Source organism: Anaerorudis cellulosivorans (assembly GCF_025943985.1).
GTDB lineage: Bacteria > Bacteroidota > Bacteroidia > Bacteroidales > Dysgonomonadaceae > Anaerorudis > Anaerorudis cellulosivorans.
Window position 1 is genome coordinate 1 of record NZ_JAPCWE010000014.1, and the last position, 57,671, is coordinate 57,671.

The window sequence follows — 57,671 nt, forward strand, 5'->3', positions numbered from 1 at the left end:
GAAATATAGATTAATATGCAAGCAAATAGGATACTGATTTTAGTGCATTTTTGAAAAATTTAAACCGTCCCTTCCGGGTGTCACTGAATTGAAAATAAAAAGTCAGAGACTTTTCGGAGTGGACTCACCCATGTAAGGTTGAATTTGATCTTTCTTCACCTCCACATTTATCATTCGATCGATCAAATGATACAGCTGTTTTTTTAAAACTTCCTGTCCGTTGGGAATTTGTTGTTGAACGAAATTCTTTTTCAACATCTTTTCCAGCGCTTTGATTTTGTTTATTTCTTTGGGAAGAATAAGCGAAATGGAAACTCCTTTTTTATTTACCCGGCCGGTTCTGCCGCTTCTATGGGTATAAACTTCGTTATCGTCGGGAAGATTATAATTGATGACATGGGTGAGATCATCTACATCCAATCCACGGGCGGCAACATCAGTTGCAACCAACAATTGGATGTTGCGAATCCTGAATTTTTGCATCACGGTATCACGCTGTGCTTGTGAGAGGTCCCCGTGAAGTGCATCGGCATTGTAGCCGTCCTGCATGAGTTTTTCGGCCATTTCTTTGGTTTCCTGTCGGGTTCTGCAGAATACGATACCATAGATGTCGGGGTTAAGATCGACGATGCGTTTCAGTGCAGCATATTTATATTTTTCGGAAGTCAGGTAATAGACATGTTCTACGTTAACGGCTCCCGAATTTTTGGTTCCAACCACAATTTCTTCATAATTCTTCATGAATTGGTGTACAATGTTGGCGATTTCTTTGGGCATGGTTGCCGAAAAAAGCAGGGTGCGTCGGGTTTCGGGCGTTTGTTTCAGAATGGACTCAATATCGTCTCTGAATCCCATGTTGAGCATTACATCCGCTTCATCGAGAACCAGGAAACGAATATCTGCCGTTTCCACTTTTTTGCGTTTCATCAGGTCCATTAACCTGCCGGGAGTAGCCACAATGATTTGCGGCGGCACAGCCAACTGTTTTAGTTGTATCCGGATATCTTCTCCTCCATATACCGCTACCACCCTCATCCCTTTCAGATGATTGGAGTAATTTTTCAGTTCGTTGCTGATCTGAATGCACAATTCGCGTGTTGGCGACAAAATCAAGGCTTGCGTTTGTCTTGCGCTCTCATCCAGCATGTTGAGGATAGGAAGGCCGAATGCAGCCGTTTTCCCTGTCCCGGTTTGGGCTAAAGCCACCAAGTCTGAATCTTGATTTTGGATGAAAGGGATAGTCCTTTCCTGAATGGGCATAGGTTGTTCAAATCCGAGCTCTTTAATTGCGAAAAGAAGCTCGTCTCTCAAATTTAATTCTTTAAAAGTCATTTTATTGTTTTTGATACACGTTTTTGAGAGGCAATCCCGCGAAAATGATCATTTTTTATTTGAATGATAAAACGTGTATCCTCAGCTGAAAATTTCAATGTGTGATATTTTGAATTTTGGATATTTCCTCGAAACGTATAGTTGTTTATAATAATCGAGCTGCAAAGGTAGTAAAAAAATAAAAGGATAGATGTATTTTGCTTAAATTTATTCCATATTTCGGTCTTGGCGTCCCATTCTTCCATGTCCACTCCCATTTATCGACCTTATCCGGTACGAGAAACTCAGCAAGAAATAGCTTGTCAATGCGTTAGTTTCCGAATCGGACAGGTAGTTGGAACCGACATTGCGACTGATATTCAAGCGTTGCTGCAAAATATCGTTGAAGAGCAAGCGCAATTGCCCTCGATTACCTTCCAAAAACGATTTACTGATTTGTGCATTCCATATTACTTCGTCTTTGTTGTATCCCGTCGAAAGTCCCCGATTTGCCGTCCACCGGATGTCGCTCGAGATAGAAAATGATTTGGGCAGCGTGAGTTGGGTATTATACGAGAGGTTGTATCGAAAAGAACGTTGTGATTTCAGGTGTTCAAGCGAATAATTGGTATTGGAGTAGTTTACGGTTCCCCGAAATTGTCCGTAAAACCAATCGTTGTTATAGCTCAGGCTTAAGGATTCCGCAAGCGTGGAGGTTTGGGAAATATTTTTTTGGCTCTCCTTGCTCACGCGTGTGTAACCAATTTGGTTTCGGTATCCAAGATTGGTGTGAGTGGTAAATTTCAACTTCATTTTTTTGTCCAAGGCACCGGAATAAAGCAGTGTTCCATTGGTGTTCCATGATCCGCTGACATTTATGGGCATGGTATGCTGGATACCGTCTTCATAGGAAGTGAAATTCACAATATCGTTTTGGATATAACTGTAATTGCATGAGGCAATTAACGAACGTTGTTTTTCTCTGTGGTTGTAATTGAATTCCAGCGAACCGTTATGTGTGAACGATGCAAGCAAATCGGGATTGCCCGTTCGAATGTTTAGCGGGTTTGTCGTATTGGGTGTGGGATCGAACTGGTCTATGGAGGGTTGCCGTGTTCTTCCATTGTATCGAAACCGGATATTTTTTCGGATGTTTTTGTCGCCCAAACGATAGTTGAAATCGAGTTGGGGTGCATAATTTATTGCTTTCCTTGCTCGAGGGTCGTATAATACAGAATCTACTCCGTTTTGGAACCAGTCGGCAATGAAACTTTTGCTATTGATGTACATTGGTGCTATATTGATGCCGAGATTATAGGCGTATTTTGGGAGTTGTGCACGAAAGTTTATTCGAATGTTCTGTGTTGTGGTCAGATTATTGGAACTTTTACTGAATTCCGGATTGAGACGAACATAGTCGAGCAGGGTAGAATCGTAGTCGAACGTTTTTCTCAGGTTTTCTGTCGTGGTGCGTTGGATGTTGTAGGAAAAATTGAGAAAATAGTTTTTTGCAATGGGTTCAACATAGGTAAATCTCAAATTGGATGCGTTGCGATTGGCGTCGGTATACGATTGCTGGTTGAGTTGGGTTAGTCTGATTGTCGGAACATGGATGGCGGTTTCCGAAATGTTGTTGTCGGTGCCGTTGTTGTGGCTTGTAAAGAAAGATCCGCTTAAACTGATGCGTCGACCCCTTGGTGAAAGTTTGCGGGAAATGTCGAGTCCCATTGCGACATCGGTTCCTTCGGAATTTAACCGGTTGTTGGAGAAGCTCTCATTTGCCATTTCTCCAATTTCCGAATCGATATGTGTTTGCTGAGCAGAAGATCGGCGCGACACTGAACCGTTGTGCGAAAACGAAGGCGAAAAGATAATCGTGGTAAGCGTATCCGGCTTATATTCCAATTTTGCTTCAACAGAAAAGTTATCGGTGAAATTGCGGGATGAAGAGTTCGAAAAACGATAAGTCGTACTGTCGTTTTTAAAGAAGTTTAAGCGATTGTCTTTTCTGCTTACGTTGTTGTCGCTGTAGTTATAGGTAATATTCCCTACTGCTTTCAATTTATTGTTGATACGATTAGCCGTATTTATACCGAATACATTCGAACTGGTGATTCCTCCGCCGTCATTACCTCCTCGTCCCATGCTGATGGCATTTTGTCGGCTGGTGGAACCCCTTTCATTGATGTTGTTGGCATTGGCGATCAGTGAGAGCTGATCGTCGTCCGAAAACTTGTTGGCATTCCCGTTCAGCGTATATCTCGATTGGCCGGCCGACGGTTGTCGCGTCATATTTCCTATTCCCCCATTCACATTCCCAATCCATCCTTTTTTCATCCCCTTCTTAATGGTAATGTTGATAATGGTCTCGGGATCATCGTCTTCCACACCGGTCAGGATAGCCAGGTCAGATTGTTTTTCGATTACCTGGATTTTGTCAACCATATCGGCATTGAGGTTTTTGGTTGCTATTTTGGGGTCGTTCCCAAAAAATTCCTTTCCGTCCACAAAAACTCTCCGAATGGTTTTGCCTGTTGCCGTGGTGATTTTTCCTTCGGCATCGACTTCGATGCCCGGAAGTCTTTTCATCAAATCTTCCACCACAGCTCCTTCAGGTACTTTAAATGCTGCGGCGTTGTATTCAACGGTGTCTTCCCGCACTTGCATTTCCGGAACTTGGGCAACCACGGTAATCTCATTTAGCCTAACTTCAGAGGGTGACAGAGTGATGGTGCCAAGATCGATTTTTTTGGAGGATGTCGGCAATAATTCGATTACCTTTTCGGCAGAATTGTATCCGATATAGCTGAATCGCAGTTTATAGTTGCCCTGCGAAATATTTTTCAATTCGAACTGACCGTTTCGATTGGTGTAAGTGCCGGCAATAAGTGAATCGGTTTTAAGGTCTATCAGCGAAATCGTTACCCATTCCATTTTGGTTTGATCGACCGAATCCGCTACCACTCCCCAAACTGTATAGTTGTCGATCCCATTGTCCGTTGCCTTTTGTGCTTTCAGCGATAATAACGGCAACCAAAGGAACAGTAGTATCGAGAATTTAAAATAAGGACGCATCCCTTTGTGCTTTTATTCTTTTTCTGAATGTTATTTTAAAGAAAGGTTTAATTTCTACATTTCGATTCGCGACAACAGTTTGTGGGTGTTTTTCATGCCGGCTTACCGGTAAAAAACGGGATATCGGTTGTGAAAGCGGTAGCCGAACCCCAACATCAGGTAATTGGGGTCCTTGAAATTCTGCAAGTTGTAGCCGATATGGATGAACGAGTTTCGGGAAGTTTCTATTTTTAGCGCCAAAACCTGATAGAAACCTTTCAGGTCGCCTCCTCCATGTATTACGTTGGCACCCAATCCTATATTTACCGAAAAGAAAGGCATGACATATTCTGCCCGCGCAGAAAGTCCCAACGCCAATTGGTTTTTAAGCGGCGGTTTATAAAATGTATAGCCGGGATCGTCTCCTCCAATAGGAACAATATAATCCTCTGTGTAGATATTGGCGCTGCTGTCGTAAACGCCGTCTACCGAGATGCCGGTGCGCAGGCGGTATCCGATGTTATAGAAGGAGGTAAAATTGAATCCCGTTACTTCGTACGTTTCCGGCGAAGCAAGCGGATTGTCGTTAAAAACAACCCCTTTTCGGCGCCACGAACCGAATGCAATCAGGTCGTAACTGAAGTGACGTTGGAAGGCAGGGATGGGCGGCTGCTGTGTTTTCTTCGGAAAGAACGATTCATTTCGGTTGAAATTGTATATTAATGCCATTTTCACCCCTGCCGTATTCAGTCCGGCATTGGGGAAACGTGTATTGCCATTCGAAAAATGGGTGAGCGTGATACCTGAAGTGAGATCGATTTGAGAGGACAGCACCCAATTGAGATATAAATTCGTATTGAGATAGGCGTTGATTTTCGAACCGATGACGACATTATTCGGATTGTTGTCGGGGTCATAAGGATGCCATCCGGATGACAACCCGAAATTCCATTCGTAGTTGAGGGTCAATCGAGAATCGAATTTAGCCAAACTTCCTCCCTGCAACAAATACACTGTAGTGGGATTCCCGATTTCTTTTTGATTCCCGAAGGTATAGTATGCCAGTCCTATTCCCTGATACGGCCCTCCATAAATGTGGTCGACACAGGAAGAGGCAGAAAATTTGAAGGCATATCGCAGATGTGCAGAAAGCCCTCCTCTGAGTGCTTTCAATTGGTCGTTTTCTCCTTTCAGGAATCGATTTGTAGGGATGATGTATGCCGGTCGCACTTCCATCCCCAATTGATGAATAAAATGATTTGAAAGCGGAATTGAATCTTCAAGATCACCGGCAACGGAAAGTCCGGATATGAGAAATATTCCGCTTGAAAGGAGCAATTCTTTCCACATACTTTTTTCGATTTGTACACCGTTACCGGCGCTGCAAAAGTATAAATTATTTCGATATTTTTCGGTTTTTAATGTTTATAGAGTCAACCGGCAAGTGCGAATTTCGGGTATTGGGGTATTTGGCTCGACGAAATTTTTGTTCGACAAGTGCGTTTTGCGGGCTTTTTATTGCTTGTTCTTCGCTCTTCCTTCGCTTCTCCTTCGCTCTTCCTTCGCTTCAAGGCCGGAACAGCAACATCGGATTCCGTGAGACCAGTGTAAAACAAACCTGCCTCTTTGCCGCATGTGAAGCGGGATACAGCGGTGAAGGCAGAACAAACTTCATGCGAGGATGACGGAAGCCTGATGCAAGCATGGAGCGAGGATGGTGCAGCCTTGGTACGGAGAAGGTGCGGAGAAGGTGTGTCTTATCCTGAAATGCGTTTACCGGTGGAATTACTCACTTCACGGGGACACAGAGTTAAGCATAAAAGTTTATTTTTGTAGTATGAGAAACCAAAGAACACGTTTTGGAACATGTTATTAATTTATATACTTTTGTATTATTACTCCGATAGCGCAGAATATACAGAAAGTTTAGGTTTCTTAAAAGAAGTTATATTGGAAATAATTAAAGCAGTAGACGAACAACAAAGAAATATATCAACAGGATTGACTTTGCTTAAAATGGATATTTTTGCTTGTCCATATTTGGATAATGAATTCAAGAAAAAAGTTTTATCTCTTTTTGGTGTTAAAGAAAACACTAAACAAGAAGAAATAATAAATTATTCAATGAAACAAAAATCATGGGTTATTAAATGGAAAGGATTTAATATGAATTACGAGTTAAATGCCAAAGTTTCTCAAGAGGTCTATTCATAAAATAAATATAGTGTTTCGCAACAAACTTCAAACACATTACACACTTTGTGGTTCATTTTCTTTCTTTTGAGAAGGTACAAAAAACACCTTTGAAGTTTGGGGCGTTTTTTGTTTTAATCGATACAATTTATGCCCGAATCCCAAAACATAGAATATAAATCCGTTTGGAAAGACGAATACCTCAAATGGATATGTGGCTTTGCCAATGCCCAGGGTGGTACGCTCTACGTTGGTAAGGACGATAACGGCAATGTGGTAGGGGTGAAAAACGCCAAGAAATTATTGGAAGACTTACCCAACAAGATAACAACCGTTCTGGGAATTGTGGCAGCCGTGAACCTCCACGAAACGCCTGAAGGCGATTATATAGAGATTGTCGTTGAACCACACCCCAATCCGGTAAATTACAAAGGAGAGTACCATTTTCGAAGCGGTTCAACCAAGCAAGAACTGAAAGGGGCTGCTTTGGATAAGTTTCTGTTGCATAAATATGGCAAAAAATGGGATGGGGTTACAATTCCAACGGTTCAGATATCTGAGTTGAAACAAGAATCCTTTGATTTTTTCAAAAAAAAAGGAATTGAAGCAAAACGACTTGATGAGAAGTGCCTGAAAGAATCTCCTGAACAGTTACTTAATAATTTGAAACTAATTGAAAACGGCTATCTAAAACGGGCTGCAATCTTGCTTTTCCACCCTGACCCTGAAAAATTTGTTACAGGTGCATATATCAAAATTGGCTTTTTCCGCTCTGAAAGCGATTTACTGTTTCAAGATACCATTCACGGCAACTTGTTTGAGCAGATTGAAAAAACAATGGAATTACTTTTTACCAAGTACATACGTGCATTGATAAGTTATGAGGGGATTTCTCGTATTGAAACCTACGAATATCCGATAGCTGCATTGCGTGAAGCTCTTCTAAATGCCATTGCACATAAAGATTATGCAGGTTGTACTCCTATTCAAATTCGGGTTTATGCTGATAAAATAAAAATCTGGAACGAGGGTCATTTGCCCGCAAACTGGACAGTTGAAAGCCTTTTGCATGAACATTCTTCACGCCCGTATAATCCTGATATTGCTAACGCATTCTTCCGTAGCGGCTATGTGGAATCGTGGGGACGAGGCATTGAAATAATGACTGAACAATGCACTCTGGCAAAATTACCCCCTCCAATAATCACAAATAATGGCAGTGATTTTTGGATTATTTTCCGCAAGGATATTTACAATACAGCAGATTTGAGCTCGTTAGGTTTAAGCGATAGACAGATCAAAGCCATACTGTATATAAAAGAAAAAGGAAAAATAACAAATAGTGAATACCAGTCCTTGAATTCCGTATCTAAAAGAACTGCCACAAACGATTTGTCTGAATTAGTCTATAAATACCGGCTGATTAATAATATCGGTTTTGGTGCAGGCAGTTACTATGAACTGAGAAATGGGCAATAATTGGGCAAATTGGGCAATATTGGGGCAATAATTGGGCATTATGTGTAATATCAAGCTAATGCCAAAACCAGATGATATCGGTGTAACCTTAAAAAACTCTAGAGCCCAAGGTAAAAAATAACTGGCTGGTGAAATAGTGGAAGAGTATGTTTTTGCTGTGGTTGGCTCCCTGTGCTGTTCTTTTTATATTCAGCCGGGCTATATTGATTCTGATATTTTTGGATAAGCATTCCTATTGGGCTGAGTATATTGAATGTTATTTTGTTAAACGATTTTTTGGATTATCCGGCTGATATGTTAACCGGTAAAAAAATCTACTCCTATGATAAGAAAAATCCAATTCATGTAGTCTACTTCAACACTTTATTCAATTCGCTTTCCAGTTTAGTGTAGTCTTCGATACGGGCTACAACATCCCCTTCACGATTGAGGATGAATGCAGTGGGCAGATTGCGGACATTATACCGTGAGAGAAGAGGAGAGTAAACCGATTGCGGATCGCGAACCGTTATCCAGGGAACATTGATGGCTGCATTTTTCCAGATATGTTCGTCAGAGTCAAACGAGATCTGATACACTTCGAATCCCCGATTCTTATAGCGTCTGTAGATATTAGTAATGTGCATGTTGTGTTCGAAAGAAAAATCGGAATTGTACACCGTGAAATCCAGTAGCACTACGTTGCCTTTCAACGATGATAAAGCTACGTTGTTGTTATTTACATCAGGGAGCACTACATCAGGGAGCGAAGATTCGATGGTTATAGGAATGTTATCCAACAGTTGTGCCTGCCGTTCCTGTTGCTTGCGCATTTTCATTGCATTGATGGTAAAATCGTACAAATGTTTGGTACGGGGTGTTTCGGGATAAAAATTATGCCATGAAGTGGCTACCGCTCCAAACATCACATAGTCTTTCTTGTCGTAAGGATCGAAGATGAGATAATCGCCGATTTTCTGAAAAACGGCATAATAGGCTGCCGCACTTCCCGGATTACCAAGAATGATTTTGGATGCAAAAGTTTTGTATTCGTTTACTATCGAGTCGAGTTGGCTGAGATAGGTTACATCATCGATCATTTTTTCTTTATGTTTTTTTCCTAACTCTTCTATTTTCTTCGCTGTTTGCCGGTATTGATGGTTGATTTCCCTGATCTGGTCGTTAACCGGTGAATTTTCTACCCGAAACGTATTGAACAGGTCTTTAGCATCGCCGGTCACCCGAAGTGTTTCTGTGGAATCCACTGCAAAAATTGCGACTTGATGGTCGAGACGCAGCTGATAAAATTCGGGATTTTTGGGTGCTGGCACTTTAAATTTGAAGGTCCCTTTTGGACTTAATTTTACCGAATCGACCGGTTCTATGCCACCCAATCCCAAATGTTCAAGATAAAGAGTATCGTTTTTTTGGACAGAAGAAAATTCACCTGTTACGACGAATGACTTTTTATCGGATTTGCAGCTTGTAAGCATTCCTATTATTGCGAATGTCACGACGAGAAAAGAATACGCAAGGTGTTTCATAAAGGGAAAAATAATTTATGGTGTGCAAACTTACTTATTTTTTTGAGAAAACGGAAAAATTCGTTGTTGAAAAGATAAAAACAAAAGGAAAGGGAAAAGAGCTATCCTTCGAATTTTCAATATTATTTAAGCCTTGAAAGCAGCGGGAATCAAAACTTTATATTAACTTTGCATAATTTTTCAGACGTAAAAAATATAAGCAATCAAATTATTTATGACGAATCCAATTGTAAAAGAAATTCAGTTGTCGGATGGACGCATAATCACGATCGAAACGGGAAAACTGGCCAAACAGGCCGACGGCTCCGTTACCGTTCGGATGAATAACACCGTTCTTTTGGCAACGGTTTGTGCTGCTAAGGATGCTACGCCGGGAACCGATTTTATGCCTTTGCAGGTAGAGTATCGGGAAAAGTTTGCATCCTTCGGGCGTTTTCCCGGAGGATTCATGAAACGCGAAGGGAAACCTTCCGATTATGAAATTCTGGTGAGCCGATTGGTTGACCGTGCACTCAGGCCCTTGTTCCCGGACGATTATCATGCCGATGTTTTTGTGAATATCATTCTTTTTTCTTCCGATGGCGAAGATATGCCCGATGCACTGGCAGGGTTGGCTGCTTCGGCGGCATTGGCTGTTTCGGATATCCCTTTCAACGGACCTATTTCGGAAGTGCGCGTGGCACGTATCGACGGCCAATTTGTAATTAATCCCACTTTCAAACAGTTAGAAAATTCCGATATCGATATTATGGTGGGGGCTACCATCGATAATATTTTGATGGTAGAGGGCGAAATGGATGAGGTTTCGGAAGCAGAGATGCTTGAAGCCATTAAATTTGCTCATGAAGAAATAAAGAATCAGTGCCGGGCACAAATGGAGCTGACCGAACTTTGTGGTAAAACCGTGAAGCGCGAATATTGCCACGAGGAAAACGATGAAGAGTTGCGCAAGGCTGTATGGGATCAGTGTTATCAGAAAGCATATGAAATTGCCCGCTCGCAAAATGCCAACAAGCATGAGCGTACAGAGGCTTTTGAAGCAATACAGCAGGAATTTCTTGAATCCATTCCGGAAGAAGAACGCGAAGAGAAAGCGCCGTTGGTGGCAAGGTATTACCATGAGGTGGAGAAAGAGGCCATGCGCCGCTGCATATTGGACGAAGGCAAACGGTTAGACGGAAGGACTTCTACCGAGATACGCCCTATTTGGTGCGAGGTGGATTGCCTTCCAGGCACACATGGTTCTGCCATTTTTACCCGTGGTGAAACGCAATCGCTCACGACCGTTACGCTGGGAACAAAACTCGACGAGAAAATCATTGACGAGGTATTGGTTCAGGGTGAAGACCGTTTTCTTTTGCATTATAATTTCCCACCTTTTGCTACAGGGGAAGCCAGACCGCAGCGTGCTACAGGGCGTCGCGAAATAGGTCACGGCAATCTTGCCCTGAGGGCACTGAAGCGAATGATTCCCAAGGATTATCCTTATGTGATCCGTGTTGTTTCGGATATTCTGGAATCCAACGGTTCTTCATCGATGGCGACTGTTTGTGCCGGAACGTTGGCGTTGATGGATGCCGGGGTGAAAATAAAAAAACCGGTTTCGGGTATTGCCATGGGATTGATTTCGGAAAACAAGGGGGAAAATTACGTTGTCCTTTCCGATATTCTTGGCGATGAAGATCATCTTGGCGATATGGACTTTAAGGTGTGCGGAACACGCGATGGGATCACTGCCACGCAAATGGATATTAAAATGGAAGGCTTGTCATATGAAATTCTCGAAAAAGCACTGGCTCAAGCCAAAATTGGAAGGGAATTTATCTTGAACAAAATATTGGAAACGATTTCCGAACCGCGTCCTGATCTTAAACCGCATGCACCTCGCATCGAAATCATTGAGATACCCAAGGAATTTATTGGTGCCGTTATCGGCCCTGCAGGAAAAATCATTCAGGGCATTCAGCAGGAAACAGGCGTTACCATTGCCATCGATGAAGTCGGGAATAAAGGGCGTGTGGAAATTGCGGCAAACAATAAAGAGGCAATCGATGCTGCTTTGCGCAGGATTCGAGGCATTGTGGCTGTTCCCGAAGTGGGTGAAGTGTATGAGGCTACCGTGCGTTCCATCATGGTGTATGGGGCTTTCTGCGAATTTCTTCCCGGCAAAGACGGACTGCTGCACATTTCGGAAGTGAGCTGGGATCATCTTGACAAGATGGAAGATTCGGGTCTTAAAGAAGGGGATAAGATCTCCGTGAAATTGGTGGATATCGACCCCAAGACCGGGAAGTTTAAGCTATCGCGCCGAGCATTGCTGCCTCGTCCGCCGAAACCCGAACATCCCAAACAAAAGACCAAATAATAGAACTATTCATCTAAATTGCCTATTCATGGTTATATAGCGAATCCTCAGGTAAGGATTCGTTTTTTTGTTTATAAGGCATAATATCGTTTCATTTTATTATTTTTTGTACCTTTGCGCAAGTCGAATTGTAAAGTCAATCCCTCATTCATTGACTTTTTTGTTTTTTATTGATGGATAATAGAGATAAACAACTTCTTTTAGGGGCTGAGGCTGTAGCTCAAGCCGCTTTGGATGCAGGAATATCGGGAGTGTATGCATATCCGGGTACTCCTTCTACGGAAATTACCGAGTACATTCAGCAATCACCGCAAGCAAAGGAAACGGCTGTACGATCGACATGGTCGACAAATGAGAAAACGGCTTACGAGGCTGCTTTGGGGATGTCGTATGCAGGAAAAAGAAGTCTGGTTTGCATGAAGCATGTGGGTCTGAACGTGGCTGCAGATGCTTTCATGAATTCGGCCATAACGGGTGTTCATGGCGGATTGGTGGTGGTAGCAGCCGATGATCCTTCGATGCACTCGTCGCAGAACGAACAGGACAGCCGGGTATATGGCAAATTTGCCATGATTCCGGTGATGGAGCCTTCCAATCAGCAAGAGGCGTACGATATGGTGCGCTGCGCTTTTGACCTTTCGGAAGAGATGCAGCTGCCTGTGTTGCTGCGCATACCTACCCGTCTATCGCATTCGCGATCTGTAATCGGGCGGTCGGAAATAAGACCTCAAAATCCGCTGCATCCTGTCACCGACAAAATGGGGTGGGTACTTTTGCCTGCTATTGCCCGAAAAAATTATCAACTACTGATCGACAAGCAGCCGAAATTGGTGGCCTTATCCGATGCGTCGATCTTCAATATGGAGCGGCCGGGAGAGGGCAATAAGGCAGTAATTGCTTTCGGCATTGCGTATAATTATGTAATGGAGGTCATTACGACATACCGGTTGAATATTCCTATTCTGAAAATATCGCAATATCCTTTACCTGAAAAAAAGGTTCGGCAATTTGCGGAAAGATATGATTCTATCCTGATTGCCGAAGAAGGGTATCCGGTTTACGAAGAATGGCTGAAAGGATATTTTGGTAACGACAAGTTTCGCGGGCGACTCGATGGTGCGCTTCCTCGCATGGGCGAACTTTCGCCTGATGCGTTGGCTAGGGCCCTGGGTGTGGAAGCCGAAGCACCGCGGGATATTCCCGAGATTGTGGCAGGACGGCCTCCCATGCTTTGTGACGGATGCGGACACCGCGATCTTTTTGAAGCCATAAACCGTGCATTGGAGATTTATCCGTATCGGCATGTTTTCGGCGATATCGGTTGCTATACATTGGGGGCATTACCGCCATACAATACTATCAGCACGTGCGTGGATATGGGTGCTGCAATTACCATGGCGAAAGGGGCTGCCGATGCAGGTATTCGTCCGGCTGTGGCCGTTATCGGCGATTCGACATTCACGCACTCGGGAATCACGGGCCTTTTGGATGCCGTTAATGATGGTTCTCCGGTGACGTTTATTATTTCCGATAACTCGACTACGGCTATGACCGGTGGCCAGGATTCTGCCGGTACAGGGAAATATGTCGATATCTGTAAGGGAATCGGCGTGGATGAGGCTCATATTCGAACGATTATCCCGCTGAAAAAAAATCTTGAACAAAACGTTGCGATATTGAGGGAAGAATTTGACTACGAAGGGGTGTCGGTGATTATCTCGCAACGGGAATGTGTTCAGACCGGAGTGAAACATAGAAAGAAAAAAGCTCAACAACAAGATTAGGTTATGCGAAAAAACATCATTATATCGGGGGTTGGGGGACAAGGAATTCTGACGATGGCAGCCATCATCGATTTGGCAGCCATGAACCTCGGACTCCACGTAAAACAAGCCGAAGTGCATGGCATGAGTCAGCGTGGGGGAGCTGTGGAATCGCATTTGCGGATATCCTCGGAAGAAATTTATTCGGATTTGATTCCTCAGGGAAAGGCGGATGTCATTCTTTCTCTTGAACCGATGGAAGCGTTACGCTACCTGCCTTTTCTTTCTCCTGAAGGCGTTATCATCACGGCTAAGGAGCCCTATAAAAATATTCCCAATTATCCCGACGAAACGGAACTGTTGAAAACCGTAGAAAAATCCACTGCACATGTGTTGGTAGAAGCTGCCTTGTTGGCACGTCAGGCCGGGAGCCCCAAAACATATAATATCGTGATGCTGGGAGCAGCGTCTCCCTATCTCGATATCGATCCCCGAGAGTTGGAGCAGGCCATTACGCATTATTTTTCTTCGAAAGGTGAGGCGGTGGTCAACATGAATTTACAGGCTTTCCGCTTGGGATTGTCGAATAATCCGAATTAATCAACCATTTATGATACTATATCCTGAAATTGAATGTGCCGACAGGCAACAGTTGCATGAGTTGCAAAGCAAGCGGTTGGCAGAAACCGTAAAACGGGTGTACGAAAATGTGCCTTTTTACCGGAACAAATTTAAAGAAAAGGGAATTGAACCCGGCGACATTAAAAGCGTGGATCAACTGAAAGATCTGCCGTTCACGACTAAAGCCGATCTTCGTGACAATTATCCTTTCGGATTGTTTACCGTGCCTCAAACCGATGTGGTGCGGATTCATGCCTCGAGCGGAACAACGGGAAAACCTACAGTGGTGGGATATACCCGGAACGATATCGAAATTTGGGCGGAAGTGGTTGCCCGAGGACTAACCATGGCGGGAGTCAACAAAGACGATACCATACAGATTTCATACGGTTACGGCGCTTTTACCGGAGGATTGGGGTTGCATTACGGTGCCGAAAAAGTTGGGGCAACCGTCATTCCCAGTTCTACGGGAAATACAAAGAAACAAATCCAGTTCATGACCGATTTCAATGCTACGGTACTCGCCTGCACGCCATCGTATGCAGCTTATTTGGGAGAAAACCTTTTACAGGCCGGTTTATCGCCCAAAGAAACCAAACTGCGAATTGGCGTGTTCGGAGCAGAGCCTTGGACTAACGAGATGCGTCTGCAGATTGAGAAATTGTTGAATATCAAAGCTTACGATATTTATGGATTGAGCGAAATTATTGGTCCGGGCGTGTCGATGGAATGCGAATGCCATTGTGGTAACCATGTGTGTGAAGATCATTTTATCCCTGAAATCATTGATCCGGAAACGTTGGAGGTGTTGCCTTATGGCGAGCTCGGAGAATTGGTATTCACTACCATTACCAAAGAGGCCATGCCGCTGATTCGGTATCGTACTCGCGACCTGACACGTTTGTATCCCGAAAAATGTGCCTGCGGACGTACGCTGGTGAGGATGGAAAAATGCTTGAGCCGTTCGGACGATATGCTTATTATTCGTGGCGTGAATGTCTTTCCGTCACAGGTTGAAGCTGTGCTGATGGAAATGGTGGAAACATCGCCCCATTATCAGATTATCGTCGGTCGTGAAAATAATCTCGATACGCTGGAAATTCGCGTTGAGATTAACGAACATTTCTGGTCGGACAGTATCCGCGAACTGGAAAACATCCGTCGCCGTATCGACCACAACATCACGAGTGTACTAGGTATCAGTGCTGTAATCAAATTGGTTGAACCTCACAGTATTGAACGCTCCGAGGGAAAAGCAAAACGTGTTATCGACAATAGAAACCTTTAAAAGAAAGACGCTATGATTATTAAACAATTATCGGTGTTTCTCGAAGATAAATCGGGAAGGCTTACCGAACTGACCCGGATTCTGGCAGAGAACGATATCAATATCACTGCTTTGAGTCTTGCCGAAACTGCTGACTATGGCATTGTACGTATGGTTGTGGGAAGACCTGATTTGGCTAAAGAAGTACTCGAAGGTGCCGGTTTTTCCGTTGGCCTTACCGACGTGGTGTGTCTGCGTATGCCGGATAAGCCGGGAGGATTGTATTCCGCTTTGCGGATATTGGCGGAGAACAATGTCAATATCGATTACATGTATGCTTTTTCGAATAATGGAGTGGCTTTGGCAGTTATTCGTGCAGCAGATATCGATCAGGTAATTGATGTGTTGCAGCAAAACAAAATGCAACTGATCAGCCAGAGTGAAATCTATCAGATCTGACATCAATACGGATTGTGATGGATAAGCTGAAAGCCTATTTTAAAAAAGATCGTTTTGCGGCACTATGTGGTCTTGAGCTGGTGGAATGCAGACCCGGATATGCTAAAGTGCAGCTAAAAATCAACGATGATCACTTTAATGCAGCCGGTGTTGTTCACGGGGGTGTGCTTTTTACGATGGCCGACTTTTGTTTCGGATCGGCAGCTAATGCTTATGGAAGAGTGGCGTTGAGTATCAATTCTTCCATTACTTTTGTGGCTAAGGGAACGTCGGGTATTTTGACCGCTGAAGCTCGTGAGATCGGCAGGAGCAATAAACTGTTGACATACGATGTCGATATTCGTGACGAAAATGAAAAATTGCTGGCTCATTTTACCGGCATGGCTTATGCCACACACGAAGAAAATCAATTTTAACCTCATAAAAAAGAATTAATTATGCCTCGATTTGCAAGTAGTGTTTCTAGCCTTCGTTCATCGGAGATACGCGATCTGATGAGTGTTGCTACGGCTCCCGATATCATTTCGTTTTCAGGCGGAATGCCGGGTAACGATCTTTTTCCTCTCGACAGTCTTGACGAAATTTATCGTTCGCTCACCGACAAAGAAAAACAGGTTGCCCTGCAATATGGTCCTACCAACGGATTGCCTTCGATGTTGGAATCGCTGGAAACATACCTTGAGAAGAAAGGATTTCCGGTTAAGGAAAATCGCTTGATGATGACTACCGGATCACTCCAGGCGATTCACATTCTTGCTAAAGCATTCATCGATCCGGGGGATACCGTTTTGGTGGAAAATCCTTCTTTTATCGGGGCTTTATCGGCTTTCCGTTCCTATGAAGCCAACCTGGTGAGTGTTCCGCTTACGGATGTGGGTATCGATATCGAACAACTGAAAATAAAGTTGGAAAACACCCGGACAAAGCCCAAATTTCTGTATTATTGTCCTAATTTTCACAATCCGGCAGGAATCATTTATTCCATGGAAGTGAAACAACAGATGATTGAGCTTTTGAAAGATCAGGATATCGTATTGATTGAGGATGATGTGTACAGTGATCTTTATTTTTACGAAGAAGATGTACCGAAAATGAAGCTCATTAAGGCAATGAATCCCGAAGGAATTGATGTGTGTTTTACCGGTTCGTTTTCTAAAATTCTCGGACCCGGATTGCGATTGGGCTGGATGCTTGTGCCTAATCATATCTATCGGAAATGTGAACTTATCAAACAATCGATCGATGCTTGCTCGCCGAGCATATCGCAGGTGATTGCCGACAAGTTTGTTCGAGGAGGATATATCTACAATTATACGGCGCGTGTGCGTCAGGAATATAAAAAGCGAGGTCTGGCCATGATTGAGGCACTGGAGAAAAATTTGCCTTCTTATGTTACTTTTGAGAAGCCGCGTGGTGGGTTTTATATCTGGTTGCATTTACCGGAAGGAACAGATGCTACTCCTATCCTGCAAAAAGCGCTTGAAAAAGGAGTAGTTTTTGTTACCGGGAAGACTTTTGACCCCGATGGCATAAAGAATGATGCCATGCGTGTTTCATTTTGCAATACGGATGAAGCAGCGATTCAAAAAGGCATTCCTCTGCTTGCCGAAGCCATACGCGAGGTATGCGGATAGCAACAATATATGGAATGGAGAAAAAACGAGAGGGGGGTCCGAAAATTTTCAGATACCCCCTCTCAATGAAACCAATGAGAAGTGAAAAAAATGAAAAATAGCGGTATTTCTAAAACAAATTAGGAATAATAAGTGAAAAGATCAGTATCGCCATACCGATAACCAGAAAGGCGACTGCTTTTTTGCCGGCACCAACCCACTCTTTGAGAATAATTCCCCAGACGTTGCTGAAAACAACATTTAAGGACATCAGAATGCTCCATGAAAAAGCCATCATCACACTGCCGGGTTCGAAGAAGCTTTGCCCCATCCCCAATCCGAAGAATTGCGAGTACCACAGCAGACCTGCCAAGGCACAGAAAAGGAGATTATTGATTAAAACGGAACGTGATGAACGCTTGATTTCACCTGTCGTTTTGTTTTTTCGGTTCATATAGGTGCAATACACGAAATTTGTAACGAATCCGCCTAAAGTTACCAGTAATGTAACCGGATTTTGTGCAAATAGTGCTTTAGCACCGTTGGCAATGGCTGCTTCTTTTATCGGAATACCCGCATTCAGGCCTAAGCTGAAACAAGCACTCATTACACCTGAAAGAAGAGCGATGAGCAATCCTTTTTTCAGTGCAAAATCTTTTATGGCTTTTCTCTTTTCTTCTTCGGACATATTTTTCGAGCGGAGACTACCCGCATATCCCACCAAAGCTATACCGACTAAGGTTACGGCTACAGCCAGCAACAAAACCAATCCTTCAGGCGATAATAAGTTCATACCCGACATGACAGCCGGGATAAGCGTGCCGAATGCGGCACAAGTTCCTAAAGCCACGGATTGCCCCATCGCTATACCCAGGTAACGCATACTCAAGCCGAAAGTAAGTCCGCCGATACCCCATAATACACCAAAACCTACAGATTGCCATGCAGCGGATGAGTGTGTTGAGTATATCTCGATGAGGTCGGGGAGCGAACTTGAGATGAATGCGCCAACTAAGGGGAAAACCAGCCATGCAAAAATTCCCTGCATAAGCCAGAAGTTTTCCCACGACCATTCTTTTATTTTATTGATAGGAACGTATGAGCTTGATTGACCCATACTTCCTAAAGCGATAATAAAAAGACCGATAATGGTATTCATCTTTTATTTTCTTTTTGAGGTAACTTCGTCTTCGTAGCGTTCAATCTCACGAATATACTCGTCACCCACAGGAACGCCCTGTTTATGACAGTAGTAGTTATAAACGGCATTCCACGGCATGGCCTTCAATTCTTCGAGATAAGCCATACGTTGGAAATTTTTGTTTTCCGGTTCAAAGCTTCTCAGCTTATCGGTAGGTTCGAGAAGTGCCTGCAGCAGGGCTTTCTGCGTCGAACGGATACCTACCGCATATGCTCCGATACGATTGATGGAGGCATCAAAGTAATCCAATCCTACATGAACCCGATCCCTATTACCTGAACGTACGATTTCCTGAGAAAGGGCTAATAATTCGTCGTTCAGAATCACCACATGGTCGCTATCCCAACGTTCGGGGCGACTTACGTGAAGGTTGATTTCAGGAACAAAAAGGAGCATCGACGATATTTTATCCGATATCACTTCGGTTGGGTGAAAATGTCCTGCATCCAGCGTCAGCATCATGTTGTTTTTAACGGCATATCCCATATAAAATTCATGCGATCCAACTACGTAACTTTCGCTGCCGATTCCGAATAGTTTGCACTCTACGGTATCTTTAAGGTAATCGGTGCTGATTTTTTCGGAAAGCACCTCATCCAAGGATTCTTTCAGTAGTTGCCGATGAGCTAACCGCGATACGGTTTTGTCTTTTTCGCCGTCGGGGATCCAAATGTTATGAATACAAGGATCACCCTGTTGACGACCTATTTCGGCGGCTATTCTGCGGCAACGACGAAGGTGCTCTTTCCAGAAATTGCGGATTTCCGGATTAAAATCAGATAGCGTGTATCCGTTATCAGCTTTGGGATGAGAGAAAAAAGTGGAGTTGAAATCCAATTTGATGCCCAATTTTTTTGCCCAGTCGATCCACGATTGAAAATGTTTCGGCTCTATTTGGTCACGATCGACAAATTCTCCTCCAAAGTCGCCGTAAATAGCATGCAAACTTAATCGGTGTTTTCCGGGAACGAGGCTAAGCACTTTTTCGATGTCTTTCCGTAATTCTTCTATTGTACGGGCTTTCCCAGGATAATTACCGGTAGCTTGGATTCCTCCGGTAAGTTCTCCTTCCGGGTTTTCGAATCCCGAAACATCGTCGGCTTGCCAACAATGAATGGAAATAGGAATTTCGTTTAGTTTTTCGATGGCTTTATCCACATCAATTCCCAATGCCGCATAGTGTTCTTTTGCATTGGCATACGCTTTGTTAATCTGTTCTTCTTTCATGACGATATTTATTATTAAATAATTGGTAAGTATTTGTTTATAGTTCTTTATAAACTTTCAGGTAGTCGTAGTAATGTTTATCCCATAATAAGGTGTTATTGGGCGTGAATGTGGTGAGTTCAACCGAATTGCGTACGATTTCTCTCATTTGGGATTTGTCTTGTACCAATCCTGCAGCCTTTGCCTGTAAAAGAATATTTCCCATTGCCGTTGCTTCGGAAGGACCTGCAATTACAGGCATGCCGATGGCATTTGACGTAAAGGTGTTTAGCATATTGTTTTGTGATCCGCCACCGATAATGTGGAGTGTTTCGATTGGAAAATCGGCCAGCTTTTGTAGGTTTGTCAACACCTGTTTGTACCGGAAAGCAAGACTTTCGTAGATACATCGGGCAATTTCACCCATGGTTTGAGGAATCGGCTGGTTCGTTTCTTTGCAATAGGTTTGAATGGCTTCAATCATAGAAATCGGAGCGGCAAAACAGGGTGCATCGGGATTGATGAAAGAGGTAAAGGGTTGGACTTTTTCTGCTTCTTTTACGATTTCGGCGTATGTTACACTTTTTTCTTTTTCCCATTCTTTCTTGCATTGTTCGATAAGCCACATGCCACATATATTTTTTAGCAATCGGATGGAACCATCGGCACCTCCTTCGTTAGTGAAATTTAGCGAAAATGTTTCTTCGTTTATGACGGGTTTTTTCGATTCGATGCCCATTAGTGACCATGTTCCGGAGCTAAGGTAAGCAAAGTTTTCGTTTTTTGCCGGCGTTGCCAGTACAGCTGAAGCCGTATCGTGACCTGCTACGGCGATTACCGGAATATTTCCTGTATCTGTTTGTTGTTTCACGGAATCGGATAAGGTGCCTATGGGTGTTCCTGAAAACACAAGAGGTGCGAAATTGTGTTCCGACAAACCGACGGCTTCCAGCAAAGAAGCATCGAACGTTTTGTTGTAGGGGTTCATCATTTGTGAGGTAGAAGCAATGGTATATTCGGTAACCATTTTTCCTGTCAACAGATAAGAGAGTGCATCGGGCATGAAAAGAACCTTGTCGATGACGGGATAAATGGAACTGTTCCTTTCTTTTAACGTAGCCAATTGAAACAACGAGTTGAAATTCATGATTTGAATGCCTGTCTTGTTGTATACTTCCTCTTTGGGTATTTTTTTGAAGAATTTTTCGGGAGCGCCAAAGGTGTGAGTGTCTCTGTAACTGTAGGGCATGCGTAGGGGCTCACCATCGTTTCCGAAACATACAAAATCGACTCCCCATGTATCGATTCCGAGGGAATGAATATCAATTCGTTGTTGGTTGATTTCTCCAAGTGATTTCAGAATCTGCCGGTATAGATATAATAAATCCCAGTAAAGATACCCATTGATATCGATAATGGGATTTGGGAAACGATTGATTTCATTTATTTTCAATACATCGTTTTTTATGGTTCCGAGAATAGCTCTCCCGCTTGTTGCACCTAAATCGACGGCTAAGAAAGAGAAGGATTCGTTTTCATTCATAAGAAATTAAATAAAAATGATTCATAACTTTTCGTACAAAAATAGGGATTAATCTGAAAAATAGGACTAAGAAAAATGATTTAAAAACTACATTATTTGACATTTTTGATAAAATCGAAGAAAAGTTTTCAAAAAGGTCAAATAGTGTAGTATAAAAATCAAATATTGTATTATATAAAAGGTATAAAATAAGTACATTTGCACGTAAACATTCATATTCAAATCATTTATCTATGGCAGTTGTGGTAATTATGCCCAAACAAGGGCAATCGGTGGAAAGTTGCATTGTTACCGAAATAAAAAAGAAAAAGGGGGATACTGTGAAAAAAGGAGATATCCTGTTTTCTTATGAAACAGATAAAGCATCTTTTGAGGAGGAGTCTCCGGTTGATGGCGTAGTGCTGGAATGTTTCTACAAAGAAGGGGACGAGGTTCCGGTATTGAAAAATATGATGATTATCGGACAACCCGGGGAAGATTATTCGGCATTACTGGCTGAAAGTCAACCGATGGGAGGTGATCATGAGGAGATAAAAAAGGTTGAGGTCGAAGTAGATTTACCCGAAGCAGCGATTGGCGCAGCACAGCCTCAAATCGATCAGGAATCGGTGTTTATCTCTCCTCGAGCTAAAAAATTAGCAGAAAAAGAAGCGGTGAATGTTTCGTCCATAAGCGGTACAGGACCCCATGGAAGAATTATTGAGAAAGATGTGAAAGCTGTGATTGAAAACCGACCGAAAATGACGCCTCTGGCAAAAAAGATTGCTGCAGAAGAAGGTTTACAACCTCAAGAGGTGGGTACAGGATTGGCTGGTATGGTACGTGCAACAGATCTTGCAGCACCTGTGAATCCGGTTTATGCTAACGACTATGAGGATAGAAAAATATCGAATATACGGAAAATTATTGCTCGTTCCATGTATGCCTCGTTGCAGAATTCGGCACAGCTCACGCACCATCTTGGTGCTGATGCCCGTCGGATTCTCGAACTTCGTAAGCAAGTGAAAGCAGCGATGGAAGCCGGAACGCTTACTACCAACATTACGTTGAACGATATGGTGTGTTTCGCCGTGATCAGCGCATTGAAGAAATTTCCGAATGTCAATACGCATTTTTTGGGCGACACGATCCGCTATTTCAAAAAGGTACATCTGGCTCTTGCGGTAGATACCGATAGGGGATTGATGGTGCCTGTGGTTCGCAACGCCGACGATTTATCCATCGAGGGTTTGACAAATCAATTGAAAGAGGTTGCCGCAGCCTGCCGCAAAGGGAGTATCAATCCCGAACTACTGTCTGCTGAGGCCGGTACATTTACGGTGTCCAATTTGGGTAATTACGGAGTGGAAATGTTTACCCCCGTTATCAATCTACCTCAAACAGCTATATTGGGTGTAAATACAATTGTTCCCCGACCGAAAGATTTGGGCGACGGTGTATATGCTTTTGTTCCTTATATCGGATTGAGCCTGACTTATGATCATCGGGCACTGGATGGTGGAGAAGCTACCCGTTTTCTGAAACAGATCGCGGTGGAAATAGAAACCCTCAAATTGGATATTTTTTGAAAAAAACAGTAAAATCGTAAATGTAATTAAATAAAATGCTATGTTCGATTTATTGATTATAGGAGGAGGACCGGCAGGCTATGTGGCTGCCGAACGCGCAGGACATAAGGGTCTTAAGGCGCTTTTGTTCGAAAAGAAAGCGATGGGGGGTGTTTGTTTGAATGAAGGTTGCATCCCCACAAAAACTATGCTCTACAGCGCCAAAACCTACGAAAATGCGTTGCACGGCGATAAATATGGTGTGTTTGTGGACAATGTTCGTTTCGATTACGGCAAAATTGTCAGTCGGAAAAACAAAGTAGTCCGCAAGTTGGTGCTGGGTGTGGAAGGTAAAATGAAGGCAAGCCAAGTTACCGTGGTTAAAGGCGAAGCCCGGATTCTCGGGAGAGGTGCCGGCGGCATCGAGGTTGGCTGCAACGGTGAAAGCTATCATGGGGCCAATTTATTGATCTGCACAGGATCGGAAGCATCCGTTCCACCTATTCCGGGATTGGCCGAAGCAGGTGATATTGTGGTTACCAACCGCGAAATTCTGGATTTGAAAGAGCAACCGGAATCACTTGTCATTATTGGAGGTGGTGTAATCGGGATGGAATTTGCTTTCTTTTTCAACAGTTTGGGAACAAAAGTGACGGTTGTGGAAATGCTTCCCGAAATACTCGGCGGATTGGATGGGGAAATTTCTGCCATGTTGCGCGATATTTATGCCAAGAAAGGAATTGAATTTTATTTGAATGCCAAAGTTATTCAGGTAGACGGCAAAAAAGTCGTTTTCGAAAAAGACGGAAAAACACAAACCATTGAAGGTGAAAAAATATTGTTGAGCGTTGGTCGTAGGCCCGTTACCAAAGGGTTCGGACTGGAAAAACTGAATGTGGAGTTGAAAGGAAACGGCATCAAGGTCGACGAAAAAATGCGCACCAATGTGCCCGGTGTTTTTGCTGCCGGTGATGTAACCGGATTTTCATTGCTGGCACATACGGCCATGCGAGAAGGCGAAGTGGTGGTAAACAACCTGACCGGTCGTAACGATGTGATGCGTTACCAAGCCATTCCGGGTGTGGTTTATACCAATCCTGAAGTTGCAGGAGTGGGTGAAACGGAAGAATCGGCCAAAGCCAACGGCATTGCGTACCGCGTATCCAAACTCCCCATGACTTATGCAGGCCGTTTCGTAGCCGAAAATGAAGGAGGAAATGGGCTTTGCAAAATACTGACTGGCGAAAAACGCGGAGAAATCATCGGCGTGCATATGCTGGGAAATCCTAGCAGCGAAATGATTTATGGAGCCTGCATGGCTATCGAACAGGAAATGACGGTGAAAGAGATGCAAGAAATTGTTTTTCCTCATCCTACGGTAAGTGAAATTATCAAAGAAACCCTTTTTACTTTTTAAAACAAGTCAATACACACAACTTAAAAATGATATTATAATGCCAAAAAGTGAATTTATAGATCCGAATGTCGTACGACAACCGGGTATGTTGGAATTGCAACCAATTCCGTTGAATCAGTATCAAAAAACGGTAAAAGACGAAAGAGAAAACTTTACCGACGAAGAATTCAAAGCCATTTATCACGATATGGTTTTGATTCGTGAATTCGAAACCATGTTGAATTTCGTGAAAACAAAAGGTGAATATAAGGGTACACCGTATAATTATCCGGGTCCTGCTCACTTGTCTATCGGTCAGGAAGCCGCTGCTGTAGGGATGGCTTGGACATTGACCATTGATGATTTTATCTTTGGCAACCATCGTTCGCATGGTGAAGTATTGGCCAAGGGAATGTCGGCTATTCATAAATTGGATGACAAGCAGTTGATGGATATCATGGAATCTTTTTTCGATGGCATCGTGCTTGATGTCGTAAAGAAAGATTTTCAGGGAACAATCAAAGAGTTGGCGCGTCGTTTCCTTGTTTACGGAACAGTGGCAGAAATCTTTGGACGTCAGACAGGATTCAATAAAGGTTTGGGAGGCTCGATGCATGTCTTTTTCACCCCATTCGGAATTTATCCCAATAATGCCATTGTGGGTGGTTCGGGTGATATTGCCGTGGGGGCAGCGCTGTACAAAAAAGTGAACCGTAAGCCCGGTTTGGTGGTTGCCAATATCGGAGATGGTTCGTTGGCGTGTGGTCCGGTGTGGGAAGGCATTACTTTTTCTGCGATGGATCAATTTAAACAATTGTGGGAAGGCGACAGGAAAGGCGGTTTGCCCGTAATCATTAATGTTATGAACAACCACTACGGTATGGGTGGTCAGACTTGGGGAGAAACTATGGGGTATGGCATTGCTGCGCGCATCGGCGCCGGAGTTAACCCCGAGCAGATGCATGCCGAGCGTGTAGACGGATTCAATCCGTTGGCTGTAATTGATGCCTACAAACGGAAACGCAAAATCATTGAGGAAAAGAAAGGGCCGGTATTGCTGGATGTATTGACGTATCGTTATAGTGGACATTCTCCGTCGGATTCTTCGACATATCGAACCAAGGAAGAGGTGGAAGCGTGGGAAAAACAGGACTCTATTTTAACGTTCGGCAGACAGATGATAGAGGCAGGTGTGGCCACTCAAGATGATTTGGATGATATTCGAAAAGATATTGAAGCATTGATTAATGAGTTGTATCTTAAGGCTATTGACGAAAATATTTCTCCGCGAATACAAAACACCGAATTGATTGGAGAGATGATGTTTTCAAACGGATCGGTAGATGCTTTTGCTGATGACGAACCAGAAGTACTGACGCCGTTGGAAGAAAATCCAAGAGTTAAGAAAATTGCCACAAAAGAGCGTTTTGCTTTCGATGCCGATGGCAAGCCGTTCAGTAAGATGAAACAGTTTCAATTGCGTGACGGCATTTTTGAAGCGATTATCGATCGTTTTTATAAAGATGCTTCGTTAATTGCCTATGGAGAGGATAACCGCGATTGGGGAGGAGCGTTTGCCGTTTATGCGGGTATGACTGAATCTTTGCCTTATCATCGTTTCTTCAATGCTCCGATTGCCGAAGCAGCCATTGTGGGAACGGCAATTGGCTATGCCATGTGCGGAGGTCGTGTGATTCCCGAAATCATGTATTGCGACTTTTTAGGGAGATGTGGTGATGAGGTGTTTAATCAGCTTCCTAAATGGCAGGCCATGAGCGGAAACGTGCTTAAGATGCCTGTGGTTTTGAGAGTATCCATAGGTTCGAAATACGGTGCTCAACACTCACAGGATTGGACGTCGTTGGTTACCCATATTCCGGGGTTGAAAGTGTGTTTTCCTGCTACCCCTTACGATGCTAAAGGATTAATGAATGCCGCTTTGCAGGGAACCGATCCGGTTGTTTTTTTCGAAAGCCAGCGCATTTACGATATCGGCGAGCAATTTCATCAGGGAGGTGTTCCCAAGGGGTATTATGAAATACCCATTGGAGAACCCGATATAAAGAAAGAAGGAAAAGATATCACTTTCCTTACTATCGGATATACGCTGTATCAAGCGTTGGAAGCAGCCAAAGAACTCGAAGAAAAATACGGAATGAGTGCAGAAGTAATTGATGCGCGTTCACTGGTGCCGTTCAATTACGAAAAAGTAATTGAGTCGGTAAAGAAAACGGGCAAAATTATTGTGGCAAGTGATGCAACTGCAAGAGGTTCGTTTTTAAATGATATGGCAGCCAATATCAGTCAACTTGCGTTCGATTATCTGGATGCACCGGTTTGTGTGTTGGGCTCACGTAATTGGATTACTCCTGCACATGAACTTGAGAAAGCATTCTTCCCGCAACCAAGCTGGTTTATCGATATGATTCACGAACGGATTCAGCCACTGCCGGGATATGTACCGGGACGCAATTTTACGGATGGTGAAATGATTCGCCTTTCTAAAAAAGGTATTTAAATTTGTGACACATGAACTATCCGAAAGTAAATGCGCATTTGCACACGCCCTATTCTTTCAGCGCTTTTCGCGATGTGGATGACGCATTGGACAGAGCGGCAGCCGAAAATGTGAAAGTTGTCGGAATCAACGACTTTTACACGGCTGCCGGCTATGATGAATGGGCTTCAGGATGCGGAAAACGAAAATTATATCCCCTTTTCAATATTGAGTTTATCGGGTTGAGCGAAAAAGATCGTCAGGCAGGTATTCGGATCAATGATCCGGCAAATCCCGGACGTATCTACCTTAGCGGGAAAGGTCTGACTTATCCTTTTTGTTTGCCCGAACCTTACGCTTCGTTGTTGGAAGAAGTAAGAAATGAAACCGACAGACAGGTGAAAGCCATGTGCGAAAAGTTGAATGGTATTCTGGAAACGGAAGAAGTTGGTTTTACGCTCGATTTTGATCGGATAAAAAAAGAACTCACCAAAGGTATGGTACGCGAACGTCATTTGGCAAAAGCCCTTCGGATGAAAGTGTACGAGATATGTGGTGAGGATAAGGAGGGTATCAAAGTCATGCTGGAAAAGATTTTTGGAGGGAAATCGTTGCGTGCTTCCGTAGAAAATATTGCCGAGGTAGAAAATGAAATACGCTCGAACTTGCTCAAGGCCGGTGGTAGAGCTTTTGTGCCTGAGGATGCAAAGGCTTTTCTATCGATAGAAACCATATGCGAGATTGTTTTGGCAGCAGGAGGTATTCCTACATATCCTTTTTTGGGAGACGATGCACAAGGAAATTACACCGATTTTGAAAAGGATTTGGAGTGTGTAGCTGGGGAACTAACCAAACGTGGATTTCATTCGGTAGAATTTATCACTACCCGCAATCGGGTGGATTTGCTGGAAAAATATGCCGGTTATCTGCATGATCACGGATTCGTGGTAACCTTCGGGAGTGAACACAATACCCCTGTGATGGAACCGGTTGAACTTTTTGCACGGGGTCGTACACCACTTACCGAACGACTGATGCAGATTAATTATGAAGGAGCTTGTGTGATTGCTGCTCATCAGCATGTAACAGTACAGGGATTAGAAGGTTATGTCGATGGCAAAGGATATGCGGATCGTACAAAAAGAGAAGAATGGGTAAAACTCGGTGACGAGTTAATAAAGAGTAAGATATGAAAGAATTGGATGAACTTATCGAAATATCGCAATTTTACGGGCGCGATAACCGCTTCGTAATTGCAGGTGGAGGAAATACTTCGTACAAAAATGCGGAAAAGATTTGGGTGAAAGCCAGCGGCTCATCTCTCGCAACGATAACCGAAGAGGGGTTTGCCATACTTGACAGAGCTAAACTGAATGGGATGTTGAGGAAGGTTTACAGCAGTAATCCTGCCGAACGCGAGGAAGAAGTGAAAAACGATTTGGCTGTTGCCAATCTCACCAAAGACAAACGTCCTTCAGTAGAAACTTCATTACATAATATTATCGGGTATGCTTTTGTTGTTCATTTGCATCCTACGTTGGTAAATGCCTTAATGTGTTCACGAAATGCTGAAAACGAGTTGAAAAAACTTTTCGGAGAGAAAGCCCTGTTTGTGAAATATACCGATCCGGGGTATGTGTTGTTTAAGAAGGTAGATGAAAAGCTGAAAGCGTATCGGGCAACCTATCGTGAAGAGCCACATGTCATTTGGCTACAAAATCACGGTATTTTTGTGGCTGCCGACACTACGGAGGAAATTAAAGTGCTTTATGCAGCGATTTTTTCCACCCTTGAAAAAGCAATAAAAAATCCTCTTCCCGATGGCGAAAAGCCGGTTTGTCGGTGTGTTTCCCAAGTTCTTCCCGGTATCCGGATGATGCTTTCGAAAAGTGAATTGAAAACATTGAAAGTGCGCAATAACAAACGGATTGCCTATTTCAGTGATCATATCGAGCATCAGGCTGATATTGTTCGGCCTTTTACCCCCGACGAAATTGTTTATTGCAAATCGAATTACCTTTTTATTAATAAGGATAATCCCGATGAAGTGTTGGCTGAAGCCGAAAAGGTCATTCCGGATTTTACCGAAAAGTTTGGATATCAACCTAAAGTGCTGTTAATAAAAGGTATCGGTCTTGTAGCTGTTGGCGATCATGCAAAACAATGCGATATTATTCTTGATGTTTTTGAAGATGCTATGAAAATTGCCTATCTGGCTCAGTCTTTTGGCGGTTCACATCCCATGACCCCTGAACAGATTGATTTTATCGATAACTGGGAAGCGGAAAATTATCGCCGAAAGGTCATGTCAACCGGTAAAGCGGGACGTGCTGAAAATAAAACCATTATAGTGACAGGTGCTGCACAAGGTTTTGGTGAGGGCATATCCCGCAATTTATTACTGGAAGGAGCAAATATTGTGATTGCCGATTTAAATGAAGAAAAAGGCTCATTGACAACGGAACATTTTAACTCCTTATCGCAAGGGAAGGGTAATAATGCTTTGTTTGTGAAGACCAACGTTACCGAAATCTCGAGTCTTGAGAACCTCATATATGAAACCGTCTCCCATTTTGGTGCGATCGATTGTTTCATCAGTAATGCCGGAGTATTGCGTGCGGGAGGACTGGACGAAATGGAACCGGAAATTTTCGACTTCGTAACCAAAATAAACTATAATGCCTATTTTTATTGTACGAAAGTGGTAAGTAAGGTGATGAAGCTCCAGACAAAATATGCTCCGGAAGATTATTACGCCGATATTATTCAGATTAATTCCAAATCGGGATTGAGAGGAAGTAAAGCCAATTTTGCCTATGCGGGAGGTAAGTTCGGGGGAATCGGTTTGACGCAGTCGTTTGCTTTGGAGCTGGCGCCTTTTCGTATCAAGGTGAATGCTGTTTGCCCCGGAAATTTTTATGAGGGTCCGCTTTGGAGTGATCCCAATAACGGCTTATTTGTTCAGTATTTGAAGGCAGGAAAAGTTCCCGGTGCGAAAACAATAGAAGATGTAAGAACATATTACCTGGCACAGGTGCCGATGAAGAAGGGTTGTTCGCCCGAAGATGTCACCAAAGGGGTGCTTTATCTGATGGAGCAATGTGGCGAAACCGGTCAGGCGCTACCTGTCACCGGTGGTCAGGTTATGCTGAATTAGCTGTGTTTTTCTTATTATGAGAATTAGAAATTTATGAAAACAAGAGCAGTTCGTTTATACGGCAAGAAAGATCTTCGGTTGGAAGAATTTGAATTGCCACCCATAAAAGATAATGAGATTCTGGCTAAAGTAGTCTGCGATTCGTTGTGTATGTCATCCTACAAAGCGGCCATTCAGGGAGCAGATCATAAGCGGGTGCCCGATAACGTGGCAGAGCATCCGGTGATCATCGGACATGAGTTTGCAGGTGAGTTGATTGAAATTGGTTCAAAGTGGGCAGATCAATTTAAGGTCGGCGATAAATTTTCCATTCAGCCTGCGTTGAATTACGAAGACGGTCCCGTAGGAATATTGAGCGCGCCGGGATACAGTTATCCGTATATTGGCGGTGATGCTACGTATGTGATCATTCCCAATGAGGTAATGGAGAAAAATTGTTTGTTGCCTTATCATGGGGAAGGATTTTATCCGGCATCGCTGGCGGAACCTCTTTCGTGCGTGATTGGCGCCATGCATGCTAATTACCATATCACGCCGGGAAGTTACGTGCACAAGATGGAAATTGTTGATGGCGGGAGAATGGCCATTCTGGCCGGTGTTGGGCCTATGGGGCTCGCTGCCATCAATTTCGTGTTGCATAGGGAGGACTGCAAGCCTTCGTTGTTGGTGGTTACCGATATCGATCAGGTGCGTCTCGACAGGGCTGCATCGCTCTATACGGTAGAATTCGCCGCTTCACGGGGTATTGATCTGCGCTATATCAATACTTCGGTTATGCAAAATCCGGTGGAAGAATTAAGGGCATTGACCAATAGTGAAGGGTATAACGATGTCTTTGTTTTTGCTCCGGTGAGATCGGTTGTTGAGCAGGCAGACGCCATTCTCGGATTCGACGGATGTCTCAATTTTTTTGCAGGGCCTAGCGATCCGAAGTTCAGTGCCATGTTGAATTTTTACAATGTTCACTATGCCTATACGCATGTTGCCGGTACAAGTGGGGGAAACAATGAAGATATGGTAGAAGCCTTGGATATAATGAATAAAGGATTAGATCCTGCGGGATTGGTGACCCATATCGGCGGATTGAATGCTGTACCTGAAGCGACCCTCCGTTTACCGGAAATCCCCGGTGGAAAAAAATTGATTTATACCCATATTACCATGTCTTTGACGGCAATCTCGGATTTTGCCGAATTAGGTAAAACCAATGAAGTTTTTAGTGAATTGGCTTCCATTTGTGATAAATACAAGGGCTTATGGAATGTGGAAGCTGAAGCGTTTTTGTTGGCAAATGCGAATAAATTGAGTTAAATTTGATTATATGTTATAGAATATGAAACAATTAGATGTTAAATTGATGCATCCGGTAGAACAGATCAACGTGATCATTGGAAGGATTTACCGGAGTGGTATGACCACAACTTCGGGGGGAAATATTTCTATTCGGGACGAAAATGGCGATATTTGGATTACTCCGTCGGGAGTAGATAAAGGATCGTTAACTCCCAATGATATCATGTGTGTGAAAAAAGACGGAACGGTTATTGGTCCTCACAAACCTTCCTCTGAGTTCCCGTTTCATAAAGCCATTTACGAAACGCGTCCGGAGTTGACGGCAATTATTCACGCCCATCCTCCTGCACTTGTGGCATTCAGCATTTCGCATAAAGTGCCCGATACCAAAATTGTTCCTCAAGCCCATAACATATGTGGCGATATCGGATTTGCCCCATATGGAACACCCGGAAGTGAAGACCTCGGAAAGAAAATTGCCAACGAATTCAAGAATACGCAATATAAAGCAGTAATCATGGAGAATCATGGGATCGTTTTGGGAGGGGTAGATATGATGGATGCTTATCAGCGTTTTGAGACACTTGAATTTTGTTGCCGTACCATTGTAAATGCAAGACGGTTGGGCGAGGTGAATTATTTGTCGGATGAACAAATCGCAAAGTATGTCAATCATATTCCTACCAATATTCCGCATTTCATGGATATCGATTATCCTTCCGACGAGCGGGCTTTACGTTCGGAGATGGTGAAGATTATCCGCAGAGCATGTGATCAGGGTCTCATGATTTCGACGTACGGTACAGTGTCGGTGCGTTGGCGCGGCGATGATTTTTTGATAACGCCAAGGAATGTGGCACGTTGGGATATTGTTCCCGAAGATATTGTGCAGATAAAAAAGGGTATGGCTGAGGCCGGAAAAACGCCGAGCCGTGCGGTAGCCTTGCATCAACGCATATATCAATTGAATCCGCATATCAATTCCATTATTTGCACACAGCCGGTCAATCTGATGGCACATGCTATAACCGGTACAAAATTTGACGTGCGTACAATTCCGGAAAGTTGGATTTTTCTTCAGGATGTTCCGTCTATTCCTTTCGGTTTGATCTATAACGATATTGATGGTGTTGCAGAAATGTTCAACCATAACAAAGTTATTTTGGTGGAAAACGATAGTGTATTTGTGACAGGTGACAAATTGTTGAACACTTTCGATTATTTGGAGGTGGCTGAATTTTCGGCGAATTCACTTGTAATGGCTTCGGCTATCGGCCCTCTTTGCCCTATCAGCGACAAGGAAATAGAGGATTTGAAAGTAGCATTCAATGTAAAATAAAGGGAAGAAAAAAGCACGTATCCTTTTTTATGCAGGTTATTTTTTCTCCATACACGATGCCTGAATTTAACCTGGCCGCAGAAGAATATTTTTTTTCGGCCAATTGTGAGGAATATCTTTTGCTTTACATAAACAAACCAAGCGTGATCATCGGTTCTAATCAGGCTGTGGCAAATGAGGTAGATATGGATTTTTGCAGGGTTAACGGCATCCCCATTGTGCGAAGGTTGTCGGGTGGGGGTGCCGTTTATCACGACGAAGGTAATCTGAATTACTGTTTTATTTTCAACAGGAAACAAGGCGCTTCTCCGTTAAGTCCCGATTTTTTACAGCCGGTGGTTTCTGCCTTGAATTTTATGGGAATACCTGTGGAAATCGGGAAACGAAAAGACCTTTGGCTTGCCGATGGCCATAAGGTATCGGGAACAGCTTCTCATGTTTCGAGGGGCAGAGAATTGCATCACGGCACACTGCTTTACGATGTCGATTTGGATCGATTACAAAAATCATTAACGCCACACGCTGAAATCCATTGCAACAAGGCAACACCTTCTATCCCTTCACCTGTGAAAAATTTGCGTAGCCTTTGGGAAGAGACTTCAGGGAAAACGTCATTTGCAGCTGATTTTTTCCTAACTTTTACAAAAGCCATTCTTGGTTATTATAACACTGAGGAGCTTTCGCCTTTGTTGTGTGAGGATAAGAAGCATATCGATATACTTTGTGGGAGTAAATATGCTCTGCGACAATGGAATTTTAAGATGTGATTTCTTTTTTATCCGATTTCTCGTGCCAGTTTTATTCCCTGAGTAATGCGCTGGTTCATGCCAATGCCGTCCCGAAGATTTCCTGCCAAGTGTAATCCGCGATATTTTTTTTCCAATAGTTCAACGGTTTTGAAACGTTCTTCTGAAGATCGTTCATACTGTGGAATGGCATATTTATGACGGAAGATGCGGATCAAATCGGGTTCTTTAGCTATCGGGAAACCGAGCATGCGATGAAATTGGCGTATTACTTTATCGGTAATTTCATTGTTGTTCAATTCGGTAAGCTCACTGCGATGCATCCCACCCATGAAAAAAGAGAATAAAATGCCGTTTTCCGGACTGCGGTTGTCGAAGCACGAGGAAGGGAACAAAATACCCAGAAAATCTTCTTTATCTTTTGGACTTATCAAGCCACCAAAAGCATTGAAATTCAGCTTGCCTTTGTTTTTTACTCCTACGGCTATCTGCACTACCGGTGCATACCGCAGATTGGCGATTTTGGCCAAATTTGTCTTGTCTACAAAAGGAAGAATATCAGGTAAAGCATAAGCTCCCACGGTGGTGATTACATGAGGTGAAGTGAAGGTTAAGCATTGGCCGTTTTGCCGACAAGTAGTTTTCCATATCCCTGTTTCCGGATCGGGTTGAATTATAATGTTTTCAGCAGAAAGAAAAATACGGTCCTTTCCGAGATACGTTGTCATGGCTTTTGTCAGATTTTCCAGTCCCCCTTTTGCAGAAAAGATAGATGACGGCGTTTTTGGTTTGGGATGATGCTTAGCCTCTTTTGCTTTAGCAATGGCACCTTTTATAAAACTTCCGTAGATTTGTTCCAATTGGTAAAGTTTGGGCAGGGCATGACGTGTCACCAGCGAGTAGGCGTTTCCGGCATAGACACCTGAAAGAAAAGGCTCTACTGCATAATCGACAAACGATTTTCCAAGCCTGCGGCTAGCAAGCGCACCTACCGATTCGTCAGGGTCTGTTCCTTTGGCTCGCCAAGGTTCGCCGAGAATGCGGAATTTGTCTGATAAAGTAAAAAGTGGTGTGGTAATACCTCCCCACAAGCCGTTGGGTAAGGCGTAAAATTTGCCATTTTTCCAAATCAATCGTTTTTCCGCTTCTTTTTTAGCAAATTCGATTTCGCAATCCGGATTAAGTTCTTTAAAAAGTGTCATCACTTCTTCGGTAACGCCGGATCCGGTTGTCGGACCTGATTCGAAAGTAAACCCCTCTTCGTGAAAGGTGCGGATTTGTCCTCCGGATCGGTTGGCCTTTTCCAAAATAACTACCGAAACCCCCCTTTTCGTGAGTTCTACGCCTGCCGATAGTCCGGTAAGCCCGGCACCAATAATGACTACGTCTTTTTTCATATTAAATGGGTTTTGAGAATGTTTTATCGCTGTTGATCAATAATTTATCCAATGATGCTGCTACGTTGCGAACGAAAGGTGAGCCTTTTTGTTTCATGACGATTTTGTGGTCATCGAAAACGATGATGCCGTCTTGTTCGAATCCTCTCATTTTTTTTTCTGAGTAGGCGGTCGCAGCTTTCACTTCTTCTATCGACCGTTGAAAACGTATGGCAAGTTCTTGCCAGTCGATTTGTTCATTGCACATCAAGTCGGTGATCACTTCGCGTGTAATCTGTTCCTCGAAATTGAGAGAATATCCTTTTTTCACGGGGATATGTCCCCGATTTACCGTTTCAATGTATTCGGAGATATTTTTTGTATTTTGAGCGTAAGCATTCGACAATTGACTGATAGCCGTAACGCCAAAAGCATAAACCTGGCCGGTAGTGCGGCGTGTACAATAACCCTGAAAATTGCGATGCAGCGTTTTGGTTAGTGCAGCCCGACAGAGTTCGTCGTCCTCGCGTACGAAATGGTCAAGTCCCACTTGAATATAACCTGCATTCAGGAGCAATTGGCGTGAAGTGTGATATATGTCATCTTTTTGTTTCTCCGACGGGAGCCCTTCCTTTTCTAAAAATCGCTGGCGAGGAAACAGACGAGGCAGATGGGCGTATGAAAACGTGACGAGGCGATCGGGTGAAAGGTCGATGGCTTTCTGAATGGATTGCGAAAAACTTTCCGGCGTTTGCTTGGGCAGTCCGTATATGAAGTCCAAATTGATGCGTATGTTGTTTTCGCGAAGTAAAGCCAAAATTTCTTCAATTGGCAAAAGGGTTGGAAGCCGGTTGCAGGCTTTCAGTACTTTCGTGTCAAAATCCTGAATTCCAATGCTCATGCGGTTGAAACCGGCATTCACTAGGGAGCGGAAATGCTGTTCATTCATATATCCGGCATGGCACTCAATGGCAATTTCAGGATTTTCGATGCATTTGAATTTACTGAATAGCAATCCATTGATTCGTTGAATATATTTCAGATTGATGGAAGTTGGTGATCCGCCGCCATAATGGATTTGCGCAATTTTTCGTTTTTTATCGATTTTGCTGCAAACCCTTTCAATTTCTTTTATCACGGCATCGATGTAAGCTTCCTCTTCGGCATCCGTCGTTCTTGGATAGGAATTGCACCCGCAATAGTAACACATTCTTCTGCAATAGGGAATATGAATATAAAACGACACATGTTGGGGTTCCTGATGGTTGGATAATTCGATAGCTTGCAGCAGATCGTTTTCAGAAAAATGTTCATGAAAGAAGTTTGACGATGGATAACTGGTATAGCGTGGAACCGGGGTATTATATTTTGAAATCAGGTTGTTCATTGGGCAATCTCATTTTCAAGTATGCATTTTTTATTTTGTGTTTTGTGGGCTATTGCTGTAGACGAATTGGAGTGGTGTTTATTATTCGGCTCATTTTTATGCGAAAGAGGTTGATAAAACAGGACGAAAACAAAAGAAACGGCAGCAATGGCCCATTCCGATCCGAACAGCCCTTTGTAGCCGAACAGGTCACCGATTCGGGCGCTAATCAAGGTAATGATCATGGCGCTCAGGTGTGAAACAACGATTTGAATGGTGAAATCGGTTCCTTCGCGCCCATCGCGAACACTATCCATTGCCGTAGTGTACATCATGGTAGAGGCCATTCCGTAAATTCCCCATACGAGGGCAATTCCTACAAGAATATGAACGCGCCCGGCAGATCCTGCTTGAGTAAGCAACAAAAAATAAGTAGCAGGAAAAACGATAAGAGCCGAGATCAATTTTCGGGATGTAGTCTTTCCTGTTTTTTTAATCAAAATGCCGGTCAAAAACGAACCGACAATTCCTATGGATATGCCAAATATCCCCATCATTACGCCGATTTCTTTCATGCCATAGCCCAAATCTACCATAAAGGGGCTTAGCGAAGCGAGAATACCAATAATTCCGGCATAGAAAAGAAACAGAAAAACGATTTGTTGCCAACTGTTTTTCTGTTTGAAAAACAGCAACATATCTTTCGGTTTGGCTTTTTCTTTTGTTTTTCGTTCGCGAAGCCGTATTTTTTTGTTCATGGCAAGTGGAATGAGCGCAATGAGCACAAAAATGGCTACCCAGGGTAAAAGGTTGTTCCAACCTAATTTTTGGAATAGCAACAACAAAAAACCACCACCGACCATACTTCCGGTAAATGATCCCATTGCTTGAATGCTGTTCAGTAATCCGGTATCTTCTCGTTTAAAAGAACGTGCAGCCATTGCATCGGTAGCGATATCCTGTGTGGCGGAAGAAACAAATGCCAGTATAATGAGAAAAACGATAAGGGTGAAATTGGCTTCAATATTGAATATGGCTACCACAAAAATCAGTATGGCATATACGGTTTCCGATCCAAAAATCCACCGTTTGTAGTCACGCACCGATTCGGTTCGACTATCAACCAGCGGTGACCATAAAAATTTGACGAGCCAGGGAATTTTAATGAGTTTAAGTAGGGCGATAGTAAACAAGGGGTAGTTCCCTTGCCGCATAAGAACCGGCAAAGCGGTGGAGAAAAAGCTCATCGGAATGGATTGAGCAATATAAAGTGAAAAAAAGGTAAAAAGATGATAGGGCTTTTCTGCTTTCATTTCTACATTTTATAGGTCATAGGTTAATGTGACACCTGCCGTAAATGGTTTTCCCGGTTTTCCGAGTTTACGCTTAGACATTTCGAAATAGTATCCAAGATAATGGGCATTGGTGAGGTTCTTTCCCCATACGGACAGGTTCATTCGTCCCTTTTCCATATCGACACTTCCATTCAGCAACCCGTAAAAAGGCTGCTTTGTTTCATTGTTTTCATTCCAGTGAATTTCTCCGAGTCCGGTATAGCCGGCATTCAGAGTGATATGATCCACAAGATATGACGAACAGGGTATGCGATAACCTGCAATCAGCGAAAGGGTATGTTTGGGGACGAACGGCAAATAATTGCCCGAATAATCGATCGTTTCGCTGTAAATATAGTTTTTGAACGTAGCATGCGTGTATCCGTAAGCCGCATTGAAAGTGAGACGGGTTAGAGGTTTTGCCAGGAAAGACACTTCGAACCCCTTGCTTACAGAGTTGCCGGCGTTGAATATTTTCATTCCCTGCAAGTCGAGCAGCTGTTTGATTTGTTGATTTTGAATATCGATGTAGAAAAGGGCAAATTCTGCATGTAACCTTCCTTCGAAAAAGCTGCTTTTCCCGCCGATTTCGTAATTCCAACTTCTTTCGGGGTTGAACGTGCGCTGTTCTTCCGTTTCGAATACCGTATTGAATCCTCCTGTTTTGTAACCTTTCGCCAGTGTTGCATAGAGTTGCGTATGGTCTGAAAACCGATATTGCAGCGAAGCTTTGGGTGTCCATTCGGTAAAGGTGAGTGGCGAATCGTATTCGTTTCTCAGCTCAGCATGATTATCCATTACCTTATTTTCTTTGTGCACCGAATTGGCACGTTCGTAATCGTAACGGATTCCTGCCTGAAGAAACAGGTGGGTTAGCAGTTGAAATTCGGATTGATGATAAACGGCAAAACCGCGACTGTAATCGTTGAACCGTTTTTCGATTTTGTAGTTTGGATTGGCCATGTTCATGAAAACATCGGTACTTCGGTCGATATCGTGGTTAAAAGCAAAAATGCCGAAACTCCAACCATAACGGCTCGATTTTAATCCTTTGATGTTGATCTCTTCCGAAATTAGTCGTTGATTTTCCCCTTGAATGGCAAAATACAACTCTTTTGGAGAGGCATCCTGATCGACATTGTATTCATCGTTGAGCAGTTGAATCGAAGTTTGCGAGCTGATCCAAAATAGGCCGTTATGGTAATCGATCTGCAATCCGCTGTCATAAATATTGCGTTTGTAATAGCTTTTATGATTGGTGCTGACGGAATCCACTCGTCCGGTTTCGGAATTAATATCGCCGTAGGAGAACGCACCCTGATCCACATATTCGAAATTGTTTGTCCATCGGACGTTCAGATGGGTTTTGGGACGAAATTCCAATCGAGCATTCAAAGCAGCCGAGTTTAATTTATCGGCTTTTTCTCCGGTAAAAGTATTGGGGGTATTTCCTCCGTAATGGGTGTAATTTCCACCAACGTCGTAAGCAAAACGTGTGTTGATTTTGTCTGAATGCGAAACAGAAAAATAGGTATCGTCATAACTTCCGTAACGTATCTGTAACTTGGTTCCCTGATGGCGAAATGGCGATTTGGTCGTCACCAAAATAATGCCACCCATAGCGTTGCGGCCATAAAGTGTCCCTTGGGGGCCGCGCAAGAATTCAATTTTCTCGATGTTGTTAAAATTGATGTCGAAAGATGATTTTTCGAAATGAGGAACGCCGTCCACATACATCGCTACTGCCGGTGTATTGATAAGAGACCCCACTCCGCGGATAAAGACCGACGAGGTGAGTTTGGAATCCCTGTCCACCATTATAAAATTGGGGACGGTGGCCGAAAAATCTTTCATGTCGTTCAAGTGTTGTTGTTCCATGAAGGTTGTAGAAATGGTAGTTGCCGATACAGGCGTCGTCCAATTGTCGTTGGGCTGTTTGATGCTCAACACTACAATGCTGTCGAGGTTGAAGGTGCGTAACGAGTCTATTTCTTCGGCCATCATTCCGAAAAAAGAGAAGAACAACGCCGATACAAGCAGTACATTTCTTACAGGGAAAGATTTTAATTTTACTTGCATTGGAAAATTTTTTTTACTTTCAAAGAAAGTTTACTTTCGATTGTGTTAGTTTTTCAACTGCAAAGTAAAATCATCTTATTGCCAAAATCAATCCCTATTTGTAGTGATTTTTAGTGTGAAGGATGGAAAAAATAACTACTGCAGTTATTTTTAACATGAGATATTTTCAACAACCAGAATCTATTTATTTCACCGTGGCCATTGAACTATGGAAGATCTTTGTTGATTTCCCATGAAACGACACAGAGTGATTGTTAATGTTTTATCTCAAATTGGTAAATCGGCTGTCCGGTGAAGTCTGAAAACAAAAAACGCTTAAATTTGATTTTAAGCGTTTTTTTGAGGTGGTGCCACCGGGAATCGAACCAGGGACACAAGGATTTTCAGTCCTTTGCTCTACCGACTGAGCTATGGCACCTTTTTTGTTTGGCGAGTGCAAAGATAGGAGATTTTTTTTCAATTTCAAAACTTGCATCGTAAAAAGTAAAAAAAATGCATTCAGCTTACGTAAGAGGATTCCATCCTTGTGCTTTCAGTTGCATTTCCTGCCCATCTCGTGTGATAAGATGACACCCGTTTTCTTCTGCCGTTATATGACCTACAAGGTGGATACCCTCCAAAGCCGAAACCTGCTCATGGAGACTCAAGGGAACGGTGAACAACAGTTCATAATCTTCCCCGCCATTCAAGGCGACAGTGGAAACGTTCATATTGAAGGTTTCGGCCATCAGCGCGGTCTGATAATCGATGGGTATTCGTTCTTCGTAAATGGCACAACCGACTTTGCTCTGTTTGCAAATATGCAGCATGTCGGAAGACAAACCGTCTGAGATGTCGATCATTGAAGTAGGTTTGATATGGTTTTCAGCCAACAATTTCACGATATCCTTTCGAGCTTCGGGTTTAAGCTGGCGTTCCAGCAGATATTCTTTCCCGGCAAAATCGGGTTGAAAATCGGCTTGACCGTCAAAAACGTTTTTTTCGCGTTCCAGAAGCTGTAATCCCATATATGCAGCCCCAAGGTCGCCGGAAACAAAAATCAAATCGGTATTTTGTGCCCCGTTTCGGTAAACAAGTTGGTTCTCGTCGGCATATCCAATACAGGTGATGTTGATGGTTAAACCGGTAAGCGACGAAGATGTGTCGCCTCCCACAAGGTCAACGTCGTAAATTTTGCAGGCCAGTTTTAATCCATCGTAGAGAGCTTCCATATCTTCAACGCAAAAACGCTTGGAGATACCCAGCGAAACAACAATTTGCTGTGGCGTGCCGTTCATGGCGTAAATGTCCGAAAAATTAACGACTGCTGCTTTGTATCCCAGATGTTTCAGGGGTACGTATGTGAGATCGAAATGGATGCCTTCCAGTAAAATGTCGGTTGTAACCAAGGTCTTTTTATTGGTATTGTCTATTACGGCTGCATCATCGCCAATGCCTTTTACCGATGTTTTTTGAGTGAGTTGTATATCTTTGGTGAGATGTTCGATCAAGCCGAATTCCCCCAATGTTGCTATTTCTGTTCGTTGCATAAAAGGTAAATTGAAAATACTTCTTAAATTCTTTGAATGATTTCGCGCATGATGAAGGCCATTTTGGGCTGGGCAATTTTTGCAGCTTTCTGCACATCTTCATGCGATACTTCTACTATTTTGCCGATGACTCCCAAGTCGGTGATGATGGAAAAGGCCAGCACTTTCATTTTTGCGTGATTGGCTACAATTACTTCGGGAACTGTGGACATGCCCACAGCATCGCCGCCAATGGTGCGGAAATAATGATATTCGGCAGGTGTTTCAAAAGTGGGACCTTGTACTCCCACGTATACGCCGTGTTGAAGTTTGATGTTTTTTTCTTTGGCGATTTCCATTGCCATTCGGCGCAGTTTTTTATCGTAAGCCTCACTCATATCGGGGAAGCGGGTACCCAATTCGTCGTAATTTTTTCCGCGGAGCGGATGCTCGGGGAACAAGTTGATATGATCTTCGATGAGCATGATGTCGCCGATATCGAAACTCGGATTCATGCCTCCTGCTGCGTTGGATACAAATAGATAGTGTATGCCCAGTGCTTGAAAAATGCGGATGGGGAAAGTAACCTGCTGCATGGAGTATCCTTCGTAGTAATGAAAACGACCCTGCATGGCCAGTATTTTTTTCCCTCCCAATGTACCGATAATCAGGTTCCCGCTGTGTCCTTCGACTGTGGAAATGGGGAAATTAGGAATCTCGGTATAGGGGATTATTTGCTTGTTGTCGATTTCGTGAACCAATTCTCCAAGGCCCGTGCCGAGTATAATGGCGGTGTTGGGAATTTCTTCAATTTTACTTTTTAGATAATTGCTTGTTTGCCTGATAGCTTCTAACATGATGATATATTTTTTTGTTGAAAGACTCTCTTTCCGATTTTTTGATGAATTTTACCTCTACAGGGATATAATAGAGGATGGATTTGATATAATCGTCTAATGTTTTTAATGTTTTGAAACGTACCGCGTCTTTTTCTGTTGTGACGATGACAATATCGTCATCATCGATGTTTTTTAGCCTTTTATTTATTGTTTCGATATCTTTGATGGTGAATTGGTGATGATCGTCAAAAAGAATAGGATACAGATTATATGTTTTTCTTTCCAATTTGTCGATTAGTGGTTTTGGCGATGCAATGCCGGTTACCAAGACAACATGCTTTTTACGCAAATCATTGAGCATAATTTCCTCCGATTGAAATTCGGGGAAAACCGGTTTTAGGTCGCCATAATCGAAGGATGTGAAATATAATGATTGATAAGGAAATAGATCCAAGCCGTTGGCATAAATGCGGAAGTCGATCGGGCGCATCTGAGGATCGCATTTGGTTACTAATACGATAGATGCCCTCGCTTTTGCCGAAAGGGGTTCGCGTAGATTTCCCGCGGGCAACAGTTTGTCTTCAAAAATCGGACGGTTACTGTCCACAAGCAAAATGGAAAGCGATGGGATCACTGAACGATGCTGATAGCCATCATCCATCAGAATGACATCCGGTTTTTTGTCTTCCTGCATTTTTATTATTTTTTCGATGGCTTTGCTCCGATTTTTATCGACTACAACAAGTGCATCCGGAAACTTTTGTTTGATTTGCAAGGGTTCATCTCCTACATCCTCAACGTCGGAATCAGGTTCAACTTCGACAAATCCTCTGCTTTTTCGTTTGTAACCCCTGCTTAAAACGCATACTTTGTATCTTGAGGAGAGTAATTTAACCAAATATTCGATATGAGGTGTTTTCCCTGTGCCCCCAACAGTCAGATTTCCTACACAAATAACGGGGATGTCATATTTTTTTTGTTTCAAAATATGCGCATCATATAGTTTATTTCGCAAATTCACACCCCATCCGTACAACCATGACAGCGGTAGCAATGAACGGCGTATATTTGATGGAGGTTGGTCCATTTCTTAAATATAATTATTTAATATTCAAATCATAAGGTAAACGTGCCTGAATGAAATCCTCTTCCTTTAGATTTTTTATTGTCATAAAAATATCATAGCTGCTCCCTAGATATTCTTTGAGCGTTTTGAGGGCAAGGTCGTTTTTGTTTTTATCCATGAATTCTTCAATAAACGAACGTTTTTTCGGATATTCATATACTACGTAATCGTTGCCTACTCCGGCGAGATCAGTTGCAATTTTTATGGCTTTTTCTATTCCTCCCAATTCATCTACCAAACCAATCGTTTTTGCTTGATTCCCGGTCCAGATTCGTCCCTCTGCGTATTTCGCAAGTGAATCTTTGGGAATGCTGCGGCCTTCGGCGCAGCGCGACAAGAATGTATCGTATCCCTTTTCGATATAGGATTGAAGCATGGCTTTCTCGTTATTGTTCATCGGGCGGGTGAAATTTCCGAAATCGCTGTATTCGTGCGTTTTCACGACATCAAAATCGAGACCGAGCTTGTTCATTGTTCCCTGCATATTGGGGAAAAGGCCGAAGATGCCGATTGAACCGGTAATTGTGGTTGGCTGAGCCACAATTTTGGTGGCATTACATGAGATATAATATCCTCCGGATGCTGCCAGATCGCCCATAGAAACCACTACAGGCTTTTCTTTTTTCAAATCAGTTATGGCTTTCCAGATCTGTTCTGAGGCATAAGCGCTGCCTCCTCCTGAATTCACACGAAAAACAACAGCTTTTATATTATCATCCTTTCGAAGTTTTTCGATTTCGTTGACCATGAATTTGTCTTGAATATCGGATGAGCCGTTTCCCGATATGATGTTACCAACAGCATATAAAAGGGCAATGTTGTTTTTTGATTTTTTTATTATCCGGGGTTTTACCGATTTCATATCCTGAACTGTGGCCGACGGAATTTTTTCACCTTCATCGATATTGAGCAGGGTGCGCAAATAATTTTTCATTTCCGTTTCATAAAGTACGGTATCCACAAGATTTTTGTTTATCAGATACGATATGTCTTTCAAAAGAGGAAACTGATTGGCAATGGAATCGATATCTACGGCAGATAAATTGCGGGAATCGGCCAGATCACTTCGCATAAAATTCCACATATCGTTGAGCGAAGAAGTTGTCTGCTGACGGTTGGCTTCACTCATTTCTGTGAGTGTAAATGGCTCAACAGCCGATTTGTAGGTACCTACTTTGAATACCTGAACTTCTATTCCCAATTTTTCTAATGCATCTTTATAGAAAACAGGCATGGATACCAATCCGTGAATATCGAGTGATCCTTGGGGATTGATAGCGATTTTGTCTGCTACCGATGCCAGATAATATCCCGATTGAGTGTAGGTGTCGGCATAAGCTACAATAAATTTTCCGCTTTCTTTGAAATCGATCAGCTCTTGACGAATTTGCATCAAAGTGGCAGGAGCTGCATTGAAAATCTGCGCGTTTAGATAGATGCCTTTTATTCGATCGTCATTTTTTACCTTGCGAATAGCTGCAACGATATCGTCAAGGCCCATCATTGCGGTTTCATCCTGAGGAATAAAAGCAGTGGATCGAGGTGATCTTTCCTGAATATTCCCCACTAAACGTAAATGGAGAATACTGTTGTTCTCAAGTACAAATTGTTCTTCGCTCACCGATTGGAATAATGAGCCGGCAGTAACTATAAAAAAGACCATGGAAATAGCCGAAACAAGTATACTGGCAATGATAAACCCGAGAGCTGATCCTAAGACGATTTTGGGAAAATCTTTCATATAAATTGTTTTTTTAATATGAATAAATTAGTCGGAACAAAAGTAAAAAAAAAAGAAGAATCAAACAATTTAAAAATCTTATATTTGAATCGGTTTGCCTTTGATTTTAAAGGTATTCTTTTTCAAGATGTTTTGGATATACTATAATTCGAATTTTTATCATTCGTTTAGGGGAAAAGGCAGTTTGTCCGGCAAAAAATGATAATTTTGTAAAAAGCAAGAAACTATGTGCAGCGTTTTTCGATTTTATTCATCTATATACATGAATGCGATTAAGCATGGATGATTCGCAGTTGATAGAAGCGTGTAAGAAGAAGGACCGTGATGCTCAAAAGAAGCTATATGAAATGTATGCTCCTAAAATGATGGGCGTTTGTTTGCGTTATTGCCATAATAACGAAACGGCATGGGACTTGCTACACGACGGATTTTTCCGGGTTTTTACGCGCATTGGCTCCTATTCGGGCAAGGGGTCTTTTGAAGGATGGCTGAGACGTATTTTTGTGAATCTGGCGATTGAAAATTATCGTTATGAACGAAAAAAAAATCAGGTAATGACCGATATCGAACAGATTGAATCGGATGATTTGGATTTTTTAGATGACGATTCTTATAATATAGGGGATATTACACACGAAGAGCTTCTCGAAATGATAAGGCAACTACCAAAAAGTTATCGCACCATATTCAATTTGTTCGTGTTTGAAGATATGTCTCATAAAGAAATCGGCAAAATGCTTGGCATTAACGAATCCACTTCGCGTTCACAGTATTCGCGTGCAAGAGCAATATTGCGAAAAAAAATTAATGCTGTCCTGAAAAATAAATAGTGAAGATGATGAGTGAGAAAGACAACATAAAAGAACAATTTCGGCATAAGTTGAACGATTACGAGGCACCTGTTTTGGATAATGAATGGGATCGGCTTGAGGAATCGCTCGACAAAGCCATGCGGCAGCGCGCTGTCCAACGGCAATGGATGGCTGCTGCAGCTGTAATTGTTGCTTTGATAGTGGGTGGGCTGATATATCTGAATTTTCCTGTTGATGGCGATAAGGCGATAGTAACGAAAAAAGTCGCTCCGAGTGATAAAAACGAATCATTGTTCCCTATTGTCGAAGAAAACGAAATGAAGCAATCTCCATTGGTGGTTTCAGCTGACGAAAATAAATTTAAGGAGTTTGAAAAAACGGAAACAGGTATAAAAACGGAGTTACCTGTAGAAACAGAAACGCAATATCCCCAAACGGTGGAGTTGCCTGTTGTTGATGCGGATAAGTCGGATGAAAAAGACTATCCGGAGGAACAGTCGGGAGAACTGACTGACGAAGAGATGGATCGATTTATCGAAGAGTTTGTTAACCAACGAAACAATAATCAGACGCATTTGAGTTTTGCCGAGGAAGGGGAAAGCGAACCTATTGCCATAGCTCTTAATGCCAGAGGAGGGTTGACCTCTTTGCATCGAACGACGAATTCTCCCATGACGTTGAAAAGTGTTGCGACAAAAAATTATGCGGTTAACGATTCACCCGAGAAATCGTTGATGACAGGAAATATGAATCACATGGAATTTAATGCCGATCAAGTCGATGTGACAGAAAATATTGCCGAAATGGTTCACGAACAACCGATTTCTATCGGTCTTACTTTCTCAAAACTTATTATGGATCGTCTTTCGGTAGAAACGGGACTTATGTATACTTATTTATATTCGAAAGCAAAAAATACGGCTAACCAATTTAAAAGTCAAGAAACGCAACAGTTGCATTATTTGGGTATCCCGCTAAATGTGAATTATACTCTTTTATCTTTCCACAAATTAAATGTGTATGTTTCTATGGGAGGAATGATCGAGAAAGATGTGTATGGCAAATATCAATATGTGGATGAAACGGTTGAACCTGAAACAAATGGCACTTCCGGGAAAAAAGTGTCGGTAAATATTCATCAACATAATCCACAGGTGTCAGTGAATGCAGGCATGGGATTATCCTATCCTTTATTCAATAACTTGGGGATATATGGGAAAATAGGGGGAGCCTATTATTTTGATGCCAATAATAAATATAAAACTTTTTATTCCGACAAAAAAATTGTGTTGGATTTGAATGTAGGACTTAAACTTAATTTTTAACTACTAAATAAGAAAAAAAATGAAAAAGAGTGTGTTATTTTTTAGTATGGTGATTATGGGTTTTATGTTAAGCTCATGTCTGGAATCAGGAGATCAGAGTTATACAGGTGTAATGCAGTTTTCTTATGTTACGATGGATAACAGCGGTCTTATTTATGCTCGTAATGAGGGCGGTTTTATAACGAGTGAGAGTATACGAATGTTATATCCGGGCAACTGCTATTTCCTTTCTTATACATGGAATTCGGAGAATGGTATGACTCAGTCAGCTGATGGATTTAATATTTTTAATGTGGTTCTTACAGATGAACCGGAACCCGTGCCTTCCACAACGTTAGTTATGTCGGATGCGCCTGCTGAGGCGGGAACACCATTTTATAAATTTTCGTCTCCTTATTATAGCAGCGATGAATATTTTGGTGATTTCTGGGCATTTTCTTATCAATGGAAAAAGAAAAAAGGGGAGGAAGCAAGGGTGGATTTTTATAAATCTTCAGAAACGACGGAAACCCCCGGTGAAATACTAATTGACGTGCGTTTAAGTAAAACAGGAACGCCTACCGAAACAACGGAAACAATAGAAAACGGAATCATTGCAGTAAATATGTCTTCTTTGCGCAACTTGTTGCAAACTTCAGGTGAAACTGAGACTAAAAATGTTCCCATTCGTTTTCGTTATTATATTGAAGGGGGTTCTGAACCGATCAAAAGCTCTGCATATGCTATTACGATTTACACCGATTAAAGTATTTTCTATACTTAATTGAATTCCGCAAAGAGGGTGTATCACAATGTGATTTCACCCTCTTTGGTTTTTACACCTATTGGAAATAAATTTCAACAAATCAATTCTCAGCGGCTTTTTTTATTTCGATACATTTTTTTGTGCATATCGTTTCCCTGATCAGTGTTTCTTTCTTTGAATCCATTTACCTGTTCGTGGGTGAGGTTATTGTTTTTCAATTTTCCTCTGTGGGGAGTAATAAGTGATTTTTTAGGTGGTTATGTATTGTTGAACCTGCGTTGATAGCTATTTTTTACCTTGAATGAGGATTGTTCGGATATGATAAAATAAAAAACTGCCCTATGTAAGGGCAGTTTTTTTATTTATCGAAAGAAGAACGAAAAAATTATTCTTTTTCTTCTTCTTTTGTCTGAGCGTCTTCTTTGATTTCTTCTGCTTTCTTCACTTCCTCTTTCACTTCCTCGGAATCGGTTTTTGCATCAGTAGTTTCAATAGCCGGTTTTTCTTCAACTTTAACCTCTGAAACTTCTATTTGTTCTGTTTTCAAATCCTCGATTTTCTCTTCTTCTTTTGTTTCTTCGGTTTTTTCATCTCCGGCTTTCGATTTCTTCTTTGTTTCTTTTTTAGGAGCTGCTTTTTGAGCTTCAAGTTTTTCCTTTAAAGCAACCAGTTCTTCAATATCGCCGAATGTTGTTTTCTCGATTATCGGAGTAGAAATCGTTTCCGCCTCTTCCTTTTTCCCTGTACGTTTTGATCTACGTTTCGATTCGGTTTTCTCGTTTTGTTCATCTTCGAATACTCGCGTATGAGATACAACAATGCGTTTAGCATCTTTGTTAAATTCGATGACTTTGAATGGTAATTTCTCATCTACTTGTGCTTGAGAGCCATCTTCCTTTACTAAGTGTTTAGAAGAAGCAAATGCTTCAATACCGTAAGGAAGAGCAATAATGGCACCTTTATCGGTTAGCTCCACTATGGTACCTTCATGAACGGAACCTTCTGTGAAAATGGTTTCAAATACATCCCACGGATTTTCCTCGACTTGTTTATGTCCAAGGCTCAAGCGACGATTTTCCTTATCGATTTCCAATACTTGCACTTCAAGTGGTGCACCAATTTCCGTAACTTCGCTTGGATGTTTGATTTTCTTTGTCCATGAGAGATCAGAGATATGAACCAACCCTTCCACTCCTTCTTCTATTTCCACAAAAGCACCAAAGTTAGTGAAGTTGCGAACGGTTGCCGTATGAATACTGCCAATCGGGTATCTCTCTTCGATGGTTTCCCAAGGATCCGGTTTTAATTGTTTCATTCCGAGGGACATCTTGCGTTCCTCACGGTCGAGAGATAAGATGACAGCTTCTACTTCGTCGCCGACATGTAGAAAGTCTTGAGCAGTATGCAGGTGTTGCGTCCAACTCATTTCCGATACGTGAATTAATCCTTCTACTCCCGGGGCAATTTCTACAAATGCTCCGTAATCGGCAATCACTACTACTTTTCCTTTTACAATGTCTCCAACTTTCAAATTGGGATCTAATGCATCCCAAGGATGTGGCGTTAGCTGTTTTAATCCAAGAGCAATGCGTTTCTTTTCATCATCGAAATCGAGAATAACCACATTGATCTTATCGTTTAATTTGACAACTTCTTCCGGATGTTGAATGCGTTCCCATGAAAGATCGGTAATATGAACAAGACCGTCAACCCCACCAAGATCAATAAATACTCCGTAAGAGGTAATGTTTTTCACTGTTCCTTCAAGTACTTGACCTTTTTCGAGGTGCGAGATAATTTCTTTCTTTTGTTGTTCGAGTTCTTCCTCTATCAATATTTTGTGCGATACAACCACATTTTTGAATTCGGGGTTGATTTTTACAACTTTAAATTCCATTGTTTTATCCACGAACATGTCGTAATCGTGAATCGGTTTCACATCAATTTGTGAGCCGGGTAAGAATGCTTCAATTCCGAACACGTCAACAATCATACCGCCTTTTGTGCGACATTTGATGTATCCTTTAATCACTTCGTTATTCTGGAATGCTTCGTTTACGCGATCCCATGAACGTGTGGCACGTGCTTTTTTATGAGAAAGTACCAGTTGTCCCTTTTTATCTTCCTGACTTTCGATATAAACCTCAACTTCATCGCCAACTTTCAGATCGGGATTGTATCTGAATTCACTCATTGGAACAACGCCTTCCGATTTGTAGCCGATGTTTACGATGACTTCGCGTTTATTCATGGAAGTTACGACCCCGGTTACTACTTCTTTATCGCTGATTTTGCTCAGTGTATTGGTGTAACTCTCGATAAGTTTTTCTTTGTTTTCTTTGCTGTAGCTTTCGCTTCCTTCGGCATAAGTTTCCCAATCGAAATTTTCAATGGGTGTGACATTCTTTGTGTTATCTGTCATTTGTTTTGTAAAAAAAATTAATTAAATAAGTTAGACATTATGTTGCTAAAAAAACGGTGCAAAGATAGATTGTTTTTCTGTATAAACCAATTCTTTGCACCTTAAATTTTTGAATTTATGAGTGATAATGATTGAAATGCAATAATCGATTTTTTGTTTTTAATCGGATATTTTCTTTTCCCATAATAATCCTTCGGCCACTTTTTTGCGTGTTTCCTTTCCGGCAATAATTTCGACGAGTTGCAATGCAAAATCGAACATAAAGCCGGGACCTTTTCCGGTAATGATTTTCCCGTCAACCGCTACATTTTCGCCGGTTATATTTGCTCCGATAAGTTGGGGCTCAAATCCGGGGTAACAGGTGGCTTTTTTCCCCTTAAGCAGTTCTAATCCGCCTAATACCATAGGTGCAGCACAAATTGCCGCTACATATTTTCCTTTTGTCACAAATGTTTTTATTTGTTCTTTCACTCCTTTGTGTTCGTTTAAGTTTTTTGCACCTGGCATGCCGCCGGGCAAAACCAAAACATCGATATCGGAGAAATCCATGGTTGTAAACAACTTATCCGCAATAACGGTGATATTGTGTGCTCCGGTCACTTTCAACTCATTAGAAACAGACACCGTTTGTACCGGTATCTCGGCTCTTCGTAATATATCTACTGTTCCGAGAGCTTCTATTTCTTCGAAGCCGTTTGCTAAAAATAGGGCAACTTTTTTCATAGAAATTTTTTTTGATATATTAATTGAGATTAAACTTATATGTAATGGTTCCTTGCTGATTGTTTCCCGATTGAATTGCATTGAATTTGGTGCTGCGTGCAGCCCGCAATGCTTCTTCCCGAAGCGTTGGACTCGGCGTATTCGTTCCTCGTCCGATTTCGGCATGAATTACATTTCCCGCCGGGTCTACGGTTATATTAACAACCACTGTGCCATAATCGTTCACGGTGTATCGGGGTTGCACAAGTCCCCCCGGTCCCAAGCTCCGCCCGCTAAGATCATACGTTCCTATTCCTCCGCTTCCTTTAGGCGATCCTTGTGTGGTATTTCCTGCAGAAACACCCTGTGTTCCTGTTCCTTCGGTGTTGCCTCTGTTTCCTGAGGTATTTTCTCCGAATAATCCCGACATTTGTTGGTTGATTTCTTTACGACGGGCTTCTTCCTCTCGTTGACGGCGTGCAGCTTCTTCTTCTAAACGGCGTTGTTCCGCCAATCGGGCTTCACGTTGTTTTTCTTCACGTTGTGCTTTTATATCAATCGATGGTTCGTCGTTTTGTGTGATAAGTGGCGATTCGGGATCATGAGGCGTGGTGGGAGGTGTTGAGATAACTGATGTTTCGGTCATCATTGGTTCTGTAGATCCTCCTGCATTTTCTTCTGTACCGAACATGACCGGAATGCCTTCCAATTCCCGCGAAGGGAGAGTGATGGTAAAATATGAAAACAAGAGGATAATCAGGAGCAATCCCGAAAAAATAATTGTTCCGATAATTCCACCTATTTTTTCTTTTTCCATTATGAAATAGCGATTCTTGAAGAAAAAAACCTTTAATTTGGTCGCGTCATCAATACCATTTTAAATTTATGCTTGTTTGCAATGTCAAGCACTTTCACAATTTCCCGGTAAGGAACGCTTTCGTCTGCGTAGAGCGCAACATATACTTCGGGGTTGGCACTATAGGCTGCTTGCAGAAAAGGTGCAATTGCTTCAAAGGGTACTTGACGTTCTGTCTCGTTTCCGTTTGCTACGTAATAATTAAGATTTTTGTCGATAGTTATCCGTGTCAGTGGTTTGGCTTGAGCTTGTTGCTGCGATTTTGGCAACAAAACTTTAATCGAATTTGGCACAACAATAGTAGATGTGATCATGAAAAAGATCAACAACAGAAAAATAACATCGGTCATCGATGCCATACTGAAGGTGGGTTCTATCTTAAAGCGTTGTTTTAATGCCATGAAAATTCTCCTTAATTTGCCGGTTCATTCAAAATGTCCATGAATTCCATGATGCGCATCTCCATTCTATTCACGATCCCTTTTATTTGTGTAGTAAGGTAGTTATATGCAAACAGCGCAATAATGCCGACGATAAGTCCGCCTACGGTTGTGATCAGCGCTTCATAAATGCCTGTTGACAATATATTTACATTTACATTAACACCTGCACTTGCCATGCTCATAAAGGCTTTAACCATGCCGGTAACCGTTCCGAGAAATCCAATCATCGGGGCACCTGCGGCTGTGGTAGCCAAAATGGGTAATCCTTTTTCGAGTTTGGCAATTTCTATGTTTCCAACATTTTCTATTGCTTCTGTAATATCACTCATGGGGCGTCCCAAACGGGAAATGCCTTTTTCTACCATTCTTGAAGCGGGGGTATCGGTTTTTCTGCAAAGTGCCAATGCAGATTCAATTTTTCCTTCATGAATATAATCTTTAATACGATTCATAAATGAATCATCCTCTTTTCCCGCATTACGGATTACCAAGATCCGTTCAATCAACACGTAAATAGAAAGGAGTAGCAAAACAAAGAGTACAATCATAAGCCATCCGCCTTTGATGGCAAGATCGAAAGTGTTGATTGCTGTTTCCGGGGTTTCCACGGTGGTCGTTACTTGTTCCCCCATTTCCCTGAGCGTGTCGTATGCTGCTGTCGGTATTTGTAACAGATTCATTCTGATAATTTACTTTACTGATTTACTATTTTTCTTTCAAAATTTGTTTATGGTGTAAAGATAATATTTCAACAGGATTAATCCTGATTTTCAGGCATCTTTAAACAATTTTTATACGCTTTTATTGTTTTTTCGAGTCCCATATACAAGGCATCACAAATGAGTGCATGACCTATGGAAACTTCACTAAGCCATGGAATATGAACATAAAAATAGTTTAAATTATTCAAATTCAAATCGTGACCCGCGTTTACGCCAAGACCAAGTTTTTTTGCCAGTATTGCTGCTTCCACATAAGGAGCAACAGCTTTTTCTTTATCTTTCTCGAACATTTCTGCATAGGGTCCGGTATATAGCTCGATTCGATCAGTTCCGATGGCAGAGGCTCCTTCTATCATTTCGAGGTCCGGATTTACAAATATGGAGGTGCGGATGCCCAACGACTGAAACTCGTTTACAACATCCGTGAGAAAATCTTTATGAGTGACAGTATCCCATCCGGTGTTGGAAGTGATGGCATCATGAGCATCGGGAACCAATGTAACTTGGGTAGGCCGTATTTTCTTAATCAACGAAATAAATTCAGGAGAAGGATTCCCCTCGATATTGAACTCCGTATAAACTTTCGGTTGTAAATCGAACACATCTTTTCGTTTGATGTGTCTTTCGTCAGGACGAGGATGAACGGTGATTCCGTCGGCGCCAAAACGTTGGCAGTCAATTGCTACTTGAACTACATTCGGTAAATCGCCTCCACGCGAGTTTCTCAAGGTGGCTATTTTGTTGATATTAACGCTTAATTTTGTCATAGCATACACTCCTTAAACTGTTTCCAAGATGGATAACCTAAAAAATAAAAAACTCCTGTTTATTAAAAAGTAAAGAAAATATAAAAAAACCAATATAAAGTTCGCTGTATCTAAAATTTTTCCATCTTTGTAAACCAAACTACAAAAATAATACGAATAAACCGTTTTTTAAACATGTCAACCAAAGAATTTATCAAAAACCAGGTAGAAAAGTTTTCTTCACACATTACGCCTGAGGAGTTTGCCGATTTAACGGAGGCAGAAAATTCGTTAATTATTTTAGAGGTACCTTCGAAAGATTACACACTCACCGAAATTGCACGAATCATTGAAAGTAACAATGCTCATGTCATGAGTTTATCTGTTTTGCCGGTTTCGGATGGTTCAACACTTCTTATATCCATTAAATTGGATATTTCAGATCTTACCCCTGTATTGCGTAGTTTTGAGCGGTTCAATTATAATGTCATTTATTATTACATGAAAGAAGGTGAAATCAACGATATACAAAGAGAGCGCCTTCAGGAGTTGTTGTTTTATCTCAACATGTAATTTAGATCAATAATGAAGTTATTTTAAATGGATATGAAAATAGCGTTATTTGGCAATACTTCTTCTGATAGAGATCCTCAATTTGAAAAATATATATTTTCTGTATGTGAGGCAATAAAAAGATATCCCATTCATCTTTATCTGCCTGATATGCTTTTTTATTCTCTTTCGCCCGATATTCAAGATAAAATTCGTCCTATGTGCATACTCTTTGATGTAACACCGCCGGTGGATATGGCAATGAGTGTGGGAGGCGATGGTACTTTTTTGCGCACGGCTTCGATAATTGGCGATATGGAAATACCTATTTTGGGAATTAACACCGGGAGATTAGGATTTCTTGCGGATATCAATTGCGATGAATTGGATGATACGCTACGGGAGATTGTAGAAAATAAATATCGAATAGAAGAACGTATATTGCTCGAAATCGACACAAATGATGAACCCAATCCTTTTGGCAGCATCTGTGCATTAAATGAAGTGGCCATTCTGAAACAGGATACGGCATCCATGCTTTCCATTCATGCTTATATCAATGGTGAATATTTAACATCGTATCGGGCTGACGGGTTGGTAATAGCTACTCCTACCGGTTCCACAGCCTATTCTCTCAGCATTGGCGGCCCTATTTTGGTTCCCACATCACCCAGCATTATTTTGGCTGCCATTGCTCCTCACAGTCTTACGGCAAGGCCATTGGTTGTAGGCGACGATAGCCGTATTTCGTTAAAAATTGAAAGCAGGAGCAAGCACTATCTGGTATCTCTCGACGGACAGTCGCAAATATTCAATGAGCATACCCTTATCGAGGTTTATAAAGCACCTTATACTCAGAAAGTAGTAAAACGCCTAAACCATACTTTTTTTAAAACACTTCGTGATAAATTAATGTGGGGTGCCGATCTTAGAAAATAAAAATCGATTATGTATCCGTGATTTTCCTCTAATTTTGAGTTTCATCTTCGGTTTCTACCTCAACAGAATTTCCCTCTGCGCTCACTTCTTCTTTATAGGGTAAAAATGTATCGAGTGCAAGAATCAGCAGGTAAAAGATAGCCATAAAAATGAATACTCCGATTATTCCTATACCTGCAATTTCCAATGCTTTTTCTATTGCTTGTGTCATAATGATCTGTTTTTATGCCAATAATGGAACCAATGTTAAGATAATGCCACCGGCTACAACAGAGCCGATCTGACCTCCGACATTTGCACTGATTGCCGGCATGAGCAGGTAATTGAACGGGTCTTCTTTCTGACCCATCTGATGAATTACACGAGCCGACATGGGAAATGCCGATATTCCGCATGCTCCGATCATCGGATTGATTTTATTTCCTTCTTTACGGAACAGATTCATGAATTTTGCAAAAATTACGCCGCCAAATGTGTCAAAAATGAATGCAAATAATCCTAAGGCAATAATGATGAGCGTATCCACACGAATGAAACGATCGGATGTCATGGTGCTGGCAATGGTAATACCTAACAACAGGGTTACCAGACTCGCCAATTCGTTTTGTGCTGCTAACGACAACTTGTTTAGTACTCCGCATTCGCGTATCAAATTACCGAACATTAAAAAACCGATAAGTGCTAACGATGACGGGGCAATGATCCCGGCTACGATCGTTACAGCAATGGGGAATGCTATCAGGGCTTTTTTCGATATTTTTTTGTTGTAATTTCCTGCTGTGGACATCCGAATCAATCGTTCTTTTTTGCTCGTCAACAATCGTATAACCGGAGGTTGAATAATGGGTACCAGAGCCATATAAGAATATGCCGCTACAGAAATAGGGCCGAGCAGATTGGGCGCAAATCGTGAAGCCACTACAATAGATGTGGGTCCGTCGGCTGCACCGATAATTCCGATGGAAGCAGCTTCTCTTAAATCGTACCCCAGCAATGAAGCAAAAATCATGGTCATAAAGATACCGAACTGAGCAGCAGCTCCAAACAGCAACAACGATGGATTGCGAAACAGGGGCGAAAAATCAATCATTGCCCCAATGGCAACAAATATCAGCAGAGGAAAGATTTCGGTAACTATTCCTGCATTAAAAAATGTATTCAACACTCCTTCCACGGCTTGTCCCGTAGCAGGATCTATTTGTGTAATTGCCGATGAGAAGGGTATGTTTACCAAAATGGCTCCAAACCCAATTGGCAATAATAAAGTAGGTTCATAATTTTTGGCAATAGCCAAATAAATAAGAATGAGCCCGATAGCGATCATAACCAAGTCCTGCCATGTCATTGATGCAATTGCAGGCATTAATTGCTCTAATCCCATAATAATTTCTCCATTAATATATAGTTAACCATTTTTGAATTATTCATTTCCAAAATTTGTTGTTCCTTAGTTTTCCGTAGCAGGTAAAATCCTCATCCTTTTGGATATTCTTCAAAAAAAGGTTTACGAGTAGCGGGATACGGTTTTATTTCACTTCATTAGCGTTAACCCAAGAAACCAAGCATAATACCGGCAGCCACAGCCGATCCGATCACTCCGGCAACATTGGGTCCCATTGCGTGCATCAAGAGATAATTGGAGGGATCGTATTCCAATCCGATTATTTGGGAAATTCGAGCTGAATCGGGAACAGCCGATACACCGGCATTACCAATAAGCGGATTGATTTTGTTCTCTTTTTTCAAGAATAAATTAAATATTTTTACAAAAAGAATTCCGGCTATGGTTGCAATAATAAAGGATAGCGCTCCAATAATAAATACTTTAACGGACTGTGCCGTTAAGAATGTGGTAGCTTGAGTAGATACACCTACAGTTAATCCTAAAAGGATAGTAACGATATCGATTAGCGGCCCACGAGCGGTTTCAGCCAAGCGACGTGTAACGCCCGATTCTTTGAGCAAATTTCCGAAGAATAACATTCCCAATAGCGGGAGTCCTGATGGGACGAGGAATGCGGTAAGTAACAATCCTACGATAGGGAATAAAATTTTTTCTGTTTGTGAAATCACTCTGGGTGGGGTCATATGGATAACGCGTTCCTTTTTAGTAGTTAACAGCCGCATGAATGGAGGCTGTATAATCGGTACTAATGCCATATATGAATATGCCGAGACAGCTATGGCCCCCATCAGATTAGGGGCTAATTTTGAAGAAAGAAAAATGGCGGTCGGCCCGTCGGCTCCTCCGATAATTCCTATGGCTCCGGCTTGATTGGGTTCAAATCCCAATTGTAAGGCAATGATATAGGCTCCAAATATACCGAATTGACAGGCTGCACCTATCAAAATAAGTTTGGGGTTGGCAATCAGTGCCGAGAAATCGGTCATTGCACCGATACCCAAAAAAATAAGCGGCGGATACCATCCCTGTACCACTCCCTGATAGAGGATGTTTAAAACTG

The 57,671-nt window shown here is 42.2% G+C and carries 48 protein-coding genes and 1 tRNA gene (1 of these 49 running past the window's edge); 24 read left to right on the forward strand and 25 right to left on the reverse strand.

What is annotated here, in order from left to right; genetic code table 11:
- Positions 1 to 102: 102 nt before the first annotated feature.
- The 3 genes from OLM34_RS08620 to OLM34_RS08630 form a co-directional block, all read right to left on the reverse strand.
- Positions 103 to 1,332, reverse strand: a complete 1,230-nt coding sequence (locus OLM34_RS08620) for a DEAD/DEAH box helicase (RefSeq protein WP_264406662.1) — start codon at positions 1,330 to 1,332, stop codon at positions 103 to 105.
- Positions 1,333 to 1,539: 207 nt separating this feature from the next.
- A complete protein-coding gene (locus tag OLM34_RS08625) occupies positions 1,540 to 4,386 on the reverse strand; it encodes a TonB-dependent receptor (protein WP_264406663.1) in 2,847 nt (948 codons plus the stop codon).
- Positions 4,387 to 4,488: 102 nt separating this feature from the next.
- Positions 4,489 to 5,715 (reverse strand): acyloxyacyl hydrolase, encoded by a 1,227-nt coding sequence (locus tag OLM34_RS08630; protein WP_264406665.1) that lies wholly within the window; start codon positions 5,713 to 5,715, stop codon positions 4,489 to 4,491.
- A gap of 276 nt (positions 5,716 to 5,991) precedes the next feature.
- Here OLM34_RS08630 and OLM34_RS08635 point away from each other — a divergent pair, with 276 nt between their 5' ends.
- The 3 genes from OLM34_RS08635 to OLM34_RS08645 all read left to right on the forward strand — a co-directional run bounded on the left by OLM34_RS08635 (position 5,992) and on the right by OLM34_RS08645 (position 8,037).
- Positions 5,992 to 6,201 carry a hypothetical protein gene (locus tag OLM34_RS08635; protein ID WP_264406666.1) on the forward strand — a complete coding sequence of 70 codons (210 nt, stop codon included), beginning with the start codon at positions 5,992 to 5,994 and terminating at the stop codon, positions 6,199 to 6,201.
- Between the two features lie 114 nt (positions 6,202 to 6,315).
- The gene (locus OLM34_RS08640; protein WP_264406668.1) at positions 6,316 to 6,579 is read left to right on the forward strand and encodes a hypothetical protein; all 264 of its coding nucleotides are present in this window, start codon (positions 6,316 to 6,318) and stop codon (positions 6,577 to 6,579) included.
- 129 nt (positions 6,580 to 6,708) lie between these two features.
- Positions 6,709 to 8,037: an ATP-binding protein gene (locus tag OLM34_RS08645; RefSeq protein WP_264406670.1), complete on the forward strand. Its 1,329-nt coding sequence runs from the start codon at positions 6,709 to 6,711 to the stop codon at positions 8,035 to 8,037.
- Positions 8,038 to 8,387: 350 nt separating this feature from the next.
- Here the strand turns inward: OLM34_RS08645 and OLM34_RS08650 are convergent, their stop codons facing one another.
- Entirely contained in the window at positions 8,388 to 9,509 is a 1,122-nt protein-coding gene (locus OLM34_RS08650) for a TlpA disulfide reductase family protein (protein WP_264406671.1), read from the reverse strand.
- 265 nt (positions 9,510 to 9,774) lie between these two features.
- Between OLM34_RS08650 and pnp the strand changes: the two genes are divergently transcribed.
- From pnp to OLM34_RS08685, 7 genes are all read left to right on the forward strand, one after another.
- The gene (gene pnp / locus OLM34_RS08655) at positions 9,775 to 11,925 is read left to right on the forward strand and encodes a polyribonucleotide nucleotidyltransferase (RefSeq protein WP_264406672.1); all 2,151 of its coding nucleotides are present in this window, start codon (positions 9,775 to 9,777) and stop codon (positions 11,923 to 11,925) included.
- Between the two features lie 173 nt (positions 11,926 to 12,098).
- The gene (locus OLM34_RS08660) at positions 12,099 to 13,709 is read left to right on the forward strand and encodes a thiamine pyrophosphate-dependent enzyme (RefSeq protein WP_264406673.1); all 1,611 of its coding nucleotides are present in this window, start codon (positions 12,099 to 12,101) and stop codon (positions 13,707 to 13,709) included.
- Positions 13,710 to 13,712: 3 nt separating this feature from the next.
- Positions 13,713 to 14,288, forward strand: coding sequence for an indolepyruvate oxidoreductase subunit beta (locus OLM34_RS08665; protein ID WP_264406675.1), 576 nt, complete (start codon positions 13,713 to 13,715; stop codon positions 14,286 to 14,288).
- A gap of 10 nt (positions 14,289 to 14,298) precedes the next feature.
- Complete coding sequence (locus tag OLM34_RS08670) at positions 14,299 to 15,597, forward strand: phenylacetate--CoA ligase family protein (protein ID WP_264406677.1); 1,299 nt, start codon at positions 14,299 to 14,301, stop codon at positions 15,595 to 15,597.
- Between the two features lie 12 nt (positions 15,598 to 15,609).
- Positions 15,610 to 16,035 (forward strand): ACT domain-containing protein, encoded by a 426-nt coding sequence (locus OLM34_RS08675; RefSeq protein WP_264406678.1) that lies wholly within the window; start codon positions 15,610 to 15,612, stop codon positions 16,033 to 16,035.
- A gap of 17 nt (positions 16,036 to 16,052) precedes the next feature.
- The gene (locus OLM34_RS08680) at positions 16,053 to 16,451 is read left to right on the forward strand and encodes a PaaI family thioesterase (RefSeq protein WP_264406680.1); all 399 of its coding nucleotides are present in this window, start codon (positions 16,053 to 16,055) and stop codon (positions 16,449 to 16,451) included.
- Between the two features lie 21 nt (positions 16,452 to 16,472).
- On the forward strand, positions 16,473 to 17,669 hold the full coding sequence (locus tag OLM34_RS08685) for an aminotransferase-like domain-containing protein (RefSeq protein WP_264406682.1): 1,197 nt from the start codon (positions 16,473 to 16,475) through the stop codon (positions 17,667 to 17,669).
- Between the two features lie 109 nt (positions 17,670 to 17,778).
- Here OLM34_RS08685 and rhaT read toward each other — a convergent pair whose 3' ends face one another.
- From rhaT to rhaB, 3 genes are read right to left on the reverse strand one after another with little or no spacing between them, the layout of a single operon-like run.
- Positions 17,779 to 18,807: an L-rhamnose/proton symporter RhaT gene (rhaT, locus tag OLM34_RS08690; protein ID WP_264406683.1), complete on the reverse strand. Its 1,029-nt coding sequence runs from the start codon at positions 18,805 to 18,807 to the stop codon at positions 17,779 to 17,781.
- 3 nt (positions 18,808 to 18,810) lie between these two features.
- Positions 18,811 to 20,076, reverse strand: coding sequence for an L-rhamnose isomerase (locus OLM34_RS08695; RefSeq protein ID WP_264406684.1), 1,266 nt, complete (start codon positions 20,074 to 20,076; stop codon positions 18,811 to 18,813).
- A 37-nt stretch (positions 20,077 to 20,113) separates the two neighbouring features.
- Positions 20,114 to 21,598 (reverse strand): rhamnulokinase, encoded by a 1,485-nt coding sequence (rhaB, locus tag OLM34_RS08700; RefSeq protein WP_264406687.1) that lies wholly within the window; start codon positions 21,596 to 21,598, stop codon positions 20,114 to 20,116.
- Positions 21,599 to 21,831: 233 nt separating this feature from the next.
- On the opposite strand from rhaB, the gene OLM34_RS08705 reads away from it, so the two are divergent.
- Genes OLM34_RS08705 through OLM34_RS08740 form a run of 8 tightly spaced genes read left to right on the forward strand, consistent with a single transcriptional unit; the run spans position 21,832 to position 33,594 of the window.
- On the forward strand, positions 21,832 to 23,166 hold the full coding sequence (locus OLM34_RS08705) for a dihydrolipoamide acetyltransferase family protein (protein ID WP_264406688.1): 1,335 nt from the start codon (positions 21,832 to 21,834) through the stop codon (positions 23,164 to 23,166).
- Between the two features lie 40 nt (positions 23,167 to 23,206).
- Positions 23,207 to 24,562: a dihydrolipoyl dehydrogenase gene (lpdA, locus tag OLM34_RS08710; RefSeq protein ID WP_264406689.1), complete on the forward strand. Its 1,356-nt coding sequence runs from the start codon at positions 23,207 to 23,209 to the stop codon at positions 24,560 to 24,562.
- A 37-nt stretch (positions 24,563 to 24,599) separates the two neighbouring features.
- The gene (locus tag OLM34_RS08715; RefSeq protein ID WP_264406690.1) at positions 24,600 to 27,059 is read left to right on the forward strand and encodes an alpha-ketoacid dehydrogenase subunit alpha/beta; all 2,460 of its coding nucleotides are present in this window, start codon (positions 24,600 to 24,602) and stop codon (positions 27,057 to 27,059) included.
- 11 nt (positions 27,060 to 27,070) lie between these two features.
- Positions 27,071 to 28,231, forward strand: coding sequence for a hypothetical protein (locus OLM34_RS08720; protein WP_264406692.1), 1,161 nt, complete (start codon positions 27,071 to 27,073; stop codon positions 28,229 to 28,231).
- Positions 28,228 to 30,195, forward strand: coding sequence for an SDR family NAD(P)-dependent oxidoreductase (locus OLM34_RS08725; protein WP_264406693.1), 1,968 nt, complete (start codon positions 28,228 to 28,230; stop codon positions 30,193 to 30,195). The genes OLM34_RS08720 and OLM34_RS08725 overlap by 4 nt, the downstream gene beginning before the upstream one ends.
- A gap of 33 nt (positions 30,196 to 30,228) precedes the next feature.
- Positions 30,229 to 31,506, forward strand: coding sequence for a zinc-binding dehydrogenase (locus OLM34_RS08730; protein WP_264406695.1), 1,278 nt, complete (start codon positions 30,229 to 30,231; stop codon positions 31,504 to 31,506).
- A 22-nt stretch (positions 31,507 to 31,528) separates the two neighbouring features.
- The gene (locus tag OLM34_RS08735) at positions 31,529 to 32,827 is read left to right on the forward strand and encodes a class II aldolase/adducin family protein (RefSeq protein WP_264406696.1); all 1,299 of its coding nucleotides are present in this window, start codon (positions 31,529 to 31,531) and stop codon (positions 32,825 to 32,827) included.
- 56 nt (positions 32,828 to 32,883) lie between these two features.
- Positions 32,884 to 33,594, forward strand: coding sequence for a lipoate--protein ligase family protein (locus OLM34_RS08740; protein ID WP_264406697.1), 711 nt, complete (start codon positions 32,884 to 32,886; stop codon positions 33,592 to 33,594).
- 8 nt (positions 33,595 to 33,602) lie between these two features.
- Here the strand turns inward: OLM34_RS08740 and hemG are convergent, their stop codons facing one another.
- The 9 genes from hemG to sppA form a co-directional block, all read right to left on the reverse strand.
- On the reverse strand, positions 33,603 to 34,970 hold the full coding sequence (hemG, locus tag OLM34_RS08745) for a protoporphyrinogen oxidase (RefSeq protein WP_264406698.1): 1,368 nt from the start codon (positions 34,968 to 34,970) through the stop codon (positions 33,603 to 33,605).
- A 1-nt stretch (position 34,971) separates the two neighbouring features.
- Positions 34,972 to 36,336 carry an oxygen-independent coproporphyrinogen III oxidase gene (gene hemN / locus OLM34_RS08750; RefSeq protein WP_264406699.1) on the reverse strand — a complete coding sequence of 455 codons (1,365 nt, stop codon included), beginning with the start codon at positions 36,334 to 36,336 and terminating at the stop codon, positions 34,972 to 34,974.
- Positions 36,333 to 37,628 carry an MFS transporter gene (locus OLM34_RS08755; protein WP_264406700.1) on the reverse strand — a complete coding sequence of 432 codons (1,296 nt, stop codon included), beginning with the start codon at positions 37,626 to 37,628 and terminating at the stop codon, positions 36,333 to 36,335. Before OLM34_RS08755 ends, hemN begins: the two co-directional genes overlap by 4 nt.
- Before the next feature lie 9 nt (positions 37,629 to 37,637).
- Positions 37,638 to 39,728 (reverse strand): TonB-dependent receptor, encoded by a 2,091-nt coding sequence (locus OLM34_RS08760; protein ID WP_264406701.1) that lies wholly within the window; start codon positions 39,726 to 39,728, stop codon positions 37,638 to 37,640.
- 345 nt (positions 39,729 to 40,073) lie between these two features.
- Positions 40,074 to 40,146 (reverse strand) — tRNA-Phe (locus OLM34_RS08765).
- A gap of 85 nt (positions 40,147 to 40,231) precedes the next feature.
- Positions 40,232 to 41,257, reverse strand: coding sequence for a thiamine-phosphate kinase (gene thiL / locus OLM34_RS08770; protein WP_264406702.1), 1,026 nt, complete (start codon positions 41,255 to 41,257; stop codon positions 40,232 to 40,234).
- Between the two features lie 23 nt (positions 41,258 to 41,280).
- Entirely contained in the window at positions 41,281 to 42,093 is an 813-nt protein-coding gene (locus tag OLM34_RS08775) for a purine-nucleoside phosphorylase (protein WP_264406703.1), read from the reverse strand.
- Positions 42,050 to 43,162: a tetraacyldisaccharide 4'-kinase gene (gene lpxK, locus OLM34_RS08780; RefSeq protein ID WP_264406704.1), complete on the reverse strand. Its 1,113-nt coding sequence runs from the start codon at positions 43,160 to 43,162 to the stop codon at positions 42,050 to 42,052. The genes OLM34_RS08775 and lpxK overlap by 44 nt, the downstream gene beginning before the upstream one ends.
- 13 nt (positions 43,163 to 43,175) lie before the next feature.
- Positions 43,176 to 44,942 (reverse strand): signal peptide peptidase SppA, encoded by a 1,767-nt coding sequence (sppA, locus tag OLM34_RS08785; protein ID WP_264406705.1) that lies wholly within the window; start codon positions 44,940 to 44,942, stop codon positions 43,176 to 43,178.
- Positions 44,943 to 44,960: 18 nt separating this feature from the next.
- Here sppA and OLM34_RS08790 point away from each other — a divergent pair, with 18 nt between their 5' ends.
- The 4 genes from OLM34_RS08790 (at position 44,961) to OLM34_RS08805 (ending at position 47,824) form a co-directional block, all read left to right on the forward strand.
- The gene (locus tag OLM34_RS08790; RefSeq protein ID WP_264406707.1) at positions 44,961 to 45,089 is read left to right on the forward strand and encodes a hypothetical protein; all 129 of its coding nucleotides are present in this window, start codon (positions 44,961 to 44,963) and stop codon (positions 45,087 to 45,089) included.
- 131 nt (positions 45,090 to 45,220) lie between these two features.
- Positions 45,221 to 45,772: an RNA polymerase sigma factor gene (locus OLM34_RS08795; RefSeq protein WP_264406708.1), complete on the forward strand. Its 552-nt coding sequence runs from the start codon at positions 45,221 to 45,223 to the stop codon at positions 45,770 to 45,772.
- A 5-nt stretch (positions 45,773 to 45,777) separates the two neighbouring features.
- Positions 45,778 to 47,079, forward strand: coding sequence for a PorT family protein (locus OLM34_RS08800; RefSeq protein ID WP_264406710.1), 1,302 nt, complete (start codon positions 45,778 to 45,780; stop codon positions 47,077 to 47,079).
- A gap of 19 nt (positions 47,080 to 47,098) precedes the next feature.
- Positions 47,099 to 47,824: a hypothetical protein gene (locus OLM34_RS08805; protein WP_264406711.1), complete on the forward strand. Its 726-nt coding sequence runs from the start codon at positions 47,099 to 47,101 to the stop codon at positions 47,822 to 47,824.
- A gap of 385 nt (positions 47,825 to 48,209) precedes the next feature.
- Here the strand turns inward: OLM34_RS08805 and rpsA are convergent, their stop codons facing one another.
- The 6 genes from rpsA to OLM34_RS08835 all read right to left on the reverse strand — a co-directional run bounded on the left by rpsA (position 48,210) and on the right by OLM34_RS08835 (position 53,736).
- Entirely contained in the window at positions 48,210 to 50,246 is a 2,037-nt protein-coding gene (gene rpsA / locus OLM34_RS08810) for a 30S ribosomal protein S1 (RefSeq protein WP_264406712.1), read from the reverse strand.
- A gap of 159 nt (positions 50,247 to 50,405) precedes the next feature.
- Positions 50,406 to 50,969: a DJ-1 family glyoxalase III gene (locus OLM34_RS08815; protein ID WP_264406713.1), complete on the reverse strand. Its 564-nt coding sequence runs from the start codon at positions 50,967 to 50,969 to the stop codon at positions 50,406 to 50,408.
- Positions 50,970 to 50,988: 19 nt separating this feature from the next.
- Complete coding sequence (locus tag OLM34_RS08820; RefSeq protein WP_264406714.1) at positions 50,989 to 51,765, reverse strand: energy transducer TonB family protein; 777 nt, start codon at positions 51,763 to 51,765, stop codon at positions 50,989 to 50,991.
- A 32-nt stretch (positions 51,766 to 51,797) separates the two neighbouring features.
- Positions 51,798 to 52,205 carry an ExbD/TolR family protein gene (locus tag OLM34_RS08825; RefSeq protein WP_264406715.1) on the reverse strand — a complete coding sequence of 136 codons (408 nt, stop codon included), beginning with the start codon at positions 52,203 to 52,205 and terminating at the stop codon, positions 51,798 to 51,800.
- 11 nt (positions 52,206 to 52,216) lie between these two features.
- Positions 52,217 to 52,927 (reverse strand): MotA/TolQ/ExbB proton channel family protein, encoded by a 711-nt coding sequence (locus OLM34_RS08830; protein WP_413777213.1) that lies wholly within the window; start codon positions 52,925 to 52,927, stop codon positions 52,217 to 52,219.
- A 77-nt stretch (positions 52,928 to 53,004) separates the two neighbouring features.
- Positions 53,005 to 53,736, reverse strand: coding sequence for a pyridoxine 5'-phosphate synthase (locus tag OLM34_RS08835; RefSeq protein ID WP_264406716.1), 732 nt, complete (start codon positions 53,734 to 53,736; stop codon positions 53,005 to 53,007).
- 174 nt (positions 53,737 to 53,910) lie between these two features.
- On the opposite strand from OLM34_RS08835, the gene OLM34_RS08840 reads away from it, so the two are divergent.
- Positions 53,911 to 54,288: a hypothetical protein gene (locus OLM34_RS08840; RefSeq protein ID WP_264406717.1), complete on the forward strand. Its 378-nt coding sequence runs from the start codon at positions 53,911 to 53,913 to the stop codon at positions 54,286 to 54,288.
- A gap of 33 nt (positions 54,289 to 54,321) precedes the next feature.
- The gene (locus OLM34_RS08845) at positions 54,322 to 55,206 is read left to right on the forward strand and encodes an NAD kinase (RefSeq protein ID WP_264406718.1); all 885 of its coding nucleotides are present in this window, start codon (positions 54,322 to 54,324) and stop codon (positions 55,204 to 55,206) included.
- Positions 55,207 to 55,234: 28 nt separating this feature from the next.
- On the opposite strand, the gene OLM34_RS08850 is transcribed toward OLM34_RS08845, so the two are convergent.
- The 3 genes from OLM34_RS08850 to OLM34_RS08860 all read right to left on the reverse strand — a co-directional run.
- Positions 55,235 to 55,417, reverse strand: coding sequence for an OadG-related small transporter subunit (locus tag OLM34_RS08850; RefSeq protein WP_264406719.1), 183 nt, complete (start codon positions 55,415 to 55,417; stop codon positions 55,235 to 55,237).
- 12 nt (positions 55,418 to 55,429) lie between these two features.
- Complete coding sequence (locus OLM34_RS08855; protein ID WP_264406720.1) at positions 55,430 to 56,587, reverse strand: sodium ion-translocating decarboxylase subunit beta; 1,158 nt, start codon at positions 56,585 to 56,587, stop codon at positions 55,430 to 55,432.
- 164 nt (positions 56,588 to 56,751) lie between these two features.
- Positions 56,752 to 57,671 carry the 3' portion of a sodium ion-translocating decarboxylase subunit beta gene (locus OLM34_RS08860; protein WP_264406722.1) on the reverse strand. The gene runs 238 nt beyond the window's last position, so only the last 920 of its 1,158 coding nucleotides appear in the window; its start codon lies beyond the right edge, outside the window — the gene reads right to left on this strand; it ends in the stop codon at positions 56,752 to 56,754.

What these genes read in the sequence shown, in the direction of transcription:
- OLM34_RS08620 (WP_264406662.1), bottom strand. Translation starts at nt 1,332, where the DNA reads ATGACTTTTAAAGAATTAAATTTGAGAGACGAGCTTCTTTTCGCAATT.
- OLM34_RS08625 (WP_264406663.1), bottom strand. Translation starts at nt 4,386, where the DNA reads ATGCGTCCTTATTTTAAATTCTCGATACTACTGTTCCTTTGGTTGCCG.
- OLM34_RS08630 (WP_264406665.1), bottom strand. Translation starts at nt 5,715, where the DNA reads ATGTGGAAAGAATTGCTCCTTTCAAGCGGAATATTTCTCATATCCGGA.
- OLM34_RS08645 (WP_264406670.1), top strand. Translation starts at nt 6,709, where the DNA reads ATGCCCGAATCCCAAAACATAGAATATAAATCCGTTTGGAAAGACGAA.
- OLM34_RS08650 (WP_264406671.1), bottom strand. Translation starts at nt 9,509, where the DNA reads ATGCTTACAAGCTGCAAATCCGATAAAAAGTCATTCGTCGTAACAGGT.
- pnp (WP_264406672.1), top strand. Translation starts at nt 9,775, where the DNA reads ATGACGAATCCAATTGTAAAAGAAATTCAGTTGTCGGATGGACGCATA.
- OLM34_RS08660 (WP_264406673.1), top strand. Translation starts at nt 12,099, where the DNA reads ATGGATAATAGAGATAAACAACTTCTTTTAGGGGCTGAGGCTGTAGCT.
- OLM34_RS08665 (WP_264406675.1), top strand. Translation starts at nt 13,713, where the DNA reads ATGCGAAAAAACATCATTATATCGGGGGTTGGGGGACAAGGAATTCTG.
- OLM34_RS08670 (WP_264406677.1), top strand. Translation starts at nt 14,299, where the DNA reads ATGATACTATATCCTGAAATTGAATGTGCCGACAGGCAACAGTTGCAT.
- OLM34_RS08675 (WP_264406678.1), top strand. Translation starts at nt 15,610, where the DNA reads ATGATTATTAAACAATTATCGGTGTTTCTCGAAGATAAATCGGGAAGG.
- OLM34_RS08680 (WP_264406680.1), top strand. Translation starts at nt 16,053, where the DNA reads ATGGATAAGCTGAAAGCCTATTTTAAAAAAGATCGTTTTGCGGCACTA.
- OLM34_RS08685 (WP_264406682.1), top strand. Translation starts at nt 16,473, where the DNA reads ATGCCTCGATTTGCAAGTAGTGTTTCTAGCCTTCGTTCATCGGAGATA.
- rhaT (WP_264406683.1), bottom strand. Translation starts at nt 18,807, where the DNA reads ATGAATACCATTATCGGTCTTTTTATTATCGCTTTAGGAAGTATGGGT.
- OLM34_RS08695 (WP_264406684.1), bottom strand. Translation starts at nt 20,076, where the DNA reads ATGAAAGAAGAACAGATTAACAAAGCGTATGCCAATGCAAAAGAACAC.
- rhaB (WP_264406687.1), bottom strand. Translation starts at nt 21,598, where the DNA reads ATGAATGAAAACGAATCCTTCTCTTTCTTAGCCGTCGATTTAGGTGCA.
- OLM34_RS08705 (WP_264406688.1), top strand. Translation starts at nt 21,832, where the DNA reads ATGGCAGTTGTGGTAATTATGCCCAAACAAGGGCAATCGGTGGAAAGT.
- lpdA (WP_264406689.1), top strand. Translation starts at nt 23,207, where the DNA reads ATGTTCGATTTATTGATTATAGGAGGAGGACCGGCAGGCTATGTGGCT.
- OLM34_RS08715 (WP_264406690.1), top strand. Translation starts at nt 24,600, where the DNA reads ATGCCAAAAAGTGAATTTATAGATCCGAATGTCGTACGACAACCGGGT.
- OLM34_RS08720 (WP_264406692.1), top strand. Translation starts at nt 27,071, where the DNA reads ATGAACTATCCGAAAGTAAATGCGCATTTGCACACGCCCTATTCTTTC.
- OLM34_RS08725 (WP_264406693.1), top strand. Translation starts at nt 28,228, where the DNA reads ATGAAAGAATTGGATGAACTTATCGAAATATCGCAATTTTACGGGCGC.
- OLM34_RS08730 (WP_264406695.1), top strand. Translation starts at nt 30,229, where the DNA reads ATGAAAACAAGAGCAGTTCGTTTATACGGCAAGAAAGATCTTCGGTTG.
- OLM34_RS08735 (WP_264406696.1), top strand. Translation starts at nt 31,529, where the DNA reads ATGAAACAATTAGATGTTAAATTGATGCATCCGGTAGAACAGATCAAC.
- OLM34_RS08740 (WP_264406697.1), top strand. Translation starts at nt 32,884, where the DNA reads ATGCCTGAATTTAACCTGGCCGCAGAAGAATATTTTTTTTCGGCCAAT.
- hemG (WP_264406698.1), bottom strand. Translation starts at nt 34,970, where the DNA reads ATGAAAAAAGACGTAGTCATTATTGGTGCCGGGCTTACCGGACTATCG.
- hemN (WP_264406699.1), bottom strand. Translation starts at nt 36,336, where the DNA reads ATGAACAACCTGATTTCAAAATATAATACCCCGGTTCCACGCTATACC.
- OLM34_RS08755 (WP_264406700.1), bottom strand. Translation starts at nt 37,628, where the DNA reads ATGAAAGCAGAAAAGCCCTATCATCTTTTTACCTTTTTTTCACTTTAT.
- OLM34_RS08760 (WP_264406701.1), bottom strand. Translation starts at nt 39,728, where the DNA reads ATGCAAGTAAAATTAAAATCTTTCCCTGTAAGAAATGTACTGCTTGTA.
- thiL (WP_264406702.1), bottom strand. Translation starts at nt 41,257, where the DNA reads ATGCAACGAACAGAAATAGCAACATTGGGGGAATTCGGCTTGATCGAA.
- OLM34_RS08775 (WP_264406703.1), bottom strand. Translation starts at nt 42,093, where the DNA reads ATGTTAGAAGCTATCAGGCAAACAAGCAATTATCTAAAAAGTAAAATT.
- lpxK (WP_264406704.1), bottom strand. Translation starts at nt 43,162, where the DNA reads ATGGACCAACCTCCATCAAATATACGCCGTTCATTGCTACCGCTGTCA.
- sppA (WP_264406705.1), bottom strand. Translation starts at nt 44,942, where the DNA reads ATGAAAGATTTTCCCAAAATCGTCTTAGGATCAGCTCTCGGGTTTATC.
- OLM34_RS08790 (WP_264406707.1), top strand. Translation starts at nt 44,961, where the DNA reads ATGAATAAATTAGTCGGAACAAAAGTAAAAAAAAAAGAAGAATCAAAC.
- OLM34_RS08795 (WP_264406708.1), top strand. Translation starts at nt 45,221, where the DNA reads ATGGATGATTCGCAGTTGATAGAAGCGTGTAAGAAGAAGGACCGTGAT.
- OLM34_RS08800 (WP_264406710.1), top strand. Translation starts at nt 45,778, where the DNA reads ATGATGAGTGAGAAAGACAACATAAAAGAACAATTTCGGCATAAGTTG.
- OLM34_RS08805 (WP_264406711.1), top strand. Translation starts at nt 47,099, where the DNA reads ATGAAAAAGAGTGTGTTATTTTTTAGTATGGTGATTATGGGTTTTATG.
- rpsA (WP_264406712.1), bottom strand. Translation starts at nt 50,246, where the DNA reads ATGACAGATAACACAAAGAATGTCACACCCATTGAAAATTTCGATTGG.
- OLM34_RS08815 (WP_264406713.1), bottom strand. Translation starts at nt 50,969, where the DNA reads ATGAAAAAAGTTGCCCTATTTTTAGCAAACGGCTTCGAAGAAATAGAA.
- OLM34_RS08820 (WP_264406714.1), bottom strand. Translation starts at nt 51,765, where the DNA reads ATGGAAAAAGAAAAAATAGGTGGAATTATCGGAACAATTATTTTTTCG.
- OLM34_RS08825 (WP_264406715.1), bottom strand. Translation starts at nt 52,205, where the DNA reads ATGGCATTAAAACAACGCTTTAAGATAGAACCCACCTTCAGTATGGCA.
- OLM34_RS08830 (WP_413777213.1), bottom strand. Translation starts at nt 52,927, where the DNA reads ATGAATCTGTTACAAATACCGACAGCAGCATACGACACGCTCAGGGAA.
- OLM34_RS08835 (WP_264406716.1), bottom strand. Translation starts at nt 53,736, where the DNA reads ATGACAAAATTAAGCGTTAATATCAACAAAATAGCCACCTTGAGAAAC.
- OLM34_RS08840 (WP_264406717.1), top strand. Translation starts at nt 53,911, where the DNA reads ATGTCAACCAAAGAATTTATCAAAAACCAGGTAGAAAAGTTTTCTTCA.
- OLM34_RS08845 (WP_264406718.1), top strand. Translation starts at nt 54,322, where the DNA reads ATGAAAATAGCGTTATTTGGCAATACTTCTTCTGATAGAGATCCTCAA.
- OLM34_RS08850 (WP_264406719.1), bottom strand. Translation starts at nt 55,417, where the DNA reads ATGACACAAGCAATAGAAAAAGCATTGGAAATTGCAGGTATAGGAATA.
- OLM34_RS08855 (WP_264406720.1), bottom strand. Translation starts at nt 56,587, where the DNA reads ATGGGATTAGAGCAATTAATGCCTGCAATTGCATCAATGACATGGCAG.